Source organism: Salinicola acroporae (assembly GCF_003206615.1).
In the GTDB taxonomy this organism is placed as follows: Bacteria; Pseudomonadota; Gammaproteobacteria; order Pseudomonadales; family Halomonadaceae; genus Salinicola; species Salinicola acroporae.
The window spans coordinates 113473-168018 of the sequence record NZ_PZJW01000004.1 but is presented as its reverse complement, the minus strand read 5'-3'; the positions used below and the strand labels follow the sequence as shown (position 1 = coordinate 168018).

Below are 54546 nucleotides of genomic sequence, written 5' to 3'. Positions count from 1 at the left end.
CTCGCACCACGCTCGAGCAGCCGCACGTCCAGCTCGGTCTCCAGTCGCTTCATCTGCATGCTGATGGCGCTGAGCGTGCGGTGGCGGATCTCCGCCGTGGCCGCCAGCGAGCCCGTCCGGGCGACGACCTGGAAGGTTCGAAGCAGTTCGAGGTCGAGCGTGGAGCTGCCTTCAATCATATTGAACTCCAATCGATTTTTATTCGATTCATTGAATCCGCAAGCGCGCGCAGACTCAAGCCACTGCGAACAGATCGGCAAGGGGAACTGATATGCGCGAGCTATCGCTGAACGTGATGTTGATGACAGGATTCGTCATCTGCTGGAGTTCCGGTTTCATCGGCAGCGAACTAGCCAGCCGCGCTCCCCTGGACGCGCTTGACCTGTTCGCCTGGCGCTTCGTCATCGCCGCCTTGCTGGCCGCGCTCTGGTGGCGCCTTCACGACCGGCGCCCGCTGGCGCTGTCAGGCTGGCTGCGCGAGATGACGATCGGCGCCCTCACCATGGGGGGCTATCTGCTGTGCGTGATGCTCGCCATCGGCGAGGGTGTCAGCGCCGGCGTCACCGCGCTGATCACCGCCCAGCAACCGCTGCTGGCGGCGGCGATCGTCACCCTCTGGCTGCGCGAGCCGCTACCGGCGGCCGCCTGGCTCGGCCTCGGCGTGGCCGGCAGCGGCGTGGTGCTGTGCATCGCGAGTGACTGGCAGGGGGCGGGCAACGCCGGCGGTTGGGCCTACGGGCTACCAATTCTCTCGGTGATCAGCGTGACCGCGGGCAGTCTGCTCGCCGCCCGGCGTCCGTCGGGGTTGGGGCTGGCAGCATCGCTGACCGCGCAATTGAGCGCGGCGGCCCTGATTTTCGGCCTGGCCGCGGCGAGCACGGGCGGCCTGGCGCTGCCGGGCAGCGCGCTGCTGACCTGGCAGACGTTGGGTTGGCTGGTGCTGCTGTCGAGCTTCGGCGGCTACGGCTTCTTCACCGTCTGCCTGCGACGTCTCGGCATCAATGCGGTCTCCAGCGCCATCTACCTGACGCCGCCGGTGACCCTGGCGTGGAGCGTGGGAATGTTCGGCGAGCGCGTCGAGACGCTCCAGCTCGGCGGGATGGCCCTGGCGCTGCTGGGCGTGGCGGTCGCGCTGATCGCCCAGCACCGCTCGCGGCCGCTCGATGGCTGCGCGCATTGAAGCGTTGCCAGGCGGGACGCCGGGATGATCAATCCCGGCGATAGATGAGATCCCAGACGCCGTGCCCCAGCCGCTCGCCGCGCTGTTCGAACTTGGTCAGCGGCCGAAAAGCGGGACGCTCGACGAAGGGCGCGGTCTCGGCCGGCGCGGTGTTGACGAACCCCGGCGCCTCGGCCATGACCTCTGCCATGAACTCGGCGTAGGCCTGCCAGTCGGTCGCCATGTGCAGCTTGCCGCCCGGCGCGAGGCGGGAACGCACCAGCTCGACGAACGGCAACTGCACGATACGCCGCTTGTGATGCTTCTTCTTGGGCCACGGATCGGGGAAAAAGAGCTGCAGCGTATCGATGCTCGCCTCCGGCAGACAGTCCGCCAGTACGGCCAGCGCATCCTCACGATAGACCCGCAGGTTGGTGAGCCCGCGCTTGTCGGCCTCGTCGAGCAGCTTGCCCACGCCGGGCGCGTGGACCTCGATGCCGATGAAGTCGGTCTCGGGATGACTCTCCGCCTGCTCGACCAGCGACTTGCCCATGCCGAAACCGATCTCCACCACGCAGGGTGCCTTGCGGCCGAACAGTTGCTCGAGATCCTGGCGGCCATCGGCCAGCGTCAGCCCCCACCTGGGCCATACCTCCTTCAGGCCGCGCTCCTGCGCCGCCGTCATGCGGCCGGCCCGCAGCACATAGCTCTTGATGCCCCGGCGCACGGGCGCGTCGGTGACGGATTCGTTGTCGGGCGTCGTCTTGTCAGTCATGCAGGGGAATCAACAGGCAGGGAAAAGGAAAATGGCCGCCGATCAAGCGGCGGCCCCATGGGCGTCGACGGGAAGGCTCAGCCGTTGATCCGGCCGGCGAACGGCGAAGAGGGGCTGGCGCTCTGGCGACGTGGCATGCGCTCGGCGAGAAACGCCTCGCGTCCGGCTTCGACCGCCTTGCGCATGGCATGGGCCATCATCACCGGGTGCCTGGCGTGAGCGATGGCGGAGTTCATCAGTACGCCATCGCAGCCCATCTCCATCGCCAGCGCCGCATCGGACGCCGTACCGATACCCGCATCGACCAGTACCGGCACCTCGGCGTGCTCGAGGATGAGCGCCAGCGTCGCCGGATTGAGCAAGCCGTTGCCGGAGCCGATCAGCGATCCCAACGGCATCACCGCGCAGCAGCCACGACGTTCGAGCTCCTTGGCCACGATCGGGTCGTCGCTGGTATAGACCATGACGTCGAAACCGTCGTTGACCAGCGTTTCCGCGGCCGCCAGCGTCTCCACCACATTGGGATAGAGCGTCTTGTCGTCACCCAGGACCTCGAGCTTGACCAGATTGTGGCCATCGAGCAGCTCGCGGGCGAGCTTGCAGGTGCGCACGGCGTCCTTGGCGGTATAGCAGCCGGCGGTATTGGGCAGCAGCGTATAGCGTGACGGCGAAATGGCGTCGAGCAGATTGGGCTCGTCGGGATTCTGGCCCAGATTGGTCCGGCGAACCGCGAACGTCACTACATCGGCAGCGCTGGCATCGATCGCCGCGGCGGTCTCCTCGAAGTCGCGATACTTGCCGGTGCCGACCAGCAGGCGAGACGCAAAGCGGCGTCCGGCGACGATCAACGGGGCGTCCTGAATCGACTGGGTCATGGATGGCTCCTGGTCGTGAATCGGGCGGCGACTCAGCCGCCGCCGATGGCGTGCACGATCTCCACGCTGTCGCCGTCGCGCAGGCGCGTCTGCGCGTGCAGGCTGCGTGGCACGATCTCCTCGTTGACCTCGATGGCGATACGCCGACCCGACAGGCCGAGCGAATCGACCAGTTGGGCCAGCGTCGGCTCGTCGTCGAAATGGCTGGGCTCACCGTTGAGCTGAATCTGCATGGCGGCCTCCCTGAAGCAGATCTCGAGGAGGCGCATTGTAGCGCCTCACGTCGCTTCAGGCATCCCGATCGGACGCCATGCTGGATTCAGACGGTGCTTTCGCGCGCCGGCCAGACATCGGCGTCGACTTGCTCGGGACGCTTGAGCACGCCCTTGGGATCGAAGGTCGGCTCGCGCACGCCATCCTTGCGCTGGCGCTCGTAGTCCTTGAGCACGCGCAGGGCGATCGGGCACAGCAGCAGGATCGCAACGAGGTTGGTCGTGGCCATCAGCCCCATGGCAAGGTCGGCGAAATCCCACACGAACTGCAGTTGCGCAACGGAGCCGATCATCACCATTGCCAGTACGGCGACACGCAATACCGACACCGCCAGCTTGGCATGGCGCTTGAACAGGTATTCGATATTGATCTGCGAATAGGAGAAGTTGGCGATGATCGAGGTAAACGCGAACAGGAAGATGGCAATCGCGATGAAGATCTCACCGAAACTGCCGAGATGGTCGACCATCGCATCCTGGGTCAGTTGAATACCGACGATATCCTGCCCCGGCGACGTGCTCATCAGGCGCTCGTAGACGCCGGACAGCAGGATCACCACCGCGGTACAACTGCAGATCACCAGCGTGTCGATGAACACGCCGAAAGACTGGACCAGTCCCTGTGCCGCCGGGTGCTTGACGTCGGCCTGGGCGGCGGCGTTGGGCGCCGAGCCCATGCCCGCCTCGTTGGAGAACAGCCCGCGCTTGATGCCGTTTTCCATCGCGATCTTGATGGTGTAGCCCACCGCACCGCCGACGGCGGGGCCGTAGCCGAAGGCACTCTTGACGATCAGTTCCAGCATCGCGGGCACTTCACTGATGTTCACCACCAGCACGTACAGCGCCACCAGGAAGTAACCGATGGCCATGATCGGCACGATTTTCTCGGCGGTGCGCGCCACCGACTTGAGCCCGCCGTAGATGACCAGCCCAGTGATGATCACCAGCGCGACGCCGGTCATCCAGTTGGGAATCGAGAACGCCTGGGACAAACCCTGGGCGATGGTATTGGACTGCGCGCCGTTGAACGCCAGGCCGTAGGCGATCAGCAGGAAGATCGCGAACAGCACGCTCATCCAGCGCTGCCCCAGCGCCCGTTCGATGTAGTAGGCAGGGCCGCCGCGGAAGACGCCATCCTCGTTGCGCTTCTTGTAGGTCTGGGCCAGGGTCGACTCGATGAACGAGGTGGCAAAGCCGACCAGCGCCGTCATCCACATCCAGAAGATCGCCCCGGGGCCGCCGACCCACAGCGCTATCGCCACGCCAGCCAGATTGCCAGTACCGACCCTGGCCGCCAGCGAAGTGGCGAAGGCCTGAAAGCCGCTGACGCCCGAACCCGAGCCGCGACTATTGAAGGTGACCCGCGCCATGTGACCGAAAAGCCGGAACTGCATGAAGCGCGTGAGCACGGTGAACAGAAGCCCGGCGCCCAGCAACAGGTACAGCAGGATGTAGGTCCAGACAAAATCGCTGACCGGGGTCATGACCGCATAGACCGCGTCGTGAAGCGTGTTGATGAATTCCATTTCGGAAGTCCTTATGGGTAACGATGACGTCGCAAACGCTGGCAGGCGGCTGCCGAGCCGGTTTTTTACGCGCTAGACTAGCGGGCGTCAATTCTGCGGCTGACGCCTTTATCAAGCATAGTCGCCATCGAGGAGTCGCAACATGCACCAAAAGTGGCCCTGGTTTCTTGCCGCCCTGAGCGGGTTCCTGATCGTGGCCGCCGGTGCGTTCGGCGCCCACGCGCTGGCGAACACGCTCTCGCCGCGCGATCTCGAGGTTTTCCATACTGCCGTGCGCTACCAGGCGTGGCACACGCTGGCGGTCATGGCCGTGCTCGGCTGGCAGGGGAAGCAGGATCTGCGCGGCCAGAGGCTGGCGATCTGGCTGTGGTTCGCGGGGATGATGCTGTTCAGCGGTTCGCTCTACCTGCTGGTGCTCGGCGGAATGCGAGCGCTGGGAATCGTCACGCCCTTCGGCGGCCTGTTGCTGATGGCGGGGTGGCTGGTGCTGGCGTGGAGCGCATGGCGACAGCGTCCGGCCACGCGCCAGGCGTGACCGCGGTCGAGTCAACTGAGGTCAATCGTCGCGATCCGGCAGCACATAGGTCGCCGTGACCAGTGCCACCGGGTCGTCGTCGCCGGTGGAAAAGAGCTGCACCTCCCCCACCGCCAACCGTCGGCCCAGCTTGAGGATGCGCGCATTGGCGATCAGGTCCCGGTCGCCGCGGGCGCGGCGCAGGAAGTGGCAGTTGAGGCTGCTGGTCACGGCCATCGCCTCGGGCCCGATCTCGGCCAGGATCGCCACGTAGAGGCAGACATCGGCCAGCCCCATCATCGATGGCCCCGAGACGCTGGCGCCGGGACGCAGGTGTTCGTCCTCGATCGCCAGGCTCATGGTCGCCCGCAGGTGATCGACCGCTTCGATGGTCCCCTGGCGGTGTGGAAAGACATCGTCGAGGTAATCCTCGATCTCGGCGGCGGTCATCACGGTCATCGAACTCTCCCCCGGCAGCGGTTCTCGGCACGCCGGACCTCATGCCCAGGCACAGGACGCTCGAGAACGTTGCGCCCAAGATAGCGCAAGCCGCGCATCAGGCACAGCCGGGCGCACCGGCATATCCCAACGATCATCGCGACCGCAGCGCCGCCCCACACACGCCGACGCCAGCGACCGGGGTCGCTGGCGTCGGGTTCATGCCGCTGGCAGGCTGATGCCCGGTTGGGCACCGACCTTGGGCCTCAGTGTTTGGCCTTGTCCACCGCCCGCCAGTGATGCAGCAACGGCTCGGTGTAGCCGGAAGGCTGCTCGCGGCCCTTGAAGATCAGGTCCGACGCTGCCTGGAAGGCGGTGGAGTCCGCCAGATGCGACGTCATCGGCGTATAGCCCGGATCGTCGGCATTCTGCCCGTCGACCACCTTGGCCATGCGCTCCAATGTCTCGCGGACCTGGGCCTCGTCGACGATGCCGTGATGCAGCCAGTTGGCGATGTGCTGGCTGGAGATGCGCAGCGTGGCACGGTCCTCCATCAGGCCGACATCGTGGATGTCCGGCACCTTGGAGCAGCCCACCCCGTGCTCGACCCAGCGCACCACGTAGCCGAGGATGCCCTGGCAGTTGTTGTCGAGCTCCTGCTGGATCTCGTCGCTCCCCCAGGCCGCCTCGGGGTCGACCGGCACGGTCAGCAGGTCGTCGAGAAGATCCACCTCCCCCTGCTCCTCCATCTCGCGCTGGATCGCCCCCACGTCGATCTGATGGTAGTGCAGCGCATGCAACACCGCGGCAGTGGGTGACGGCACCCAGGCGGTATTGGCCCCCGCCTTGGGATGGCCCACTTTCTGATCGAGCATGGCCGCCATCAGGTCCGGCATCGCCCACATGCCCTTGCCGATCTGGGCTCGGCCCCGCAGCCCGCAGGCGAGGCCGATCTGGACGTTGCTGCGCTCATAGGCGCCGATCCAGCGGCTGCCCTTCATGTCGCCCTTGCGCAGCATCGGTCCGGCGTTCATGGCGGTATGCATCTCGTCGCCGGTGCGGTCCAGGAAGCCGGTGTTGATGAAGGCGACACGCGAGGCTGCCGCGTCGATACAGCCTTTCAGGTTGACCGAGGTCCGACGCTCCTCGTCCATGATGCCCATCTTCAGCGTGGCCGCCGGCAGCCCGAGCAGCTGTTCGACGCGCCCGAACAGTTCATCGGCGAAGGCAACCTCCTGGGGGCCGTGCATCTTCGGCTTGACGATATAGAGCGAACCGGCGCGCGAGTTGCCGCGCTCCCGTTTCAGGTCGTGCAGACCGATCAGCGAGGTCATCACCGCATCCAGTATGCCCTCGGGGATCTCGTTACCCTCGTCGTCGAGAATGGCCGGCGTGGTCATCAGATGGCCGACGTTACGCACGAACATCAGCGAGCGGCCCGGCAGGGTCAGCGAGCCGCCGTCCGGCAAGGTGTAGTCGCGATCCGGGTTGAGTCGTCGGGTGACGGTCTTGCCGCCCTTGTCGAAACGCTCCTCGAGATCGCCTTTCATCAGCCCGAGCCAGTTACGATAGACCAGCGTCTTGTCCTCGGCATCGACCGCCGCCACCGAATCCTCGCAATCCATGATCGTGGTCACCGCCGCCTCGACCAGCAGGTCCTTGACGTGCGCCGGGTCGGTCTTGCCGATCGGGTGCCCGGCGTCGATCTGGATCTCGAGATGCAGGCCGTGGTTGGAGAGCAGGATCGCGTCGGGCGATGACGCCTCGCCCTGGAAACCGACGAATTGGCCCGGGTTCTTCAAGCCCGTGTCGCGTCCGCCCTCCAGCGTCACCGACAGCCGACCATCACGCACGACATAACCGACCGCCTCCCGGTGCGAACCGGTCGCCAGTGGCGCAGCCATATCGAGCACGTTGCGGGCGTAGGCGATCACCTTGTCGCCGCGCTTGGGGTTGTAGGCGTTGCCCTTCTCGGCGCCATCGGCCTCGCTGATCACGTCGGTGCCATATAGCGCGTCGTAGAGACTGCCCCAGCGGGCGTTGGCAGCGTTGAGCGCGTAGCGGGCGTTGTTGACCGGCACCACCAGTTGAGGCCCGGCCTGCCGCGCGATCTCGTCATCCACGTTGGTCGTGGTGGCCTGGACTTTTGCGGGAGCCTCGACCAGGTAGCCGATCTTCTTGAGGAAGGCGCGGTAGGCCGCCATCTCCTTGATCTCGCCGGGATTGTCGCGATGCCAGTCGTCGAGTTGATGCTGAAGACGATCGCGCTCGGCCAGCAGCTCGCGGTTACGTGGAGCGAGATCGTGAACCAGCGCGTCGAAGCCGGTCCAGAAGGCATCGGCGTCGATATCGGTACCCGGCAGAACCTCGTCGACAATGAAGCGCTCGAGCGCCGTCGCTACCCGCAGCCTGTGATGAGTGGTACGTTTCGTTGTGTCGGATGTCATGTTCGCCTCCAGATCGGTAGTCCCTCAGGCCACGTCCGCCGCCTCAATCGCGACCCCATCGCGCCCACAGGACCATTTGTGGAAAATATTTCCATAGAACATACGGCATCATAATCAGCCGCTCGGGCGTTGTCTCCCCCGACCTTCGTCCTCCCCTTGCATCCCGAGCCGTCGATCATCGTCTCCCGCACCCTGTCATGGTCTCGGTAGCGCACGACGAGTAGCATAGGTGGATCAGGAGACACGTACATGCTCGACTTTTCGCCATTGAAGGCTGTTGGCCCGCTTCATCACATCCAGACACCCTCCGATTCGCCCTTGGCCGACTATCTCGACCACTACCGGCTATCGGCGCTGCTGGGCAGCATCGAGGATCTGGAACTCCATGCCGGCTTTCTCCAGGCCGAGGGAGAGCAGGACAGGACGTTCGAACTCTGGGCTCAAGTCTGGGCGCCCCCGTCGCCTCGGGGAACGATTTTCGTAGTCCACGGCTACTTCGATCATCTCGGTCTCTACGGTCACCTGCTCGAACGCCTGTTGACGCTTGGCTGGCAGGTGGTGATGTGGGATCTGCCCGGCCATGGGCTCTCCAGCGGGGCCCGAGCCACCATCGACGACTTCACCGACTACGTGAAGTGCTTCAACGATATCGAACGCCAGATCGCGGAGCGACATCTGGCGCCGGGGCCGTGGCTGGCGATCGGCCAGAGCACCGGTGCGTCGATCGTGGCCACCGACGCGCTGGCGCGCGGCGACCAGGCGCCATGGCAAGGGCTGGTGATGCTGGCGCCCCTGGTCCGTCCCTGGGGCTGGAATCAGTCCCGCTGGCTACACCGTATTGCCAGTCCGTTCGTGGATACCATTCCGCGAAAGTATCGCGCCAATACCACCAATCTCGATTTCGCCGACTTCCTGCGTCTGCACGACCCCCTGCAGGATGACCATCTGGCCCTCACCTGGGTCACGGCCATGCGCCGCTGGATGCCGACCCTGCTCAAGCGGCCACCCAGCGAGCTGCCGGTGCTGATCCTGCAGGGAGAACAGGACCTGACCGTCGACTGGAGCTGGAATCTCAAGGCGCTCCGCAGGAAGTTTCCTCGCGCCGAGATCGTGCGTCATCCCGATGCTCGCCACCATCTGGTCAACGAGGCAGAACCGATTCGCCGCCTGCTGTTCGAGGCGCTCGACGATTTTCTGACGTGCTTCGCCGCGACCCACCCTCCCGACCCGCTGCCCGCGCCATGAAGTCGCTGATCACAGGGCTCGTGTTGCTCATGCTGGGCGGATGCGCCGGACTCAACCAGTCGCCGCCGGATGCCCGCGAGGCACTGAAGGGGCTTGCCGCCAACGCCGCCCGAGGGCTGCTGGCATCTCCCCCCTGGCCCGCGCAGGATACTCCGGCAATCACGATCCTGCTGCGCCCCGCGGAAGTCGCCGAGACGCTGCCGATCACGCCGTCTGCGCTGAACGAGGCGCTGGGTCGGGCGCTGCTGAGCAACGAGAATGCTCCCCATGTCCTGGACTGGGCGCCGACATCGATGTCGGCGCGAGCCGACGGACAATGGCTGCTCCAGGCTGAACTGACGACCGACTCACCCCCGTTGCGATTGAGCGACCGAACCTTGCAGCCCTATCGCCTGCAGTTCGATCTCTCCCAGCCCGGCGGTGAGCACTGGCAGTGGCAAGCCAGTGGCGCCCTCGACCCCGATGCCCTGCCCAGGACCACCGAATCCCCCTGATTTTCACGTCCGAGAGAGATATTCATGTCACGCTTTGCTCGTCACCTCGGCAATCAAGATGGCCCCCACAACCCCTTCCCGGGGTTGCAGGCACTGGAGCGCAGGCTCGGGCACGCCCTGCCGCACCGTATCGGCTCCAACGAAGGACTCGACATGCCGCATCGGGCACTGACGGCCCGGTTCGGAGAGGATGTCGCCGAGCTCGCCCGGACCTATGGCGATGCCGAGGCATGGCAGGTTCGCCGGCGGCTGGCCGAGAGCCTGGAATTACCGATGGAAGCGCTACTGGTCGATGCGGGCGCGGACAGCCTGATGGCGCTGGCACTGCGCGCCCTGTGCGAGCCGGGCGACACCGTGCTCACCAGCGCCGGCACCTATCCCACCTGGAGCTACTTCGTGCAGGGACATGGCTGCCGCCAGTTGGAAGTCGCGTACACCAGTCGCGCCGACCTGCTGGCGCCGGATCTCGACGCCCTGGCGGCCGAGGCCAATCGCGAGAGTGCCCGCGTGGTCTATCTCGCCAATCCCGACAATCCCAGCGGCCATCTCCACGCCGACGCCGAGGTGCTGGCGTTGCGCGACGCCCTGCCCCACGACTGCACCCTGGTCCTCGACGAGGCCTACCATGATTTCCGCGACGATGCGGCGTCGCCGGCCGCCAATGCCATCTGGCCCGGCGTGATTCGTCTACGCACCTTCTCGAAGGCCCACGGCCTTGCCGGGCTGCGCGTGGGCTACGCCATCGCCACGCCGGAAACCCACGCCATGCTGCTGAAAGTGAGGATTCACTACGCCGTCTCGTCGCTGGCCCTGGCGGCCGCGGAGACCGTTCTCGCGCACCCCGACGAGACCCGCGAGCACGTGACCGCGGTGATAAGTCGGCGCGAGGCCCTGAGCACGTGGCTGCGAGAACGCGGCGGCGATGTGCTTCCCAGCACGACCAATTTCGTGGCGCTGCGCCTGAGCGACGCCGAGCGCGCCAGCGCGATCCATCGGCAACTGCTGGCGGAAGGCACGTTGATCCACCGCCCGGCGCACCCGGCGCTAGGGCATCTGCTGCGCATCAGCGCGCTCGACGAGGCGCTGGTGCCGGGTAGACTCGAGACGTTGGCGTCGGCATTGCGGAACGGGGAGTGAGTCGTATCCCGAATCACGCCCGCATGGGATCGTTGGCCTTCAGCATGCGGTCCAACTGACGATAGCCGATCGCCTCCATCAGCTGCGCCTTGCCGACTCGCGCTTCACCGCCGAGATCGGCCAGGGTCAGCGCCACCCGTAGTACGCGGTGATAGGCCCGCGCGGAGAGATTGAGCCGATCCAGCACGCTGGCGAACCACTGCCGCTCATCCGAGGACAAGGCGCAGGCGGCTTCCAGCTCGGGGCCGGGCAGATGGGCGTTGAGATAGCCCCGCGCTTGCTGACGTCGGCGCGCGGCGAGAACCCGCTCCCTCACGCTGGCGGAAGACTCACCTGGCGTTTGATCGGTCAATTGGGTGGCCGGAAGCGCAGGCACCTCGACCTGCAGGTCGATCCGGTCCAGCAAGGGGCCGGACAGCCGCGACTGATAGCGCTGGATCTGTGCGGGGCTGCAGTGGCAGCGCTGACGCGGATCGCCGAGATGCCCGCAGGGGCAGGGATTCATGGCGGCGACCAGTTGGAAACGAGCCGGAAAGCGGCGCTGGTGATTGGCCCGGGAGATCAGGATCTGCGCCGATTCCATCGGCTCCCGCAGGACTTCCAGCACGTGGCGGTCGAACTCCGGCAACTCGTCCAGAAACAGCACCCCCTGATGCGCCAGCGAGATCTCGCCGGGCCGCGGGCGTGCGCCACCACCCACCAGCGCCACGCCGCTCGAGGTGTGGTGCGGGTTGCGAAACGGTCGTTGCCCCCAGCGTTCCATGATCGGCAGCCCGCACACCGACCGTACCGCCGCCACCTCGAGCGATTCATCTTGTGTCAGCGGCGGCAGAATGCCCGCCAGCCGGCTGGCCAGCATGGTCTTGCCTGTGCCTGGCGGCCCCGCCAGCAACAGATTGTGGCCACCCGCCGCCGCGACCTCCAGCGCCCGGCGCGCCTGATGCTGCCCCTTGACATCCGCCATGTCCGGTTGGGGCAGCTCCGCGTTGACGGGCGCGCCAAATTGGTGCGCAACGAGTTTCTCGCGGCCGAGTAAATGGCTCACGACCTCCAGAAGATGCCCCGCCGCGAACACCTCGACGCCATCGGCCAATGCCGCTTCATCGGCATTGGCGAGCGGGACGATGAGCCCTCGGCCTGCGCGCCGCGCCGCCAGCGCCGTCGGGAGTACGCCCGTGACCGGCCGCAGCGCCCCGTCCAGCGCCACCTCGCCGACGACTTCGAGCCGTTCGGCCGCCTCGACGGGAACCTGACCGGATGCCATCAGGATGCCCAGCGCAATCGGAAGATCGAAGCGGCCGCCATCCTTGGGCAGGTCGGCGGGCGCCAGATTGAGCGTGATGCGACGCGAGGGAAACTCGAAACCGGCGTTGATGAGCGCGCTACGAACCCGTTCGCGACTCTCCTTGACCGCGGCCTCTGGCAGGCCCACCAGCGTCAACCCTGGCAAACCGTTACTCAAGTGAACCTCGATCAGCACTTCAGGGGCCTCAAGTCCGAGGCTGGCGCGGGCACGCACGATGGCAAGCGTCATGGGGGCTCCCAGGTCGGCACCTGGGCAGTCGCCGCAGGCCAGGGGATGTCAGGACGACATCCTTCGTGGCCCTACAACTACATAATGTTACGTGATATCGCAACTCGATCGGCATCACCACCCGGGCGAGAATGCCCGTCGGCGACCCGGATCAACTGGCATTGGCCCCGACATGGTCAGGGCTTGGTTCCGTGAGCGCTGCCATCGGTGTCGTCGCCCGGCGGAGTGCGGGGCTCCACACGGGGTTGCGCCGCCTGCTCGCTCTGCAGCGTGTTCTCCAACGCCGCCACCTGCTCCTCCAGCGCCTCGACACGTTCACGCGTGCGCTGGAGTACTTCCATCATGATGTCGAAATCCTCCCGGGAAACGATCTCCATGCGCTCCATGGCGCCTCGCAACACACTTTGCACGTTGCGCTGAATATCGCCCGGCGCCTGGGAGGCACCATGGAGCTTGTCACCCAGTTGCCTGGTCAGACGCTCGAACCGATCTTGTGCCGACATGAAATTGTCTCCTTGATTTCCCGATGTCTTCGATGACCCGTCACTCAAGTCTACGCAAACTCCCGACTTTACGCCTGCGCACAAAAGGTGCAGCCACAAAACCGGCCTGCATGATTCTGGTGCAATCACCAGCCGCGGCGGCGACGCGGCGCTGGCGGCCGTGCCCGGGGCCACAGACAACCTATTGATTTCTTTATCCTCATCAGCAAATGGCATGTGTCCTGCGTGTCTCCTGAAGGCGCAAGCCGATTACGGGAGAGACAAGGGATGAAACTCATCACCGCCATCATTAAACCCTTCAAGCTCGACGATGTGCGCGAGGCACTGGCCGATAACGGCGTGCAAGGCATCACCGTCACGGAAGTGAAAGGGTTCGGTCGTCAAAAAGGCCACACAGAGCTTTACCGCGGCGCGGAGTATGTCGTCGATTTCCTGCCGAAGGTGAAAGTCGAGATCGCTGTCGAAGACGATCGTGTCGATGGTGTGCTGGACTCGATCCGCAATGCCGCCAACAGCGGCAAGATCGGCGACGGCAAGCTGTTCGTCACGCCACTCGAAGATGTGATCCGGATTCGTACCGGGGAACGCGGGGCCGACGCCGTTTGACGGCGCGGAATGAGGAGACAAAAGAATGAATGATCAAGTAGTTCAACTTTCCTACGCACTCGACACCTTCTACTTCCTGGTGACGGGCGCCTTGGTAATGTGGATGGCTGCCGGGTTCGCCATGCTCGAGGCTGGGCTGGTCCGCGCCAAGAACACCACCGAGATCCTGACCAAGAACGTCGTTCTCTATGCCATTGCCTGCACCATGTACCTGCTGGTCGGCTACCACATCATGTATTCCAGCGAGAGCGGCGGCTTCCTGCCCAACCTCGGCTTCCTGATCGGCGCGGAGAACAGCGTCGACGACGTGATGTCCAGCGGCGGCGATGTCTACTATTCCGCGCGCTCCGACTTCTTCTTCCAGGTCGTCTTCGTCGCCACGGCAATGTCTATCGTCTCCGGCGCCGTTGCCGAGCGCATGAAACTGTGGGCATTCATGCTCTTCGCGGTCGTCATGACCGGCTTCATCTACCCGATTCAGGGCTACTGGAAATGGGGCGGTGGCTTCCTCGACGCGGCCGGTTTCCAGGATTTCGCCGGCTCTGGCGTCGTCCACCTCTGTGGTGCCACGGCCGCGTTCGCCGGTGTGCTGCTGCTGGGCGCACGCAAGGGCAAGTACGGCAAGAACGGCGCCATCTACGCGATCCCCGGCTCCAACCTGCCGCTGGCAACGCTCGGCACCTTCATCCTGTGGCTGGGCTGGTTCGGCTTCAACGGCGGCTCGGAACTGATGGTTTCCAATGTCGATGAAGCCAATGCCGTTGCTCAAGTCTTCGTCAACACCAACGCGGCGGCTGCCGGCGGCGTCATCGCCGCGATCATCCTGGCCAAGTTGTGGTTCCGCAAGGCGGACCTGACCATGGCGCTGAATGGCGCGCTGGCCGGCCTGGTCGCCATCACCGCCGAACCGCTGGCCCCCACTGCCCTTGGCGCAACACTGATCGGCGCCGTTGGTGGTCTGCTGGTGGTCATCGCCATCGTGACGCTCGACAAGGTGAAGGTCGACGACCCGGTCGGCGCGATCTCGGTCCATGGCGTCGTCGGTATCTGGGGCCTTCTTGCCGTACCGCTCTCCAACGGTGACGCTACGTTCGGCGCTCAGCTTCTGGGTATCGCGACTATCTTCGCCTGGACCTTCATCGCCAGCCTGGTGGTGTGGGGCATCATCAAGGCCGTCATGGGTATCCGAGTCTCCGAAGAAGAAGAATATGAAGGCGTCGATATCGCGGAATGTGGTATGGAAGCCTATCCTGAATTCAACGTCGGCAAGAAGTGAGCCGACACACCGAGTGAGCTGGCGTGCTCCCCTGGCCCCCTTCGGGGGGCCTTTTTTAATTCCCGCGATCGGCGGTGTATGCTTAAACTACTAGTCGTCGGGCATTCGAACGGCCACTCAAAGAGTTGAGCGCACATCATCCGTCTATCGCACGCGAGGAGAACTTCCATGAAACTGGTTACCGCCATTATCAAACCGTTCAAGCTGGACGACGTGCGTGAGTCTCTGTCCGAGATCGGCGTGCAGGGCGTCACTGTGACCGAGGTCAAGGGCTTCGGTCGCCAGAAGGGCCACACCGAGCTCTATCGTGGCGCCGAATACGTGGTCGACTTCCTTCCCAAGATCAAGCTGGAAGTCGCCGTCGACGACGGCATGAGCGACCAGGTAATCGATGCCATCACCAAGGTGGCCAATACCGGCAAGATTGGCGACGGCAAGATCTTCGTCTCGCCGCTGGAGCAGGTCATTCGAATTCGTACTGGCGAGACCGGTAAGGACGCGGTCTGACCCACAGCTGGAAGCTGTAAAGCAGCGTTTGCTGGATGTCTAACAAAAGAAACCCCGCCTGGCGATACTGCGCCTGACGGGGTTTCTTTTCTTCCAGCCGCGAAGCGGCGCTCTTCAGGCTTCGAGCTTACTTCTCGACGAACGCCCGCTCGATGACGTAGTCGCCCGGCTCGCCCATGCGCGGCGAGATGGCAAACCCAAGTTCATCGAGCAGCTCGCTGGTCTCTTCGAGCATCGCCGGGCTGCCGCAGATCATGGCCCGGTCCTGCTTCGGATCCAGCGGCGGCAGGCCGGTATCCTCGACCAGTTTGCCACTGCGGATATGGTCGGTCAGACGGCCCATGGTGTGGAATTCCTCGCGGGTAACCGTCGGGTAGTAGACCAGCTTGTCGCGAATCTCGTCACCCAGGTACTCGTGCGCCGGCAACTCCTCGGAGATGAAGTCCGCATAGGCCAGTTCGCTGACGGTACGCACGCCGTGGATCAGCACGACCTTTTCGTAGCGCTCGTAGACCTCGGGATCCTGGATCAGGCTCATGAACGGCGCCAGCCCGGTACCGGTGGAGAGCATATAGAGATTGCGCCCCGGCAGCAGGTCATCGCAGACCAGCGTCCCCGTGGGCTTGCGGCTGACCATGATCTGGTCGCCAACCTTGAGATGCTGCAGGCGCGACGTCAGCGGACCGTCCTGGACCTTGATGCTGAAGAACTCCAGGTGGTCTTCGTAATTGGGACTGGCGACGGAGTAGGCACGCACCAACGGCTTGCCGTTCACTTCCAGGCCGATCATCACGAACTGCCCGTTCTTGAAGCGCAGGCTGCGCTCACGCGTGGTCCGGAAGCTGAACAGGGTGTCGTTCCAGTGGTGAACGCTCAGGACTTCTTCCAGCGCAAATTTGCTCATGACCGGCTCCTTGCGATGACGACAACAATAATAGCGAAAAGGCATAAACGGGATGCCGAGTAGATGTGACGACTATAAGAAAGCCAGAGTATTCTGTTAAGTGGATTATTTGGATATCCTATATCCATGAAATCGATAAGGGCCGCAACTGATGCGCTACACCCTGCGACAACTTGAGGTTTTCGTGGCGATAGCCCAGCACCAGAGCGTGTCTCGCGCCGCGCAGACACTGTCGATGTCGCAGTCGGCGACAAGTACTGCGCTGGCGGAACTGGAAAGACAGTTCGACTGCCAGTTGCTGGACCGGCTCGGCAAGCGCCTCAAGCTGAATGCGCTGGGCTTTCAACTGCTGCCCAAGGCGGTTGCGCTACTGGATCGTGGCGAGGAGATCGAGGAATTGCTGCAGGGCCAGAGCGGTATCAGCTCGCTGGAGGTGGGAGCGACGCTGACGATCGGCAATTACCTGGCGACACTGTTGATCAGCGATTTCATGCAGCGCTACCCGGAAAGCCGGGTCCGGCTGCATGTCCGCAACACCGCCTCCATCGTCGAACGCATTGCGCTGCATGAGCTGGACCTGGGCCTGATCGAGGGTGATTGCCAACACGATGATATCGTCATCCAACCCTGGATCGAAGACGACCTGACCGTGTTCTGCTCGCCGCGCCACTCATTGGCCGAGGCAGGAAGCGCCGATGTCGAGCGGCTGCTACGCGAGGCGTGGATCATGCGCGAAGTGGGTTCCGGCACGCGCCGGACGCTGGAACATGCCATGCGTCACCGGCGAGGGCGTTTCAATATTCTGCTTGAACTGGAGCACACCGAGGGGATCAAGCGCGCCGTTGAGTCCGGTCTCGGCATCGGCTGCGTCTCTCGCCTGGCGTTGAGAGACGCTTTCCGACGCGGCAGCCTGGTGCCGATCGCGACACCGGAGCTGGATCTTACCCGCCGCTTCGCCTTCATCTGGCATCGTCAAAAATACCTGACGACCGGTATGCGCGAGTTCCTGCGCCTGTGTCGCGAAATGACCGCCGGCATTCAGCGCAGCGACGAGATCGACCTGCCGACGATCCCCTGACAGAGAGAGTCACCGCCGGCCCCGATCGAGGGTCAATCGAGCTTGCTGATGATTTCGTCCTCGTTGGCTTTCGAAAGATCCTTATCGAGCGTCTGAGTGACGCAGTCGAGCGTTGGCTTGTCGAGCTTGTCGCGCAGCTGGCCCAGGAACTGCGGCGCGGCAATCAGTACGAACTTATCGGCCTTACCCTGGGTTCTCGCTTTACGCAGGTAGTCGGCGACCTCCTTGGCAAAAAACATCGCCTGCTTCTCCGACGTGGCGTTGTCGTTGCCGGTCTGGCGCTGACTGGCCCCGGAAGTGGCCGACCCTTCGCCTCCCGTGCGCAGATCTCCCGTATGCAGCCGGGACTCAGGATGCGTCAATGTCTCGATTTCCCGAAGCACCCGAGCCTCTCGGGCGAAGATACGCGCGCGGGATGCGTCGGCAGCGACAACGAAGGTCTTGTCCATGATCACCCTCTCCTGTTCCGTGGATCGTCATCCAAGCTTGGTAGAGATTCCTTCATCGCTCAACCTTCAGGCCTGCAGAAACGACTTCGCCCCGCGGGTGCGGGGCGAAGTCGCAAAGACCGAACTTCGTTCGATCATTCCACTGGCGGAATCCAGGCAATCATGTCTACCTCGACATCGGCACCGCCGGCGAGGCCGGTGACACCGATGCAGGTCCGCGTCGGCAGCGGGTCCTCAAAATAGCTCGCATAGACACCGTTCACCTCCTCGAAGTGCCCCATGTTGGTGATGAAGACACGACTCTGGACCACATGCTCGAAGCTGGTGCCGGCGGCTTCGAGGACGATCGCCAGATTCTGCATCACCCGGTGCGTCTGCTCGGTGAACGTGCCCAGCAGCATCTCATTGGTCTCCGGCACCGTCGGCATCTGGCCGGTAATGAAGACCAGCTCCCCCACCTTGCAGGCGTGGGAGAACGGTGCGATCGGCTGCGGGGCGCCGCTGACGAAGAGTTTTTCGATACCCATCCGATGTTATCCTCAATGTCCCAGGATCTGGCTCAGGAACAGCTGGGTTCGCTCGGAGCGCGGATTATTGAAGAACTCGTGCGGCGGCGCTTCTTCGATGATCTGGCCCTGGTCCATGAAGATCACCCGATCGGCGACGGTCTTGGCGAAGCCCATCTCATGGGTGACGCAGAGCATTGTCATGCCTTCATGGGCGAGCTCGATCATGACGTCGAGCACTTCCTTGATCATCTCCGGATCGAGCGCCGAGGTCGGCTCATCGAACAGCATCACCTCCGGGCGCATGCAGAGCGCCCGGGCGATCGCCACGCGCTGCTGCTGACCACCCGAAAGCTGGCCGGGATATTTCAGTGCCTGATTGGCGATCTGAACCCGCTCGAGATATTCCATCGCGGTCTTCTCCGCCTCGGCACGCGGCTTCTTCTGTACCCAGATCTGGGACAGGCAGCAGTTCTCGAGCACGGTCAGGTGGGGAAACAGATTGAAGTGCTGGAAGACCATGCCGACGTTGCGGCGGATCTGCTCGATCCGCTTGACGTCGTTGGTCATCGGCACGCCGTTGACCACGATAGAGCCCTGCTGGTGCTCCTCGAGGTGATTGATGCAGCGGATCATCGTCGACTTGCCCGAGCCGGAAGGGCCACAGATGACGATCCGCTCGCCCTTGGTCACGGTCAGGTTGATGTCGCGCAGCACATGGAAACTGCCGTACCACTTGTTGAGATGATCAATTTCGATCATCGGTCGGTCGCTGCCGGACGCGGTTGTCTGAGACGCTGTCGCTTCGCTCATGGCAATGATTTCCTGATGACAATCTCGTTATGGGAGTGCGTGGAGACACAGTCGCTGGTCGCACTCACCGTTTATGTCCGGTGTTCAGACGTCGCTCGATGTACTGGCTGTAGCGGGACATGCTGAAGCAGAATACCCAGTAGACGGCCGCCGCGAAGACATAGCCTTCGGTGGAAAAGCCCAGCCAGTTGGAGTCGGTGAGGCCGGCGCGAATGATCGCCAGCAGGTCGAAAAGGCCGATGATCAGCACCAGCGACGTATCCTTGAACAGCGCGATGAAGGTGTTGACGATCCCCGGGATCACCAGCTTGAGCGCCTGCGGCAGTACGATCAGGCCGGTTCTCTGCCAGTAGTTCAGCCCCAGCGCCTGGCCCGCTTCCGTCTGCCCCTTGCCGATCGCCTGCAGGCCGCTGCGGATTACCTCCGCCATGTAGGCGCTCCAGAAGAACATGATCCCGATCAGCGCGCGCAACAGCTTGTCGAAGTCGAAATCCCCAGGCACGAACAGGGGCAGCATGACCGAGGCCATGAACAGCACCGTGATCAACGGAACGCCGCGCCAGAACTCGATGAAGATCACGCAGATGCCTTTGACGAACGGCATCTTGGAGCGTCGACCGAGCGCCAGAATGATCCCCAGCGGTAGCGAACCGACGATACCCAGCACGGCAATCGTCAGCGTCAGCATCAGGCCACCCCAGGCGCGCGTCGGCACGTACTCCAGCCCGAACGAGCCTCCCACCAGCAGGAAGTAGGCGATGATCGGCAGGCCGACAAGCGCAAACAGCGCCACCCATTTCTTGTAGGGGAGCTTGGGGACCGCCAGCCAGGCGACCAGGATCGCCAGCAGCGCGAACACGATGTCGACGCGCCAGCGTGCGGCGTCCGGATAGAAGCCGTAGATGATGGATTCGAAGCGCGCCGAGATGAACACCCAGCAGGCGCCATCGCCGGTACAAGCGTCTCGCGTGGTACCAATCCAGTCGGCGTCGATCACTGCCCATTCGAGGAACGGCCAGACCAGTCGTGCCAGCAGGTAGATGACGACGATCGAGACGATACTGTTGATCGGTCCGTTGAACAGATTGGCTCGAAACCAGCCGATCACGCCCCGGCGCTGGTCCGGCGCCTCGCGCGCTTCGATCATTTCGGTGCGGAAGGTAGAGTCAGTCGTCATCTCAACGCTCCTTCAGCAGCGTGCGCGCATTATAAAGATTCATCAAAAACGAGACCGTCAGGCTGATGACCAGATAGACCGCCATGGTCATGGCGATGATCTCGATCGCCTGTCCGGTCTGGTTCAACGTGGTACCGGCAAACACCGCGACGAGATCGGGATAGCCGATGGCGGTCGCCAGCGACGAGTTCTTGATCAGGTTGAGATACTGACTGGTCATCTGCGGGATGATCACTCGCATCGCCTGAGGAATGACGATCTTGCGCAGCGTGATCGCCTCCGGCAGGCTCAGCGAGCGCGCGGCTTCCGTCTGACCGTGGGAGACCGACAGAATGCCCGAGCGCACGATCTCGGCGATGAACGCCGCCGTGTAGATCGACAGTGCCAGCCACAGCGCCAGCAGTTCCGGCAGGATGTTGACACCACCGCGGAAGTTGAATCCCGCCATTTCCGGCAGCGTCCACTCGAGCGGTGAACCGGTAGCCAGGAAGACGATCAGCGGCAGTCCGACAATGATCGTCAGGCCGATCCAGTAGACGGGAAGCGCCTTGCCCGTGCTCGCCTGGCGACGCTTGGCGAACAGGCCGAACAGGATCGTGACGACGACGGCAACCAGCAGCGCCCAGGGCGTGGCGGCAAAACCATCCAGCGGCTGCGGGTTGGGCATCACCATGCCCCGCACGTTGAAGAAGAAGGCATCGAACAGCGATAGGCTCTGTCGTGGCGACGGGAGTGCCCGCAGCACGGCGTAGTACCAGAACAGGATCTGGACCAGCAGCGGGATATTACGGAAGGTCTCGACGTAGATCGTCGCCAGACGCGCCAGCAGCCAGTTGGGCGACAGGCGCGCGATCCCCACCAGAAACCCGATGATCGTGGCGGCGACGATACCCAGCGCCGACACCAGCAGCGTATTGAGCAGCCCGATGACGAAGGTTCTGCCATAGGTACTGTCGCTGGTGTACTCGATCAGCGTCTGCGGAATCGAGAAGCCGGCTCGCCCCTCCAGAAAACCGAAACCGGTATGAATACCGCGGGCTTCCAGGTTGAGCAGCGTGTTGTGAACCAGATAGCCGATGAAAACCGCCAGCACCAGAAACAGCACGGCCTGGACGATCAGGGCGCGTATGGCGGGATTCCGCCACAAGGGCCCATGCCCTCGTCGCGGTAAGGTAGTGGATGGACGCAGCATGAGTTGTCTCTACTCGAGCGTTGAGAGGCACCGCGCCCCGGCGCTCAGACCGAAGGGGCGCGGTGTCGAGAGCACGAGGTAACGCTTAGCGAACCGGCGGTGCGTACTGGATGCCGCCGTCGTTCCACAGCGCGTTGATGCCGCGTTCGAGCGCCATCGGCGAGCCGGAGCCCACGGTGCGCTCGAAGACTTCGCCATAGTTGCCGACCATCTTGACGATGTTGTAGGCCCAGTCGTTGCTGATGCCCATCTGCTCGCCGAAGTTGCCGTCCTTGCCCAGCAGGCGGGCGACGTCCGGATTCGGCGGGGTGTCGCGCATTTCGTCGACATTCTCGCTGGTGATGCCGAGCTCTTCGGCGTCAAGCATGGCGAACAACGTCCACTTGACGATGTTGAACCACTGATCGTCGCCCTGACGCACGACCGGGCCCAGCGGCTCCTTGGAGATGCGTTCCGGCAGAATCACGACACCGTCCGGATCCGCCAGCTGCAGGCGCAGTGCGGCCAGCTGCGAGGAGTCGGAGGTCAGCACGTCACAGCGACCACTGTCGAAACCTTGCGCCGTCTGGTCGGAGGTGTCGAATGCCACCTGCTGGAACTGCATGTCGTTGGCCTTGAAGTAGTCGGCCATGTTCAACTCGGTGGTAGTACCGGACTGCACGCAGATGGACGCACCATCGAGCTCGGTCGCGCTGCTGACGCCCAGGTCCTTGCGCACCAGGAAGCCCTGACCGTCGTAGAAGTTGACCCCGGTGAAGTTCAGCCCCAGCGAGTTGTCGCGGGTGGCGGTCCAGGTCGTATTGCGGGACAGCACGTCGACTTCGCCGGACTGCAGCGCGGTGAAGCGCTCCTTGGCGGTCAGCGGGGAGAAAACAACGGCTTCCGGGTCGCCCAGAACGGCCGCGGCAACGGCACGGCAGACTTCAACGTCGATACCGGTCCATTTGCCATTTTCATCGGGAGACGAGAACCCGGTCAGCCCCGTGCTGACACCACAGGTGAACTCGCCGCTGCTTTTGACCTCATCCAGAGTGGCAGCCTGAACTTGGGTGACGGCGGCCGCGGCAAGCATGGCGGCTGGCAGTACGATCAGGCTTTTGTTCTTGTGGCGCATATGGAATCAACTCCCTCGCGTTATCATTTGAGTGCATGCCGGAACATGCCCAGATGAAATTAGCAAAGTTCGTTCCACTTTCGCGCCGAGGGCCGTAAAACCCTGTTTCAACGCTACTCTAGCCTCGATGATCATGCCGGCATCGAGTCCGCTGGGCCTCCTGAGCCACCAAATCGACAACAAATTGTTTCAAAACAGTGCTTAAATAACACACCTGCACCATAGTGGTGCCCGCACCGAAGATTCTCCGCAGCCTCCATGGCGTCGGGACATTCTGGCGCCCCCTTCGACTAACGTTGAATGCCGCGACCGCGTCGGCGCCACGACCCGAACGCTGACACGCCCAAGGCGAGGCTGGCGCCGAGCGCATTGGCGAGAATATCGTTCCAGTCGCCGCCTTGACGCCCCGGCACCAAGAGCTGCAGGTATTCAATGGCGATACTGAACGCCACCGCCGCCAGCCAGGCCGACAACCAGCGGCTCCCGGAGAGACGCAGCCCCAGCGCCAGGCCGGCATAGGCGATGAAGTGGTTGAACTTGTCCCAGGGCAGCTGCTGCGGCAAGTCCGCGGCGGGGCTCAAGCTCCCCCAGGCGATCCCGGCCGCCCAGCCCAGGGTCGCCACCACCGCGGCGATTTTTCGCCAGCGCGATAGCCCGATCTGGACCCACCCGTAGCGGCCGGTTTTCATGACGCGTCCGCCAGGTCGCCAGGCAACCCGCAGCGATTACAGAGCCCGGCGGGGAGACGATTCACCCAGCGTGGGTGATCCTCAAGACGCGCGGCACCCAGCGATGAAAGCCGATGCCGGTGGTTGCCGATGAAACGGTAGCCGCCATCGCGCAGGGGGCGTGGAATCCAGCGCAGCCACTCGAGTCGCTGCCAACCGCCCCGCAGCCGGGTGGCCAGGCGCCAGGCGGCATCGCTGTTACGGCGGGGCTCGCCGTCGGCGGACTCATCGATGATAGGCAGGGCTGAGTTCATGCAGGGCATCCATGAACGCCGTGACGTGATCCGGATCGGTGAACTGGCTGATGCCGTGTCCCAGGTTGAAGACATGACCTTCGCCCGGACCGAAACTCTCGAGGATACGGGCAACCTCCTCGCGAATGCGCGACGGTGGCGCAAACAGCACGTTGGGGTCGAGATTGCCCTGCAGCGCCACCCGCTCGCCGACGCGCCGACGGGCGTCGCTCAGCTCGGTGGTCCAGTCCAGGCCCACCGCGTCGCAGCCGCTGTCGGCGATCGACTCGAGCCACTGCCCGCCGTTCTTGGTAAACAGGATCACCGGCACCCGACGGCCGTCGTGCTCGCGAATCAGGCCATCGACGATGCGCTGCATGTAGGCCAGGGAGAACTCGCGATACGCCGGCGTCGACAATGCCCCGCCCCAGGTGTCGAAGATCTGCACCACCTGGGCGCCGGCGCGAATCTGGGCATTGAGGTAGTCGGTGACCGCGGTGGCGAGTATGCCCAGCAATGCATGAAGGGTGTCGGGGTCGCCGTAGAGCATCGCCTTGAGGTGGCGGAAATCCTTGCTCGAGCCGCCTTCGACCATATAGGTCGCCAGCGTCCACGGGCTGCCGGAAAAGCCGATCAGCGGCACGCGGCCACCAAGCTCGCGACGGATCGTGGCAACGGCGTTCATCACGTAGTCGAGATCGCGCTCGGCGTTCGGGGCACTCAGGGCGGCCACCTCGGCGGCGGAGCGCACCGTCTTGCGGAACTTGGGGCCTTCGCCTGTCTCGAAATAGAGCCCGAGCCCCATGGCGTCCGGGATAGTCAGGATGTCCGAGAACAGAATGGCGGCATCCAGCGGATAACGCTCGAGCGGCTGGAGCGTCACCTCACAGGCCAGCTCGGCGTTACGACACAGATCCATGAAACTGCCGGCGTGGGCCCGGGTCTGACGATACTCCGGCAGGTAGCGGCCCGCCTGCCGCATCATCCAGACCGGCGTGCGGTCCACCGGCTGGCGGGCCAGTGCCCGCAGCAGTCGGTCGTTATGTAGCGCCGGCGGCTGGACAGCGTCGGAAAGTGCCTGCGACTGGGAATCACGGGACAGAGTCATGACGGCCTTTTGCGTTCGAGATTTGCCGGCATTGTAACGGATCGGCCGCCAGGCCTGTTATAATGCCGCCCTTTTAATTGTCCGGCGCTCCCGGCCAGCATTCGACGCCGGGGCCCCTCCTACCGCGAGGTCATCGTGACGATCCGCTTCATCGCCGCATCGCAACTACCCACTCCCTGGGCGACGTTCATGCTGCACGGCTTCCAGGAAGAGGCCACCGGCAAGGAGCACGTCGTGCTCACCCTCGGCGACGTCACCACGTCGGAACCGGTGCTCGCACGGGTGCACTCCGAATGCCTGACCGGCGACGCCCTGTTCTCGATGCGCTGCGACTGCGGCTATCAGCTTCAGGAAGCGCTCAAGCGGATCGCCGACGAGGGCCGCGGCGCCCTGCTCTATCTGCGTCAGGAAGGCCGCGGCATCGGCCTGCTCAACAAGATCCGGGCCTATGCGCTGCAGGACGATGGCGCCGACACCGTCGAAGCCAATGAGCGCCTGGGTTTCGGTGCTGACCAGCGGCGCTACGATATCTGCGTGCCGATGCTGGAACATCTGGGTATTCGGTCGCTGCGTCTGATGACCAACAATCCGCGCAAGGTCGAGGCGTTGAGCCTCGATGGCGTCGAGATCCACGAGCGCCTGCCGATCACCACCGGCCGCAATCCGTTCAACGAGCACTACCTGACCACCAAGGTCGGCAAGCTCGACCACATGATGGATCTCGACGATTTCACGCCTGCCAGCGACGTGGATATCGAACGCGACGCCTGAGCCTGAGCGGGTCCCTCCTCTCCCTCGGACTTCTACCGGCGTCATATTGGCGTCATATTGGCGTCATATTGGCGTCATATTGGCGTCATATTGGCCACACAGACTGAACGCTAACGTCCCGATTCAGTCACAGAAGAGACAGCTTTCCGAATTCTGCCGCCATGGTGGCAGCCGCCTCGAATAGTGGGGTCTCGAAATTCATGTCCGATCAGCCGCCAGAATCCGCCAGCCCGCAGGAACTCGACGAGTTCTCCCGGTTGGAGGAGTGGTTGCACAGCATCAGCCACGGCATCGGCGCGGCGCTAAGTCTCGTCGGCATGATCGTACTGATCGTGCTCGCCAGCGTCGCCGCACAAGTCGACCCCTGGAAGATCGTCAGCGTCTCGCTCTACGGCAGTTGCCTGCTGCTGCTCTACACCGCCTCGACCCTCTATCACGGCTTTCGCGGCCAGCGCCTGAAGCGCGTCTTCCAGGCCTTCGACCACTGCGCCATCTATCTACTGATCGCCGGTACCTACACACCCTTCCTGCTGGTCAACCTGCGCGGACCGATGGGCTGGGCCCTGTTCGCCATCATCTGGAGCCTGGCACTCGGCGGCATCGCGCTGCGTCTGATCTGGCCGCAACGCTTCAATCTGCTGCGGGTCTTCATCTACCTGATCATGGGCTGGCTGATCGTAATCGCCGCCGACAGCCTAGCCACGCACCTGTCCACCACCGGTCTCGCCCTGCTCATTGCCGGTGGCGTCACCTACACTGTGGGCGTGCTGTTCTACGCCCTGCGCGTGATCCCCTTCCATCACGCCATCTGGCACCTGTTCGTGATCGGCGGCAGCGTCTGTCATTTCCTGGCCGTCTACACCGCGGTGTTGCCGTTCGAGACCTGAACTTGCCTGCGGCGATATCGTTCCAGACGCTGTCAATCTTCCTCGTTACCGCCCAGTACGTCGCCCGGATTGCGCAACGGGCACTGCGACAGCGACAGGCAACCGCAGCCGATACAACCGTCGAGCTGGTCACGCAGCAGGGTGAGCTGGGCGATGCGTTCGTCCAGGGCTGTCCGCCAGCGCTCCGATAGCCTTCGCCAATCCGCCGCCGTGGGGGTGCGCGAGTCGGGCAGCGCTGCCAGGGCCTCGCGGATTTCCGTCAGCGGTACACCGGTGCGCTGGGCGATCTTGATCACGGCCACACAGCGCAGCACGTCTCGGGTATAGCGCCGCTGGTTGCCGGCATTGCGCCAGCTTTGGACCAACCCCTTGGTCTCGTAGAAGTGCAGCGTCGATACCGCAACGCCGCTTCGCCGGGCGACATCACCGACGCTCAATGCCTGCTTGGTGGCGGAGATCGCCCCCCTCCGTGGTGTTTTCGTCGTCATGTTCCGCGTTTGACCTCAAGCTTGCTTGAGGAATTAGAGTGCAGCGATTCCCGAATCCTCGCAAGAGAGCGACATCATGCCATCCGTCAGGCCCCAGCCATCGAGCGGGGGCCGTTCTCGACACAAGCGACCGCCGACGGCCGCCGTAGATTCCCTCGTCTCTGGCGTAAAGGTAGGTCACGGCGGGGCCAATCGATGGCTCCAGGGTAGCCGAACCGGCGTACAATCAAGGCTGCCGTCCCCGGGGCGACCGAGCGACAGCGCTCGCGAATTTTCGTCCCGATCATGAAACCAGACTCCAGGATTGCCATGTTTCGCTGGTTCGAAAACCGCCTCGATCCCTTTCCGCCCCAGGAACCACAGCGCCCGCCCGATACCCTGGTCGCTTTCTGTCTCCACTATACCCGCGGCGCCTGGCCTTACTTGCTGACGGCGACGGCGCTGATGGCCCTGATCGCCGGCATCGAGGTGTGGATGTTCGGGTTTCTCGGCAACATCGTCGACTGGCTTGCCGCCCAGGATCGCGAGACCTTCCTGGCCAATCAGGGCTGGAAACTGGCCGGCATGGCCTTCGTCGTGTTGATCCTGCTGCCCGGCATGGTGTGGCTACACTCGCTGTTCCAGCAGCAGACGATGATGGGCAACTTCCCCATGCGCATCCGCTGGCAGGCGCACCGCTATCTGCTGCGCCAGTCGATGCATTTTTACCAGGACGAGTTCGCCGGACGCATCGCCACCAAAGTGATGCAGACCTCCCTGGCCGTGCGCGAATGCGTGATCAAGCTGTTCGACGTGCTCAACTACGTCAGCGTCTATTTCCTGGGCACGCTGCTGCTGGTGGGCAATGCCGACTGGCGTCTGGCGATGCCGCTGGTGGTCTGGCTGGCCGGCTACCTGGTGCTGCTACGGGTGTTCGTACCGATCATGGGCCGGGTGTCGAAATCCCAGGCCGACGCCCGCTCGCGCATGACCGGGCGCATCGTCGACAGCTACAGCAACATCCAGACCGTCAAGCTGTTCTCCCACGCCCAGCGGGAGGCGTCGTTCGCCAAGGAAGGCATGCACGGCTTCCTGGTCACCGTGTATCGCCAGATGCGGCTGGTGACAGGGCTCTACGGGATGCTTTACCTGCTCAATGCGCTACTGCTGTTCAGCGTCGGCTGGCTCTCCATCGCGCTGTGGCTTGGGGAAGCCATCAGCGTGGGCGCCGTCGCCGTGGCGCTGGGCCTGGTGATGCGGCTGTGGGGCATGTCGCAGTGGATCATGTGGGAGGTCTCGGGCCTGTTCGAGAACATCGGCACGGTCCAGGACGGTATGGCGACGCTGTCGCTGCCGCGCCAGATCGAGGACGCGCCCGATGCCCGGCCGCTGGCCATCGATCGTGGCGAGATCGCGTTCGACCATATCCGCTTCCACTACGGCAAGGGCGGCGGCGTGATCGACGACCTGTCGCTGACCATTCAGCCCGGCGAGAAGATCGGCCTGATCGGCCCGAGCGGCGCCGGCAAGTCGACCCTGGTCAACCTGCTGCTGCGCTTCTACGAACTGGAGGGCGGGGCCATCCGCATCGACGGCCAGGATATCGCCGAGGTCACCCAGGAGAGCCTGCGCGCCAAGATCGGCATGGTCACCCAGGACACCTCGCTGCTGCACCGCTCGGTGCGCGACAACCTGCTCTACGGTCGCCCCGACGCCAGCGACGAGATGGCCTGGCAGGCGGCGAAGCAGGCCCATGTATCGGACTTCATCGAGTCGCTGCGCGACGTTCACGGTCGAGAGGGGTTCGAGGCACATGTCGGCGAGCGCGGGGTCAAGCTCTCGGGCGGCCAGCGCCAGCGGCTCGCCATCGCCCGGGTGATGCTCAAGGATGCGCCGATCCTGATCCTCGACGAGGCCACCTCGGCGCTGGACTCCGATGTCGAGGCGGCGATCCAGGAAAACCTCGACCAGTTGATGCGGGGCAAGACGGTGATCGCCATCGCTCACCGGCTGTCCACCATCGCGGCCATGGACCGGCTGGTGGTGATGGAGCAAGGGCGCATCGTCGAACAGGGCAGCCATGCCGAACTGATCCGCCAGAACGGTCTCTACGCTCGGCTGTGGCGGCGCCAGTCCGGCGGCTTCCTGGAAGCGGAAGCCGCGCCGCCATCGACACAGGAGGTTCGCTGAGCCAGGCCGCGCGATGGGAACCAGCGCATGGTCAGCTCCGGGAGGAGGGCAGTCCCGACACCCCCTGCAGCGCCGAGTCGCTGCGGCCGGCGTCCGGAATCACGCTGAAGGTGCCGTCGGTCTCCAGCACCACGGCATGGACGCCTTCGACGTCGGCGATGCCGTTCTCGCGGATGGCCGCGCGCACCTCGGCCTCGGCGACGCGCTCCCGGGTCATGGTCGCCTGCTGAAAACATCCCTGGAAGAGCAGCAGCGTCGGCTGCGACTTGACCAGGTTCTTGATCGCGCGGGAACGCACGGATGTGAACGTGATCGCGAACTGCAACAGCACGATCAACAGGAAGGCAGTGATGCTTTGCGCCAGCGATACTTGCGTGGATACCAGCGCCGTCGACAGCGTCGACCCCAGGGCAATGGTGACCACGAAATCGAAGGCATTCCATTTCGACAGCGTACGCTTGCCGGAGAGTCGAATGATGACGATCAGGACCAGATAGCTGATGATGCCGACGACGATGGTGTGCAGGACAGGCGGCATGAAAGAACTCCGTGAACGAGTGAGCAGCGGCCTGTCAGCCTAGGCGGCTTGCGCCGATGCCGCCAACCGTGATGCCCCGATCGCGGCGCAGGCTTTCGGTCAAGAACCCTTTAGCTCACCAGCTTCAACCCCACCACCGCCGAGACGATCATCGCCACGAAGGCGAGTCGCAGCGGCCGCCGCGACTCACCCCAAAACAGCATGCCCATCAGCGTGCTGCCGAGGGTGCCGATCCCGGTGAAGATGGCATAGGCCACGCCCATGTCGATCGAGCGCATGGCGACCGACAGCAGGCCCAGCGAGCTGCCGAAACCGACGACGAGCAGCAGCAGGCCATGCAGGCGCTGGCCGCGATTGAGGCGATCGAAGCCGGCGACGCCGACGATCTCGAAAGCGCCCGACACCAGCAGCGCGATCCAGTGCAGTGTGGTCGGTTCCATCAGTCGCTCACCCGTTGCAATCCGATCACGCCGGCCAGCAGCAGCGCGATGAAGGCCAATACCGGCCAGTGAAACGCCACCCCGAACAGCAGCCAGTCCGCGACGGCCGTGCCCACCGCACCCAGGCCGACGAAGACCGTATAGACGGTGCTGGTGGGCAGGTAGCGCACCGCTCTGGAGGCCAGCCACAGGCTGGTGACCGCCAGCACGATGGTGAGCAGCCAATCCGGCACGGTTTCGGCATGCTTCAGGCCGGCTGCCCAGCCGACCTCGGCCAGGCCCGCCAGCGGCAGGATGACCCACTGCAGTCGCATCATGACTTGCACCCATCGGCAAAGAATGACTAACTAACGGTCGTTAGTTTATTTAGCCCCGGCAAACTTGGCAAGCTACGCCCTCTATCCCACTGGAAGACGACCCTTGAAGACCCGCGACCGCCTCAAGCAGATCGGCCTCTCGCTGTTCGCTCGCCACGGCTACGAAGCCACGACGTTGGCCCAGATCGCCTCCGCAGCGGGCATCAAGAAGCCCTCGATCTACAATCACTTCGACAGCAAGGCCGCGCTGTTCCTGGAGCTGTCCCGCGATGCCGACGACGACATGATCGCGCTGATCGACGCCAGCCTGGCCGAGATGGCGAACGCCCCTTTCGAGCAGCGGCTGCGACACCTGCTGCAGCAGTGCGCCACGTTCGCCTATCGCGAGCATCAAGGCGTTTTCTACAAGCGCTTTCTGCTGTTTCCTCCTCACGACCTCGTCGCCGAGGCAGAGGCGATCAGCGAACAGGGCGAATCACGAATCGACCGGCGCCTGCTCGCCGTCGTCCTGGCAGGGCACCGAGCCGGCGCCTTGCGCGAGACCTTGACCGACGATCACTTCGTCGCCGCCTTCTACTGCGTCGTCGACGGGCTGCTGTCGGAAACCTTCATGTATGAAAGGCCTGAGCTGGAACGCCGGTTCGAAGGCGTGTGGTCGGTATTCTGGGCGGGCGTGAAGGCGGACTGATCAGCCTTCGGGCTTGCGATACGCCTGATAGCAGTGCTGGTTGCGCTCGAGGGCGACCAGCGAGTGGGTGTCGAGGCCGGGAATGTCGGCGATCTCCAATCCATCCAGCGCGGCGATGGCGTCGGGCGGGCAGTCGTTACGTGGCGGTATGTCGTTCCATCCCAGCAGGAACAGGCCGCCGGGCCTGAGGCAGGCCGCCGCGCCAGCAAACGCCGTTTCCACCGCGTCGGGCTCGTCCAACCCCCATCCCAGCACCCCGTTGCAAATGACCGCATCGAGGCTCGCCGGGGCGATGTGCTCGGTGATGTCGGTCATGTTGGCAACGATGTGCGGGTCACCACCGAAAGCTGCCTTGGCAGGATCGATCTCCATGGTCATCACCCGCTTGCGCGGCAGCAGCCCAGGATAGTGGCGGGTATACCAGGCACACCCCACGAGCAGCAGCGATTCCACCGCCGGGTCGCGATCGAGCGCGGGCAACACCACGTCCTCGAGCAGTCGGCGGTCGCCGTAGCGGTAACGCAGTATCCATCCACTCTTGTCGATCGTGCCCAGCATTCGGGCGGCAGTGCGGTAGAGATCGGCCTTCGCTGGCATCCAGTCACGTCCCTGTGGTGGGAGTCTCGGCGTTCGAACCTCTATCTAAGCGTGTTAACCGCCACGAGACAATAGCGACCGATCTCGGCGCGAGACGGCTTTAGCCCGCGCGCTGCTCCCGCGTCTTCTTGATCAGATCGTAGGCGTTGCTGATCTCGCTGGTTCGCTCCTTGGCCATCTCACGCATGCTCTCGGGCAAGCCCTTGCCGGCCAGCTTGTCGGGGTGGTTCTCGCTCATCAGCTTGCGATAGGCGCGCTTGAGCTCGGCGTCGGAGGCATCCTCGGAGAGGCCCAGCACGCGATAGGCGTCTTCCAGCGACTGACCGCTGCTCGCCCCGCCGGCGCCCTGATGGGCACCACCGCGCAACATCGCCTCGATCTGCTGGATCTCCGCTTCGGAGAAGCCGAGGCCCCGGGCCACGCGGAGCAGCATGTCGTGCTCGGCGGGGTGCATCTGGCCGTCGGCGGCAATCGCCGCCAATTGCACCTGCAGGAACACCTGCAGCAGCGCCCGCTGGCCGCCGGTGACGCGGCGCACCGTTTCCACCTCGGCGTCGAGGTCGAACTCCGGCGACTTGCCGCGATTGAATGCGGCCTTGGCCCGCTCGCGCATCTGCCCGCTCAGATTGAGGCGATCGAACAGCATCTCGGCGGTGCGGATCTCGTCCTGGGTGATATGGCCGTCGACCTTGCACACACAGCCCATCACCGCGAAGGTCGACTCCAGGAATTGGTGCTGGATATTGACGACACGCCCCAACAGCGAGCTGCGCAGCTTGCGGCTGATCCACCAGCCGATGGCGGCACCGATCAGAAGGCCCGGCAGCTTGCCGAAGAGATAGCCGATGACGGCGCCGATCAGAATGGCAATTGACATGAAAGTCCTATCGGTCGTTGTTGGTGTTCAAGCGTTGGCGGATGGCGGCCTCGATTCCCGTGGCATCCAGGCCGCAATCGCGCAGCAGCTCGGCGGGCTTGCCATGTTCGACGAAGGCATCGGAGATGCCCAGGTTGAGCACCTGAACCTCGACGCCTTCCGCTGCCAGCAGCTCGTTGATGCCACTGCCCGCGCCGCCGGCCACCACGTTCTCCTCCAGTGTCACCAGCAGATTGTGATCCCGTGCGGCTGCCAGGATCGCTTCCCGGTCCAGCGGCTTCACCGAGCGCATGTTGAGGTGCGTCGCATCGAGCCGCTCGGCGACCTCGGCCGCCGGCGTATTGAGGCTGCCGAACGCCAACAGCGCAACACGTTTCTCCGCTGCGCCCGACTCACGCCGCCGTTCGGACTCGCCGATCGGCACCCGAGCGGCCAGATCCGTCGGCAGCTCGCTGCCGGGCCCGGTACCGCGTGGATAGCGCACCGCCGCGGGGCCGGGGTGATGGTAGGCGGTCGACAACATCGCCCGGCACTCGGCTTCGTCCGCCGGCGCCAGGATGATTATGTCCGGCACGCAGCGCAGATAGGAGAGATCCAAGGCACCGTGGTGGGTCGGGCCATCCTCGCCGACGAGACCGGCGCGGTCGATGGCAAAGGTCACATCGAGGTGCTGGACGGCGACATCGTGAATCAGCTGGTCGTAGCCGCGCTGCAGGAAGGTCGAGTAGATCGCGACGACCGGTTTCATCGCCTCGCAGGCCATGCCGGCCGCCAGCGTCACCGCATGCTGCTCGGCGATCGCCACGTCGTAGTAACGCTCGGGATAGGCCTGCGAGAAGCGAATCAGGTCCGAACCCTCGCGCATGGCCGGAGTGATGCCAATCAACCTTGGATCCTCGGCCGCCATGTCGCACAACCAGTCGCCGAAGACGTTGCAATACTTTCTCGGCTTCGGACGCGGGGGCGATTGCGCCGCCGCCTCGGCAGCGCTCATCGCAGCCGCCGGCGGAGTGATGGCATCCACTTGCGGCGGCGGCGGTGGCGCCTTTTCCAGCTTGGTGATCGCATGGAAGCCGATCGGGTCGGCTTCCGCCGGACGAAAGCCACGCCCCTTGCGGGTGCGGACGTGGAGAAACTGCGGGCCGTCGAGATCACGCACGGTTTCCAGCGCCTGGTTCAAAGCCGCCAGATCGTGGCCGTCAATCGGTCCGAGATAGTTGAAGCCCATCTCCTCGAACAGCGTCGCCGGGCTGATCATGCCCTTGACGTGCTCTTCGGTACGCCGGGCGAGTTCCAGCGCGCCGGGTAGATGAGACAGGACCCGCTTGCCGTTCTCGCGCATGGCGGTGTAGGGCTTGCTGGTCAGGATTCGGGTCAGGTAGCTCGCCATGCCACCGACGTTTTCCGAAATCGACATCTCGTTGTCGTTGAGCACGACCAGCAGGTTGGCTTTGACGTGGCCGGCGTGGGCCAGCGCCTCGAACGCCATCCCGGCGGTCAGCGCGCCGTCGCCGATCACCGCGCAGACGCGACGTTTCTCGCCCTTGGTCCGGGCGCTCAGCGCCATGCCCAGCGCCGCCGAGATCGAGGTGCTCGAATGGCCGACGCCGAAGGTGTCGAACGGCGACTCTTCACGCCGCGGGAACGCCGCCAGGCCGCCATACTGGCGGATGCTCGCCAGCGCCTCGCGACGTCCGGTCAGAATCTTGTGCGGATAGGCCTGATGGCCGACGTCCCACAGCAAGCGATCGTGAGGCGTTTCCAGCGCGCGGTGCAGCGCCACGGTCAACTCGACGACGCCGAGGCCGGCACCGAAATGGCCGCCACTGCAGCCCACGCTATAGAGCAGGTAGGCGCGCAGCTCGTCGGCGACCTGTCGCTGCTGGGTCAGCGACAGCGTGCGCAGGCCCGCGGGCGACTCGAGCGTATCGAGCAGCGGGGTGAATGGGCGCCGAGTGGGGATTTCATCGAACAGCTTCATAAAATGTCGTTACCGGGTCAGTGATCGCGATCGATCATGAAACGGGCCAGAGCCGCCAGTGGCAGGCCTGCCTCGCCCAGCGGCTGCAGGGCCTCGAGCGCCTCGTCGAGAAGGTGGAGCGCGCGATCACGGGCCTGTGCGACACCGAGAAGAGCAGGATAGGTCGGTTTGTCGCGGCGCGCGTCGGCGCCGGAGGTCTTGCCCAGGGTCCGAGTGTCGCCGGTGACGTCGAGAACGTCGTCGTGAATCTGGAACGCCAGCCCCATTGCCGCGGCGTAATGATCCAGTGCCGCCACCCGGGGATCGGACTCCTCGACCGCGGCCAGCGCCCCCAGGCGCACGGCGGCACGGATCAACGCCCCCGTCTTGTGCTGATGCATCATTTGCAGTGCCGCGAGATCCATCGGGGCACCGACGGCACCGAGATCGATCGCCTGCCCCGCCGCCATGCCATCCCGACCGGCGGCCTGGGCGAGCGTGGTGATCAGGGCCGCCAGCCGCGGATGCGGCCTGGAGGCGAGCGCCTCGAATGCCAGCGTCTGCAGCGCATCGCCGGCCAGAATGGCCAGCGGCTCGTCAAAGGCGCGATGGACCGTCGGCCGGCCGCGGCGGAGGTCGTCATCATCCATGGCCGGCAGATCGTCGTGGACCAGCGAATAGGCATGGATCATCTCGATCGCCGCCGCCGGCGCATCCAGCGTGTCGTCTTCGGCCCCGAGCGCACGCCCGGCGAGATAGACCAGCACCGGACGCAGCCGCTTGCCGGACCCCAGCACGCTGTACCGGAGTGCATCGTCGAGGGTGGCGCAGCTGCCGTTCTGGCGATTGAGCCAGCCGGTCAACACGTGCTCGCTGCGTGACCGTGCCGCGTCGATCACCGCCGCGACACCGGGTTGATCAGCGCTCATGGTCCGGCTCCCGGGTCTCGAACGGCACCGACTGCAGGCCGCCATCGCCCTGTTCGAGCAGGGCCTGGACCTTGAGCTCGGCACTGTCGAGGCGGTGCTGGGCATCCCGTGTCAACCGGACGCCACGCTCGAAGGCGCTCAACGAGGCCTCCAGCGTCAGTTCTCCGGACTCGAGCTGAGCCACTAGCGTCTCGAGCCGATCCAGCGTCGCGGCGAAGTCCTTGGGGTCGTCCTGGGAAACGTCCTTGTCAGCCATCTTGTCGGGCATGGGGCTCTCGTGTCATCGCTCGCGGCCATCCAGATGGCGCCGGGAGCTCTCATCGAGGCGCGAACGTCCGGATAACGCCACGCCAGTTCGGAAACGGCTTCCCAGTATACACCGCCGCCCGGGGGGGACGTCTGCCCCCGGCGGCAAATCCGGCCCGGCGGCCTCGTGGTCGCCCATGCCGGGCTGGGCGGCGCACTTCACGGATGCATAGGCTTCACGTTGAAGCCGCGTCATTTTCATCCTGCCCGGCAGTGCCTGTGTTAAGCTATGCGCCCGCTGGCGGCGCCGAAGCGGGGGCTCCCCGCCCCGGTTCGCCAGATCTTCCCATGAATGCGACGCCGCTCGTCATGCCACCGTCGCCACAAGCCGATGAAGAAGGGTTGATCCACCAATGGCCAAGACGTCTCTGGACAAGAGCAAGATCAAGATCCTCCTGCTCGAGGGCATTCATCAGTCCGCCGTGGACACGCTGCTGAACGCGGGTTACACCAGTATCGAGACGCTCTCCACGTCGCTGACCGAAGAGGATCTGATCGATAAGATCCGCGACGTGCACTTCATCGGCATTCGCTCCCGGACGCAGCTCACCGAGCGGGTCTTCGCCGCGGCGGAAAGGCTGACCGCCGTCGGCTGTTTCTGCATCGGCACCAATCAGGTCGATCTCGATGCGGCGCTCAAGCGCGCCATTCCGGTGTTCAATGCGCCCTACTCCAACACCCGCTCGGTGGCGGAGCTGGTCCTGGCCGAGACGATCATGCTGCTGCGCGGCATTCCCGAGAAGAATGCCCGCGCCCACCAGGGCGGCTGGCTCAAGTCGGCCAAGAACTCCCATGAGGCGCGCGGCAAGACACTGGGAATCATCGGCTACGGCAGCATCGGGGCCCAGCTCTCCGTGCTCGCCGAAGGGCTCGGCTTCGACGTGCTCTACTATGACGTGGTGACCAAGCTGGCCATGGGCAATGCGCGCCAGGTGGGCAGCCTGGAAGAGCTGCTCGCCCGCGCCGACGTGGTCACGCTGCACGTGCCGGACCTGCCCTCCACCCGCTGGATGATCGGCGCCGAACAGATCGCGCTGATGAAACAGGGTGGCATCCTGATCAACGCCTCGCGCGGTTCGGTCGTGGATATCGACGCGCTGGCCGAATCGCTCAGGAGCGGCAAGCTGCTGGGTGCGGCGATCGATGTCTTCCCGGTCGAACCCAAGGGTGCCGACGAGGAGTTCACCTCGCCGCTACGTGGGCTCGACAACGTGATCCTGACGCCGCACATCGGTGGTTCGACCCTGGAAGCCCAGCAGAATATCGGCATCGAGGTCGCCGAGAAACTGGTCACCTACTCCGACAACGGTACCACCATCACCTCGGTCAACTTCCCCGAAGTGGCGCTGCCGTCACATCCGGACAAGCACCGCCTGCTGCACATCCACGAGAACGTGCCCGGCGTGCTCTCCGAGATCAACCGCGTGCTCTCCGAGAACGGCATCAACATCGCCGGCCAGTTCCTGCAGACCAACGACAAGGTCGGCTACGTCGTCATCGACGTCGACAAGGCCTACGGCAAGCAGGCGCTGGAAGCGCTCAAGCAGGTGAACCACACCCTGCGCCTGCGGGTGCTCTATTCGGAGAGCGACTATCAGGCCTGATCGTCGCCTCGGTGCGCCGTCGATCGACAAGCCGCCTGCGGGCGGCTTGTTGCGTCAGGTCTCGGAAATCACCGCCGCCTACGGCAGTTCGCCAGTGCCATTCTGGCCGCGGGAGGCGTCTGCCGGGTTACTGGTCGGCCCTTCTTGGGGCACGCCGGGCTTCACCTCGCGATGCCCATCGTTGTAGCGGTTGAACGTGCAGCCGCTAACGAGAGAGAGCAGGACCAGGGCTCCGACAAACGGGACGAAAGTGCGCATAACGGTTCCTTGAATCATCGATGATGGCGGCGATACACCGTCGCCGCTCTGGTATTTTCCACCTCGAGGCATCGGCCGACGATGCCTCAGAAGTCGATTCCGATACCAGCATAGACCGTTCGTCCCGGTGCCGGCTCGAAATAGCGGTCGTTACTGGCGTTGATACGCACGTTGGCGTAATGCTCGATATCGAACAGGTTGCGAATACCGCCGTAGAGCTTGAGCACGGTATCGCCACCCAGACGCCAGCCATCTCCCCCGCGCAGGTTGACCAGCCAGTAGTCGCCGACGTGAACGTCGCCGGCGTTGTCGGCCACCATATCGCCGACGTACTGCGTCTCGAGCGCCGCGAAGCGCCGATCCAGCCCCTGCCAGGTCAAACGGTTGGCCCAGGTCTGCTCCGGCAGGCCGGGGATGCGATTGCCACCGTAGTCGCCCGCCTCGCTGGCGTAGCTATCGAACTCGTAGCGGGCCAGCGTCAAGGCGCTGTCGATTCGCCAGCTCGGATCGAACTGCCAGCCCAGCGCGACCTCGAGTCCGTCGCGATCGCTGTCGCCGGCGTTCTCGTAGAAGGTGCGTCCATCATCGCCCTCGTAGGGCACCAGCTCGTCGCGCACGCGCACCGAGAACAGCGCCACGTCGTAGTCGAGACCGTTGTCGAAATTGCCGCGCAGGCCGATCTCTCGATTCCAGGATTTCTGCGGCTCGATATCCGGATTGAAACCACCGATGCCGGCGGGATTGGCGAACTCGGAGAAGGTCGGCGTCTCGTAGGCGGTACCGGTATTGACGTAGACCTGATGGTTGCGACGATAGCGATAGCTCAACCCGGCCGAGCCGCTCCATTGATGGAAAGTCCGGTCGCCGCCGTTGTCGCCGTCACCGAGATAGTCGTCATCGATATCGAGATCGACCCGGTCGTAGCGCCCCCCCAGTGACAGCGTCCAGCGCTCGGTAAGATCGAGATCGCCCTGCAGGAAGGTACCGACAGAAGTGGCCGTCTGGGTCTCATCGGCGACCTTGCCGGTGACATCGCCATTGAAGGCGACGTTCTTGCGTCCGCGATCGTCTTGCTGACGCGCCAGGTCGAGCCCCGCCACATAGCGCAGCGGCATATCGCCCACGTTGAGCGTCTGGTGATACTCGGCGCTGGCGCCATAATAGTCGCGCTGATAGTCGATCAGGCTGTCGCCGGGGTAAGGCAACTGCTGTTCGAAATCCCGCTTGAGATAGAACCCCTTGAGGTAGAACTCCCCCGGACCGGCCGACAGATCCTCGTACTGCAGGCCCAGCACCTGCTGATCGACCGACTGGCCAGTGTCGTACTCCTCGGTGAACGCCCCCGCCTGATCGCGATCCTCGTGAACCTGCTCGCGGGTCAAACCGCCCGGATCTTCCGAGCGCGGGTTGTCGAGCAGGTTGACGATCGCCGTCAGCGCCCGATCGCTTCCCAGCTCGCGGCGCAGCTTGGCGTTGAGCAGGTACTTCTCGGTCGAACTGTGATCGCGATAGCCATCGACATTGAGCGCCGACACGCTGACATGGTGGGACCATGGGCCATTCACCCCACCGTTGCTGACCGCGTACTTCTGATAACCGTCACTGCCGCCTTCCAGCCGAATGTGGCTACCCGGGTCATCGCTGCCATCGGCGGTCGTCACGCTGATCACGCCGCCGGCGGCGTTACCGTACTGGACGGCCGCCGGACCGCGAATCACCTCGATGCGCTCGGCGCTGTCGAGATCGATGGCATCGAGCTGGGCCTGGCCGTCCGGCAGGGTGTAGGGAATGCCATCGACGACAACGGTGATCCCGCGCACACCGAAGGGCGCACGGGCGCCGAAGCCGCGGATGGAGATTCGCTGCCCCTGGGCGAAATTGTCGCGATTCTGCAGGAAGAGACCGGGGACCGTGACCAGCGATTCGTCCAGGCGGACGCGCTGCTGGCCCTGCTGGATCTCGTCACGATCGACCGCCGAGACCGCGGCAGGCGTCGCGTAAAGCTCACGGGCAAGCCGTGGCGCGGTGACCTCGATCACCGGCTGCGCGCCGGACGAGGACGTTGCCGGCGCGGGCTGCGCCAGCACGACGCCGGGCATGGCGGCACCGAGAGTCAGCGCCGTCGAGAGATAACGGAATGTCATGGCGTTCCCTGCAATCAGAATGTCGCCGCTTTTCCCGCGGCTTTGAATCGCGATATGGCGTGAGAAGCCCCCATTCTTGCGTCTCCAGCCCGCCCCCGCAAGGCGATCCGCCCTAGGCGGGATTGGCGGGAACCGACAAGCTCGACCATGCTGGAGGCGCGAGTTCGGTATCCCTTCGCACCCATTCCGCATTGAGCAAGGAGGCTTGATCATGGATCTGGCGATTCGCGGTAAAACGGCGCTGATCACGGGCGCTCAGGGCGGTATCGGTCTGGCCACGGCCAAATCGCTCGCCGCCGAAGGCGTCAACCTGGTTCTCAGTGATCTCGATTCGAAGGCGCTTTCCCGCGCCGCCGCCGAGATTGATGGCGACCCGCTCTGCATCGTGGCGGATGTCACCGATCAGGCCGAAATCGATGCGCTGGTTCGCCAGGGTGTCGAACGCTTCGGCGCGATCGATATCGTCGTCCACACCGCGGGCATCACCGGGGCCAAGGGTGACCCGCTGGAACTCAGCGACGAGGATTACGAGCACGCCTGGCAGATCGACTTTTTCTCGGCGGTCCGCGTGGCGCGAGCGACCATCCCGGCGATGCGCGATCGTGGCTGGGGGCGCTTCATCTGCCTGACCTCGGAAAACACCATCCAGCCCTACTGGGAAGAGGCGGTCTACAATACCGCCAAGGCGGCGCTCAGCACGTTCGTCAAGAATCTCTCCTACAAGGAAGCTGCCTTTGGGGTGCTGTGCAATACGGTTGCGCCGGCTTTCGTCGCCTCGCCGATGACCGACGGCATGATGACGCAGCGCGCCGAAGCGCTCGGCTGTACCTTCGAGGAAGCGATCGAAAGCTTTCTGAAGGAGGAGCGCCCCGGGATCGTCGCCAAGCGCCGCGGCGAAGCCGACGAGGTGGCCTTCGTCATCACCATGCTGGTGTCGCAGCACGCCTCGTTCGTCAACGGCAGCAATGTGAGGGTCGACGGCGGCTCGGTCATCTCGGTCCAGAATTGAGCCGAATCACGTCTCACCCAAGCGCTGCCATGAAAAACGGGGCCGAAGCCCCGTTCTGGTTCGGCATCTCTCCGCCGGCGGATCACATGTTGTAGACCAGCGACACCCCCGTGGCGGTATCGGTCTGGCTGGACGCGCCCGGCGGTGGGCTGTCGTTGAATTCGACCTCGTAGGAGACCTTGAGCGCCAGCGTGTCGTTCATCGCCACCGTCAAGGCGGTTTCCGAGCGTCCGACGATGTTCTCGTCGGACGCCTCTGTCGCCAGCGACTGCGAAAACTTCGATGTCTCCGAGAACTGCCAGTCGTAGTCGAGCCCGGCATAGAGCAGGCCGACGTTGTCGTGGCCACCCTCCTCGTACTCGTCGTGACGCACGCCCGGGCCGATCTCCACGGCCAGCGACTGCGGCGGACCGCTCAGCAGTTGGCGCCCGTAACCGCCGGCCAGGGTCGACTGGGAATCGTAGCCCGAGAAGCGATCCTTGTCCCAGCGGGCCAGACCGAACAGGTAGTTGGAGGCAGAAAGGTTGTAGCGCGTCCGCCCGGCGACCAGATACTCCTCCGCCGAGGTTTCGTCGTTGTCGCTGGCGCTCTTGGCAGTCGCCTTGAAACTGTAGGACCACGCCTGTCGGAACCAGGTCATGTCGACCCCGGCACGCAGGCTCTCGCTGTTGCTGTTGCCGCTGATCTTGTTGTAGCCCAGTTCGGCGGTTCCCTCGAAAGGCTTCTCCGCCTGCGCCGGGTTGTCCATGACCTCGAAATCCTCGAGCTGGGCCTGCGCCATACCGGCACAGGTCAGACCCGCGATGCCCAGGCTGGCGACCATGAGCACTTTCCGGCGCCGCGAATGTCCCTGAGTGGGCTTTCGTCCTTGATGATTCACACTGTCGGCCTCTTGTGGCTGTCGAAACGCGCCGTCCGTCGAATTGACGTCAGCGCTTTTCATTAGACGTAACCCACGACGAGGAAACAACCGAACGTCGTTTTGCTCCTTATTTGCCTGCGAATTCAAGGCCCCGGGTCGGCATGAACGGGAGATCGATGCGCTGGATATAAAAAAGGCGAGCCATTGGCTCGCCACAAACTTCCGTCAATGATTCGTTAGGTCTCATCCCGACGGAAGAGCGCTCGGGAGATGCATCGCGAGGCGGCCGAACGGCTCTTCGGCCGGGCGCGCGATCCACCCTGTCAAGGGAGTGCCGTCGACAACGAGACCCACCCGTCGTCGCCGCTCATGGATGCCAAGTTAAGCGAGCGGCGACCGGGCGTCAATATTTATGGAAACCATTTCCACTTTTTAATGGCGAATGCGGCAGCGGCATCAGAAGCAGGTCTCGATCACCTCTTTCACTGCCAACCGCTCGTCGACCAGCAGCAGCTGTCGCCATTTGTCGAAGGTCAGGCAGGGATGCGAAGTGCCGAAGGCGATGACATCGCCAACCGCGATCTCGGCTTCGTCGGGAATCTCGAGAAAGACATGCTGATCCATGATCTTCGTCGTTCGCCACGAGCGGACGTCGACGGGCGCCGAGGTGTCATCGTCGTGCCGGCGATAGAGACGGAGCGGCAACGGCAGATCCGGCTCGTGACCGATATCGCGCTTGCCCAAGGCGATGATCGCCAGGCCCGGCTCAGGTAGCGACTGGACATGGGCGAACACTTCCAGCGCCGGCTTCAACTCACCCTCGAGCGCCGGATCACGGGCCTTGATCGCATCCATCGCACCGGCATAGAGCTTGTGATCGTGAACCACGTAACAGCCCGGTCTGAGCACTGGCGTGTAGTGCTCGCGCAGCTCCGCCTTGTCGAACGCTTCGGCGATCAGATCGAACCACTTGGAGCCGGAGGCCGTGACGATCGGCGCCTCGCGCTGGAGTGCGCCACTGGCGCGCAGCGTCTTGACGGTATCGACCAGCCGCTCGCCGTAGGCGCGTACCGCGGCAATCTCGTCGTCGCCACCGATCATGCCCTCGTAACCCTCGATGCCGACCAGCGCCAGCGCCGGCTCGGCGGCGATCGCCGCCACCAGCGCGTCGACCTGCGAGGCAGTACGGCAACCACAGCGGCCGCCGTCGATACCCAGCTCGACCAATACATTCAGTGTCAGGTTCCTGGCGGCGAAGAATGCCCCCAGGTCGCGAACGTTGTCCGCGCCGTCGACCACGCAGTAGTACTCCAGCCCCGCCTCGATGGCATCCGCCACCAGCGCCATGTTCGGCCGACCGACCAGTTGATTGACCATCAATACCCGCGCTATGCCATGGGCATGCGCCGCGACCGTCTGCACCGCCGTGGCCAGGGTAATGCCCCAGGCCCCCGCCTCGAGCTGACGCTGAAACAGCTTGGGTGCCATGGTGGTCTTGCCGTGAGGAGCAAGCTTGGCACCGTGGTCGTCGGCGAAGCGCTGCATCCATACCAGGTTGTGGGCCAGCGGCGCCTCGAGTATCGCCGCCGCCGGCAGCGGCACGTCAGCCAGCAGTTGAGCAGGCATCGACCTTAGGGTCCCTTTCTGCCGCGTTGCCGGGGGAGTCGTCTTGTTCATGATCTGTTCTCCGGATAGGGATGTCAGCGGGGATCGGTCTCGCGGGAGAGCGAGCAGGACGCCTCGCGCAAGGCCGTAAGCAAGGTTTCACGGCGAGCCTCGTCAGCGTCACGGCCGACGGTGAAGCAGAGCGTGGCCCGGGCTGGGCCGGTGCCCTCGTGGATGGGAGCGGCCATGCAGCAGGCAAAACTGTCGACCAGGCCCTCGGTCAGGGCGTAACCCCGGCGACGTGTCGACTCGATATCGGCGATGAATCCATCGATATCGATACGCTCGCCGCTGGGAAGCGTGAAATCCTCCTCTGGTACCAGTTCCAGCATCGCTTCCCGACTCATGCCGCCGAGCAGCACCCGGCCGGATGCGGTCCAGGGAATCGGCACCTTCACCCCGACTTCGGAGCTGATACGAAAAGGTCGGGCGCCGTTTTCGTTGAGCATGACCGTGTACTTGTCACCATCCAGCATGCACAGCTGGGTGGTCTCGTCGAAACGCGCAGACAACTGGCGCATCACGGGCCGGGCACGGCGCAGCAAGTCATTGTGGTCGGCATAGTCGAGACCGAAGGAGTGCATTGCCCGGCCGAAGAAGATCCGGCCGTCGCTCTCCGTCTCCAGCCAGCCCGCTTCACTGAGCAGGTTGACCAGCTCGTAGACGCTCGATCGCGGCGCGCCGGTGGCCGCCATCAATGCCTTCGGCGTCATCGGTTGACGGTGCAAGTGAAGCTGTTCGCACAGCGAGATGACGCGATCGACGCCACGAGCCCGGGGGGTCGATGTAGTACTGGAACGGCTCATATCACCTCGTTGATGACTGTCTGGGCCTCAGTCTAGCGGCCCTCGCCTGCGGCCGGAAAACCCACTTGCGCAGGGGCGATGGATGAGTGCAGTATAATTTCATCCGATAAATCGGACAACGGTCCGGTATATCGGACAAATAACAGCAACAAGACGAGTCCACTCCATGAAAACGATCCTCAAAGCGCTGGGCGCCGTTGCGGCGTTCACCCTCATCCCCTCGGTTGCCGCCACGACCGCCCAGGCCGATACCTTGCAGACGGTACTCGACCGTGGCGAACTGATCGTCGGCACCGGCAGCTCGAATCCGCCCTGGCACTTCACCGACAACGGCCAGACCGTCGGTTTCGATGCCGATATCGGCCACATTCTGGCCCAGGGCCTGTTCAACGATCCGAGCAAGGTCCGTTTCGTCAACCAGTCCTCGGATGCCCGCATCCCCAACCTGTTGACCAACAAGGTCGATATCTCCTGCCAGGGGATGACGGTCACGGCAGCCCGCGCCCAGCAGGTGGCGTTCACCGTGCCCTACTATCGGGAAGGTGTCGGCCTGCTGATGCTCAAGGGTAGTGATTATGCCGACTACGACGCGCTCAAGGCGGCCGGCAGCGACATCACGATCGCTGTGCTGCAGAACGTCTATGCCGAGGAGATGGTTCACCAGGCGCTGCCTCAAGCGAAGGTCGACCAGTACGAGAGCCAGAACCTGATCTACCAGGCGCTCAACTCACGCCGCGCCAATGCTGTGGCCACCGACCTGTCGACGTTGAAGTGGTACATGAAGAACAACGCCGGGCGGTATGTCGATGCCGGCTACAGCTGGAACCCGCAATCCTACGCCTGCGCGGTCTCGCCGGACGACCAGCGCTGGTTGAACTTCGTCAATACCACCCTCGAGGAAGCCATGTACGGCGTCGAGTTCCAGCGCTATGCCGACGCGTTCGAACAGTGGTTCGGCGAGCGTCCTCCCGCACCGCAGACCGGCTTCCCCGCCGAAATGCGCTGACCCCCGGCCCGCCGGCGTCGCCGGGCGGCCTCTGGCCCGGCAACGCCCTCCCGAACCGCTTCCCCGAGCGGATGGACTGACATGAACTATCACTTCAACTTCGCCCCCATCCTGGCGCAGTGGCCGTTACTGCTCAGCGGTATCGGCCTCGGCCTGCTGCTGGCACTGGTATCGATCGCCATCGGCTCCGTGCTGGGGCTGGTCGTGGCCTTTGCCAGTCGCGCCCCCAGCCGCTGGCTACGCAGCCTGGCCTTTACCTGGATATCGATCCTTCGCAATCTGCCGATCCTGGTGATCGTGCTGTTCTTGTTCTTCGGCATGCCGCAACTCGGGCTGTCGCTGGACAAGATCACCAGCTTCATCGTGGCCCTGTCGCTCTACGCCAGTGCCTACATGGCGGAGGTCTTCCGCGGTGGCCTGATGAGCGTTCCCCAGGGCCTGGTCGAGGCAGGCCAGGCGATCGGCCTGACCTCGTTGCGGATCAAGCGCTACATCGTGCTACCGATCATGTTTCGCAACGCACTGCCGGCGTTCGGCAACAACTTCATCTCGCTGTTCAAGGATACGTCGCTGGCCGCCACCATCGCGGTGCCGGAGCTGACTTACTACGCCCGCAAGATCAATTCCGAGACCTTCCGGGTGATCGAGGTCTGGCTCGTCGCCTCGCTGCTCTACATCGTCTGCTGCTACGCCATCACGCTGGTACTCAGGGCAATGGAAAAGCGACTGGTGCTGGAAAAAAACTGACATGGAATGGGATTACTTTCTAAGTGAAGTGGTCGCCAATCGCGACGCGCTGCTCCACGGCACGGCGATTACATTCGCGGTATCGCTGATCGCCATCCTGGCCGGCACCGTGCTCGGCATCGTGATCGGCATCGCCGTCACCTACGGTGGCAAGCCACTCAAATGGCCAGCTCGCCTCTACATCGACATCATCCGCGGGACGCCCGTACTGGTTCTGGTACTGGCGACGTTCTACGTCTCTTCCGCCGTGGGTCTGAACCTCAACGCTTTCCAGGCGGGCGCACTGGCGCTCACGCTGTTCTGCGCCTCCCATGTCGGCGAGATACTGCGAGGCGCCCTGCAGTCGCTGTCACGCGGCCAGATCGAAGCCGGCCGCGCCATCGGCCTCACCTTTGGCGGCATCTTTCGCTACATCCTGTTCCCCCAGGCGTTGCGCTACGCCCTGCCGACCTGGATCACCGCCGCGGTGGAGATGGTGAAAGCCTCGACGCTGTTGTCGGTGATCGGTGTCGCCGAGCTGCTGCTCACGACCCAGCAGATCATCAGCAACAACTTTCTCAACATGCAGTTCTACCTGCTGGCTGGCGTGATCTATTTCCTGATCGACTTCGCCATCGAGCAGGTCGGGCGTTTCATCGGTCGGCGTCTCGACCAACCGACGAGGAGAGCGGTATGACCCCTATCGTGGAAGTACGCGATCTACACAAGCGTTTCGGCGAGCTCGAGGTGCTGAAGGGCATCGATTTCACCGTCGCCGAGGGCGAGGTCGTATCGATCATCGGCGCCAGCGGTTCCGGCAAGACCACCCTGCTGCGCTGTCTCAACCTGCTCGAGGAGTTTCACCAGGGCGACGTTCTGATCGGCGGCGAAGCGATTGGCTACCACCTCCGGCATGGCCAGCGGGTCCGAATCGGCGAGCGGGAAGTCGCGCGTCAGCGAGCGATGACCGGCATGGTGTTCCAGGCCTTCAACCTGTTTCCCCACATGAGTGCGCTGGATAACGTCACGCTTGGCCTGACCAAGGTCCGGGGCATGCCGAGGCCTCAGGCGGTCGAGTTGGCCGATCACTGGCTCGACCGGGTGGGCATGCTCGAGCGGCGTGACCATCGACCTTCTCAGCTCTCCGGTGGCCAGCAGCAGCGCGTGGCCATCGCCAGGGCGATCGCCATGAGCCCCAAGGTGATGCTATTCGACGAAGCCACTTCCGCGCTCGACCCGGAGCGGGTCGGCGAGGTGCTGGAGACGATTCGATCCCTCGCTCAGGAAGGCATGACCATGGTGCTGGTCACCCACGAAATGCGATTCGCGCGGGACGTCTCCGACAAGGTCGTATTCATGGAGGACGGCCGAATCGCCGAACAGGGGCCACCCCAGCGACTGTTCCTGAATCCCGAGTCGCCACGTCTGCAAGCGTTTCTCAAGACGTCGTCGTTCTGACGCTTTCTCGGTGCCTGGCTCTTGGAGCCGCCCGGAAGCAGCAATGTCTACGACTTTGGGCGGGATTTTTCGCTGCCACTCGGTAATAACTTTCAAATAAAATATTTTTAGGTTAGAAAGTATCAGAACAGAATCGCCTCCGAAGTGATGCCGAAGGACAGCCCCGTGAGCCAGCAGATCGACATCCTGTCGCAAATCACCGCTTGCCTGCCGAGTCTGCGCGAGGCGGAGAAAAAGGTCGCGAACCTGATCTTCGACGATATCGACTTCGTTGCGGAGGCGAGCATCGGTGAGATCGCCAGGCGCGCCGAGGTGAGCGATGCCACGGTGACCCGTTTCGCTCGGGCAGTGGATTGCCGCAACGTGCGTGATCTCAAGACCCGCCTGACCCGCGCGCTGGCGGCCGGCCGCCGTTTCATCCAGGAGGCCAGCGAGGACGATGGCCTGGGCGTGATCTACGACACCGCCGCCCAGACCCTGGCGCTCAATCGCACGCTGATGGAGCAGGCCGACGTCGAGGGCGCGGTGGCGATGCTCGACGATGCCCGCCAGATCCTGGTGTTCGGCGCCGGCGGCGGTTCGACGGTGATGGCGCAGGAGATGCAGTTCCGGCTGGTTCGGCTCGGTTATGCCATCAGCGCCTACCCCCAGGCGCTGCTGCCGCGCATGGTCGCCGCGACCCTGGAGCCCAGCGACGTGGTCGTTGCGCTCTCGGTGACCGGCTACACGCCGGAGATCAATGAGGCTGCGGAGCTGGCGCGTGAATACGGTGCGCGGGTCCTGGCGATTACCGCTACCGGCTCGCCGTTGGCCAAGATCGCCGATATCACGCTGCCGCTGGCCGCCCGCGAGACCGATTACATCTATTTTCCGTCGTCGTCACGCTACGCCATGATGGCCGCCATCGACATGTTGGCTCTCGGCCTGGCTCTGCGTCACCGCTCGCGGACCCGCGACAAGCTGCGACGACTCAAGATCACCCTCGATGCCCATCGCGGCGGCGACAATCGCCAGCCGCTGGGGGATTGAGAATCCGGGAGCTCCCATGTCTCACGATTTGCTGATTCGCCGTGCCAGCCTCATCGATGGCAGCGGACGCGAGCCCTTCATCGCCGACGTGGCGATCGACGGCGACCGGATCGTCGCCATCGGTGATCTAGGTCACCCCGATGCCCGCGAGACGATCGAGGCGCAAGGACTGGTGCTGACGCCGGGTTTCATCGACGTGCATACCCATGATGACACCAACGTCATCCGTACCCCCCAGATGCTGCCCAAACTGTCCCAGGGCGTGACCACGGTGGTGGTCGGCAACTGTGGTATCAGCGCGAGCCCGGTGCGACTTTCCGGCGAAGTGCCGGACCCGATGAACCTGCTCGGCCGAGCGGAGGATTTCCGTTATCCGACCTTCGCCGCCTATGCCGAGGCGATCGAACAGGCCCAGCCCAGCGTCAACGTGGCGGCGCTGATCGGCCATACCAGCCTGCGCAGCCAGGTGATGGATCGCTTCGACCGAGCCGCCAGCGACCCTGAGATCGCCGCAATGCGCGAGCAGTTGGAAACGGCGCTGGCCGAAGGCGCCTTAGGCATGAGCTCCGGGCTCGCCTATCGCAACGCCTATCACGCCCCCACCGCCGAGATGAACACGCTGGTCGAGACGGTCGGCCGAGCCGGCGGCGTCTATACCACGCATCTGCGCGACGAATTCGCCGGGCTTCCCGAAGCGATGGACGAGGCCTTCGCCACCGCCAGGCACGGGCGGGCACCGCTGGTGATCTCGCACCTCAAGTGCGCCGGGGCCGGCAACTGGGGCAATGCCCCCAAGGCGCTGTCCAAGCTCGACGATGCCGCGCGCGCCCACGGCGTGCACTGCGACTGCTACCCCTACACCGCCGGCTCCTCGACGCTGGATCTGGGCCAGGTCACCGACGAGATCGATATCTTCATCACCTGGTCCGATCCGCATCCGGAAATGGCGCGCCAACCGCTGAAGACGATCGCCGAGCAGTGGGGGCTGTCGTTGATGGACGCGGCGCGGCGCCTGCAGCCGGCCGGCGCGGTCTACCACAACATGAGCGAGGCGGACATGCGCCAGGTGCTGGCGCATCCGCTGTCGATGGTGGGCTCCGACGGCCTGCCCAACGATCCGCATCCACACCCACGGCTGTGGGGCGCCTTCCCGCGGGTGCTGGCCCACTACAGCCGAGACCTAAAACTGCTGCCGCTGACCGAGGCGGTGCGCAAGATGACCGGGCTTTCCGCCGCCAACTTCGGCCTCACCGATCGCGGCGAGATTCGCGTCGGTGCCTTCGCCGACCTGGTGCTGTTCGATCTCGACGCCCTCGAGGATACCGCGACCTATACCACGCCAATCGCCCAGGCCAGCGGCATCGAGCTGGTCATCGTCAACGGTGTGATCGGCTATCGCCAGGGCAAGGCCAGCGAACCGCGGGCCGGACGACTGCTGCGGCGCCAGGTTCGGCTGTCGGCTCGCCCCTCTCGCCCGGGCTCATGAGCTTTTACCCGTTTTACTCACCCGACCTTCAGACAACCCAGGAGCAAACCCTATGAGCATCAAACGTTATGGCGTCGAGGGCGGCGTCGGCACCGGCGGTCAGAAACTGCCGTTCGCCCGTGCCACCGAAGCCGCCGGCTGGCTGTTCGTCTCCGGCCAGACCCCGATGACCGACGGCGAAGTCGTCGAAGGCAGCATCATCGAGCAGTCGCGGCTGGCCTTCGCCAACTGCCTGAAGATCGCCGAGGAGGCCGGCTATGGCGTCGAGGACGTGGTCCACGTCACCGCGGTGCTGACCGATGCGCGTTACTTCAGTTCGTTCAACAAGGTGTTCAAGGAAGTGTTCGGCGATCATCCGCCGGCGCGGATCTGCAGCGTCCAGGACCTGGTGGTGGACTGCAAGGTGGAAGTGGACATCAAGTGCTATCGCGCCGATCGCGCCTAGTCTCGTAGCTTGCTGCGCTTCGAGGCAGCGCCGATTCACTGACACTCTCGCAAGCAAGGAAGAGACGCCGGAAAAGGCGTGAGAAAGAAAGGTGGTCGCGCCCCGGCAAGGGCGCGACCGCAGTGAAAAACCTCATGGGCCATGACATTCCACACTGCTCCGGTCGCGGCAACGACCGGAACGACAATTATAAGAGGTCGTTATGAACAGTCACGTTTTCCTCGGGGCCTTCGTCGCCTACGTGCTCGTCATGATCGCGTTCGGGTGGTGGGTCTCTCGCAACAGTCGCAGTAACGGCGATGATTTCCTGCTCGGTGGGCGTAGCGTCCCGATCTTCCTCACCATCGGCACGACGGTGGCCACCATGGTCGGTACCGGCTCGAGCATGGGCGCCGTCGGGTTCGGCTATGCCAACGGCTGGGCCGGCGCGCTCTACGGCATCGGCGGGGCCATCGGCGTGCTGCTGCTGGCGTTCTGGTTCGCCCCGGTGCGCCGCTTCCGCTTCATGACCATGAGCGAGGAGCTCTCCTACTATGTCGGCGCCAATCGCTGGGTGCGCAACATCGTCGCGGTGCTGATCTATATCGCCTGTATCGGCTGGCTGGGCGCCCATATCCTCGGCGGCGGCCTCTATCTGTCATGGATGGCGGGGATCGACCTGACCACCGCACGCATCCTGGTGGCCCTGGGCTTCGGCATCTACTGCGTGATCGGCGGCTACATGGCGGTGATCTGGACCGACACCGTGCAGGCGGTGGTACTGTTCGTCGGCTTCATCGTGATGGCGATCATCGCGCTGTTCGAGGTCGGCGGCTTCTCCGGACTCGGTGCCAACATGGACGTCGCGGCCACCAGTTTCCTCGGCATCGACAAGATCGGCCTGGTACCGGCCATCTCGCTCGCCGCCGTCATCGCCGTCGGCGTGCTGGCCACGCCCTCCTACCGCCAGCGGATCTACTCCGGCAATTCGGTAGGCTCGGTACGCAAGTCGTTCGTGATCACCGGCATCCTCTATCTGTTCTTCTCGATCATCCCGGCGATCATCGGCATGGCGACCCACGCGTTGAACCCCGGCCTGGACAACAGCAACTTCGCCTTCCCGTTCCTCGCCACCGAGATCCTGCCGCTGTGGCTGGGCCTGCTGCTGCTGGTCGCGGGGCTGTCGGCGACCATGTCCAGCGCCAGCTCCGATGCCATCGCCGGCGTCTCGATCCTGCTGCGCGATGTCTATGTGCTGTTTACCGGGCATACGCCGTCGGCACGCAAGGTCGTGGGGCTGTCCCGGCTGGCGCTGGTCGCCACCATCGGCCTGGCGCTGCTGTTCGCACTCACCTCCAACAACGTCATCAGCTATATCACCAGCATGATCGCCACGGTGATGGCGGGGATGTTCGTCTGTGGCGTGCTGGGGCGCTTCTGGCCACGCTACAACTGGCAGGGCGCCATCGCCACGCTGATCGCCGCATCGGCGACCTCGCTGGCGGTGATCAATGTCGACAGCTGGACCGCTTTCTGGGGCAACCCCAGCATCCCCGCCGTCCTGGTCGCACTGGTCGTGGGCGTCGTCGTCAGCCTGGTCACCCCGGCCTCGAAGGTGACACCGGAACAGGCGCTCAAGATCATCGACGACGAACGCGAGCGCATGGAACTGGAGGAGGACCCCGCCAGCGCGCTCAGCGGCAAGTCAATCTGATACGGAACCGTCGGCACCAACGAAAACGCCACCCCAGCGGGGTGGCGTTCTCGTAGCGATCGACGCATTCACGCCCGGTCCGCGCGATAGCACTTGATGTCCACCTCGACCTTGCAGTCCACCACCAGGTCCTGAACGCTGCAGATCCGCGCTGGCGGGTGGTCGCCGAACACTTCCTTGAACACCTTGTTGAACGAGCTGAAGTAGCGCGCGTCGGTGAGTACGGCGGTGACGTGGACCACGTCCTCGACGCCGTAACCGGCCTCCTCGGCGATCTGCAGGCAGTTGGCGAAGGCCAGCCGCGACTGCTCGATGATGCTGCCCTCGACGACTTCACCGTCGGTCATCGGGGTCTGGCCGGAAACGAACAGCCAGCCGGCCGCTTCGGTGGCGCGGGCGAACGGCAGTTTCTGGCCGCCGGTGCCGACGCCGCCCTCGACGCCATAACGTTTGATGCTCATGGATTGTTCTCCTGATGGGTTCGCGGGACGAGATCACGCGATGGGGCAGGCCTGACCGGCGAGGTCAGGCTCAGTAGCAGATGCCGCGAGCGTGGACGGTTATCTCGCCGACGATATCGTCGCCCTCGCACAGCACCAGGCGATCCTTGAGATTGGGCACGACGCAGCAGTGGTTGGGGATGATCTCGAGCCGATCGCCGATCGCGAGTCGATGAAGGGAGGGATCGTAGCGCAGGAAACCATGCTCCTCGTTGAGATGGGTGATCGTCGCATCCGGCATCGAGACGACATGGCCATGGCCCTTGCCGTGCTTGGTACCGTCGCTGGTCAGCGTCTTGGAGCCAGCATCGAGAATGGCGTAGCCCGGCTCCTGCTGCGCAATGACCGTCGTCAGCACACGCTGGGCGCACTGCGCCGGGGTGACCTCGCCGACATCCAGGATGCCGCGATCGCCCAGCACGTAGTTGCCGGCCCGGACCTCGGTGGCGCCGGGCAGTGCCTCGATCATCAACGCCTCCATGGAGGAGCCGATGGACAAGGTGTCGACGACGATTCCCGCCTCCGCCAGCAACGTCCTTACCGACTTCAGCGTCTCCAGCGCCTCCTGGGCAACGGCGATGCGCGCCTCGCGACTCGCGGGCGCGTAGCAATGTCCGGCGTAGCCCTGCAGCCCGGATATCCGAACCGATGCCAGGTCAACGGCGCGCCGGGCGACCGCCAGCACGCGCTCGTCCGGTGGCAGCTCGCCGCGGTGAATGCCCACGTCGATCTCGAGATAGAGTTCGATGACCCGGCCGGCCTCGGCGGCTGCCGCGGCAACGTTCTCCAACGCCTCCAGCGAGTTGATCGACACGATCAGTCGGTCCAATCGTGGGGCCAGGGCAACCAGGCGCCGACGATTGTGCTCACCGATGATTGGGTAGGCGATCAGGATGTCCTTGAGGCCGTGATCCGCCATGACTTCGGCTTCGCCGATGCTGGAAGTGGTGATGCCTCGGGCACCGGCCTGCTGTTGGCGCAGCGCGATATCCGCGCTTTTGTGCGTCTTGATATGAGGACGATGCGCAACGCCGGCATCGGCGAGCCGGCGCTCCATTCGGTCGATGGTCGCGTTCAGGATATCGCGACGCACGATGACTTCCGGGGTCAGCAGTTCGTCGAGAGTCGTAGGGTGATCAGGCATGCGAAAGAATGACCTCGTCGAGGGAGTCGATGATCTGGGCGTAGCTGAGTGCCGCCATTTCGAGCTGATCCAGAGCGACGAATTCGTCGGCCTGATGAGCCTGGGCGATCGAGCCCGGGCCGATGATCAGTGTCTTGATGCCGGCCTCCATGAGAAAGGCGGCCTCGCAGGTCGCCTCGAAGGCGTAGCGTCGAGGCGTCACACCGCGAACCCGCTCCACGGCGCTCGCGCAGTGCCGGCTGATGGCCGCATCGGCCGGTGTCAGGCCGGAGGGGCAGAAAGTCGTCTGATTCAGTTGCCAGCCCCCGATGCTGCCGGCGGCTTGCAGACGCGAGAGTTCGGCTTCCAGAGCGTCGCGTACCTGGGCTTCGGTTTCGCCGCAGGCCAGGCGGCCATCGATCTGCAGGCTCGCCCGAGCCGGGATGACATTGACCTTGACGCCACTCTGGCACCCGGTGACCTGCAGCCGACTCTGGCCGAGCACGTCGTTGGATCGCTGCTGCTGCCATCGCCTGTCCAGGTCGCGAATGGCCTGAACCGCTTCGACGGCATGGTAGAGCGCATTGGCGCCATGCTGCGACTGCGCCGCATGACAGGCAACGCCGTCCATGACCAGTTCGAACGCGATGACGCCGCGATGCCCTATCGCGATATCCATACCGGTCGGTTCGCCAACCACGCACCAGTCGGCGTGGAACCCGCTGTCCAGCAACGCCTTGATGCCCTTGTTGCTCTTCTCTTCGTCGATTACCGCCGTGAAGATGATATCCACCGCCGGTGGCTCGTCCTGGTCGACCAGGCACTCGAGCACGTGCAGGAACGCCGCGACCGAGCCCTTCATGTCGCAGGCGCCGCGCCCGTACAGACGGCCATCGCGGACGTCGGGCATAAACGCTGGCGTGGTCCAGAGTTCGGCAGGGCCAGCCGGCACCACGTCGAGGTGGCCGTTGTAGGCGAAGCTGTGGTTGCGGTTGCGCCCCGGCAACCGGGCGATCACGTTGAACCGGTCACCCGCCACCGGCTGGCGTGTCACTTCCAGACCCAGCCGCTCGCAGAAACTGGCGACGACATCGCCTACGCCCGCCTCGTTACCGGGAGGATTTTCGCTTTCCCTCTCGATCAAGCGGCGCGTCA

Annotated in this window: 59 protein-coding genes (2 of these 59 cut by a window edge); 23 read left to right on the top strand and 36 right to left on the bottom strand. The window is 64.2% G+C overall.

Annotated features, from left to right (window positions below; translation table 11 throughout):
• Window positions 1-179: the 5' portion of a LysR family transcriptional regulator gene (locus DOM54_RS06275; RefSeq protein WP_110715845.1), read on the bottom strand. 757 nt of this gene lie to the left of the window's left edge; 179 of the gene's 936 nt are visible here — the first part of the coding sequence; the start codon lies at window positions 177-179; its stop codon lies off the left edge, out of view.
• Between the two features lie 92 nt (window positions 180-271).
• Here DOM54_RS06275 and DOM54_RS06270 point away from each other — a divergent pair, with 92 nt between their 5' ends.
• The gene (locus tag DOM54_RS06270; protein ID WP_110715518.1) at window positions 272-1180 is read left to right on the top strand and encodes a DMT family transporter; all 909 of its coding nucleotides are present in this window, start codon (window positions 272-274) and stop codon (window positions 1178-1180) included.
• Between the two features lie 28 nt (window positions 1181-1208).
• Here the strand turns inward: DOM54_RS06270 and trmB are convergent, their stop codons facing one another.
• The 4 genes from trmB to DOM54_RS06250 form a co-directional block, all read right to left on the bottom strand.
• Window positions 1209-1934, bottom strand: coding sequence for a tRNA (guanosine(46)-N7)-methyltransferase TrmB (trmB, locus tag DOM54_RS06265; protein WP_110715517.1), 726 nt, complete (start codon window positions 1932-1934; stop codon window positions 1209-1211).
• Window positions 1935-2011: 77 nt separating this feature from the next.
• The gene (locus DOM54_RS06260; protein ID WP_110715516.1) at window positions 2012-2809 is read right to left on the bottom strand and encodes a thiazole synthase; all 798 of its coding nucleotides are present in this window, start codon (window positions 2807-2809) and stop codon (window positions 2012-2014) included.
• Between the two features lie 32 nt (window positions 2810-2841).
• Window positions 2842-3042 (bottom strand): sulfur carrier protein ThiS, encoded by a 201-nt coding sequence (gene thiS, locus DOM54_RS06255; protein WP_110715844.1) that lies wholly within the window; start codon window positions 3040-3042, stop codon window positions 2842-2844.
• A gap of 86 nt (window positions 3043-3128) precedes the next feature.
• Window positions 3129-4607 carry an alanine/glycine:cation symporter family protein gene (locus DOM54_RS06250; protein WP_110715515.1) on the bottom strand — a complete coding sequence of 493 codons (1479 nt, stop codon included), beginning with the start codon at window positions 4605-4607 and terminating at the stop codon, window positions 3129-3131.
• Window positions 4608-4749: 142 nt separating this feature from the next.
• On the opposite strand from DOM54_RS06250, the gene DOM54_RS06245 reads away from it, so the two are divergent.
• On the top strand, window positions 4750-5142 hold the full coding sequence (locus DOM54_RS06245) for a DUF423 domain-containing protein (protein ID WP_110715514.1): 393 nt from the start codon (window positions 4750-4752) through the stop codon (window positions 5140-5142).
• Window positions 5143-5163: 21 nt separating this feature from the next.
• Here DOM54_RS06245 and DOM54_RS06240 read toward each other — a convergent pair whose 3' ends face one another.
• A complete protein-coding gene (locus tag DOM54_RS06240) occupies window positions 5164-5580 on the bottom strand; it encodes a PaaI family thioesterase (RefSeq protein ID WP_110597800.1) in 417 nt (138 codons plus the stop codon).
• A gap of 245 nt (window positions 5581-5825) precedes the next feature.
• Complete coding sequence (locus tag DOM54_RS06235; RefSeq protein WP_110715513.1) at window positions 5826-8006, bottom strand: malate synthase G; 2181 nt, start codon at window positions 8004-8006, stop codon at window positions 5826-5828.
• A 249-nt stretch (window positions 8007-8255) separates the two neighbouring features.
• Between DOM54_RS06235 and DOM54_RS06230 the strand changes: the two genes are divergently transcribed.
• Genes DOM54_RS06230 through DOM54_RS06220 form a run of 3 tightly spaced genes read left to right on the top strand, consistent with a single transcriptional unit; the run spans window position 8256 to window position 10882 of the window.
• Window positions 8256-9251 (top strand): alpha/beta hydrolase, encoded by a 996-nt coding sequence (locus DOM54_RS06230; protein WP_110715512.1) that lies wholly within the window; start codon window positions 8256-8258, stop codon window positions 9249-9251.
• Complete coding sequence (locus tag DOM54_RS06225) at window positions 9248-9745, top strand: hypothetical protein (RefSeq protein WP_110715511.1); 498 nt, start codon at window positions 9248-9250, stop codon at window positions 9743-9745. Before DOM54_RS06230 ends, DOM54_RS06225 begins: the two co-directional genes overlap by 4 nt.
• A 24-nt stretch (window positions 9746-9769) precedes the next feature.
• Entirely contained in the window at window positions 9770-10882 is a 1113-nt protein-coding gene (locus tag DOM54_RS06220; protein ID WP_110715510.1) for an aminotransferase class I/II-fold pyridoxal phosphate-dependent enzyme, read from the top strand.
• 13 nt (window positions 10883-10895) lie between these two features.
• Here DOM54_RS06220 and DOM54_RS06215 read toward each other — a convergent pair whose 3' ends face one another.
• Together DOM54_RS06215 and DOM54_RS06210 are read right to left on the bottom strand one after the other, a co-directional pair.
• On the bottom strand, window positions 10896-12416 hold the full coding sequence (locus DOM54_RS06215; RefSeq protein ID WP_110715509.1) for a YifB family Mg chelatase-like AAA ATPase: 1521 nt from the start codon (window positions 12414-12416) through the stop codon (window positions 10896-10898).
• 176 nt (window positions 12417-12592) lie between these two features.
• Window positions 12593-12919: an accessory factor UbiK family protein gene (locus DOM54_RS06210; RefSeq protein WP_110715508.1), complete on the bottom strand. Its 327-nt coding sequence runs from the start codon at window positions 12917-12919 to the stop codon at window positions 12593-12595.
• Window positions 12920-13186: 267 nt separating this feature from the next.
• Between DOM54_RS06210 and DOM54_RS06205 the strand changes: the two genes are divergently transcribed.
• The 3 genes from DOM54_RS06205 (at window position 13187) to glnK (ending at window position 15308) form a co-directional block, all read left to right on the top strand.
• On the top strand, window positions 13187-13525 hold the full coding sequence (locus DOM54_RS06205) for a P-II family nitrogen regulator (RefSeq protein ID WP_110707158.1): 339 nt from the start codon (window positions 13187-13189) through the stop codon (window positions 13523-13525).
• A 25-nt stretch (window positions 13526-13550) separates the two neighbouring features.
• A complete protein-coding gene (locus DOM54_RS06200) occupies window positions 13551-14801 on the top strand; it encodes an ammonium transporter (RefSeq protein WP_110715507.1) in 1251 nt (416 codons plus the stop codon).
• 168 nt (window positions 14802-14969) lie between these two features.
• The gene (gene glnK, locus DOM54_RS06195; protein ID WP_075568466.1) at window positions 14970-15308 is read left to right on the top strand and encodes a P-II family nitrogen regulator; all 339 of its coding nucleotides are present in this window, start codon (window positions 14970-14972) and stop codon (window positions 15306-15308) included.
• Between the two features lie 127 nt (window positions 15309-15435).
• On the opposite strand, the gene DOM54_RS06190 is transcribed toward glnK, so the two are convergent.
• Window positions 15436-16212: a ferredoxin--NADP reductase gene (locus DOM54_RS06190; RefSeq protein ID WP_110715506.1), complete on the bottom strand. Its 777-nt coding sequence runs from the start codon at window positions 16210-16212 to the stop codon at window positions 15436-15438.
• Between the two features lie 151 nt (window positions 16213-16363).
• On the opposite strand from DOM54_RS06190, the gene DOM54_RS06185 reads away from it, so the two are divergent.
• Window positions 16364-17290 carry a LysR family transcriptional regulator gene (locus tag DOM54_RS06185; RefSeq protein WP_110715505.1) on the top strand — a complete coding sequence of 309 codons (927 nt, stop codon included), beginning with the start codon at window positions 16364-16366 and terminating at the stop codon, window positions 17288-17290.
• A 32-nt stretch (window positions 17291-17322) separates the two neighbouring features.
• On the opposite strand, the gene DOM54_RS06180 is transcribed toward DOM54_RS06185, so the two are convergent.
• The 9 genes from DOM54_RS06180 to hemE form a co-directional block, all read right to left on the bottom strand.
• The gene (locus DOM54_RS06180; protein ID WP_110715504.1) at window positions 17323-17739 is read right to left on the bottom strand and encodes a baeRF12 domain-containing protein; all 417 of its coding nucleotides are present in this window, start codon (window positions 17737-17739) and stop codon (window positions 17323-17325) included.
• Between the two features lie 134 nt (window positions 17740-17873).
• A complete protein-coding gene (locus DOM54_RS06175; RefSeq protein ID WP_240613792.1) occupies window positions 17874-18266 on the bottom strand; it encodes a RidA family protein in 393 nt (130 codons plus the stop codon).
• 12 nt (window positions 18267-18278) lie between these two features.
• On the bottom strand, window positions 18279-19007 hold the full coding sequence (locus DOM54_RS06170) for an amino acid ABC transporter ATP-binding protein (RefSeq protein WP_110602129.1): 729 nt from the start codon (window positions 19005-19007) through the stop codon (window positions 18279-18281).
• 115 nt (window positions 19008-19122) lie between these two features.
• Window positions 19123-20235, bottom strand: coding sequence for an amino acid ABC transporter permease (locus DOM54_RS06165; RefSeq protein ID WP_110715503.1), 1113 nt, complete (start codon window positions 20233-20235; stop codon window positions 19123-19125).
• Window position 20236: 1 nt separating this feature from the next.
• Entirely contained in the window at window positions 20237-21427 is a 1191-nt protein-coding gene (locus DOM54_RS06160) for an amino acid ABC transporter permease (protein WP_110715502.1), read from the bottom strand.
• A gap of 85 nt (window positions 21428-21512) precedes the next feature.
• Window positions 21513-22541, bottom strand: coding sequence for an amino acid ABC transporter substrate-binding protein (locus DOM54_RS06155; protein ID WP_110715501.1), 1029 nt, complete (start codon window positions 22539-22541; stop codon window positions 21513-21515).
• 290 nt (window positions 22542-22831) lie between these two features.
• Window positions 22832-23230, bottom strand: a complete 399-nt coding sequence (locus tag DOM54_RS06150) for a VanZ family protein (protein WP_110715500.1) — start codon at window positions 23228-23230, stop codon at window positions 22832-22834.
• Window positions 23227-23523, bottom strand: coding sequence for a DCC1-like thiol-disulfide oxidoreductase family protein (locus tag DOM54_RS06145; RefSeq protein WP_162619775.1), 297 nt, complete (start codon window positions 23521-23523; stop codon window positions 23227-23229). Before DOM54_RS06145 ends, DOM54_RS06150 begins: the two co-directional genes overlap by 4 nt.
• Window positions 23495-24610 (bottom strand): uroporphyrinogen decarboxylase, encoded by a 1116-nt coding sequence (gene hemE, locus DOM54_RS06140; RefSeq protein WP_110715499.1) that lies wholly within the window; start codon window positions 24608-24610, stop codon window positions 23495-23497. Before hemE ends, DOM54_RS06145 begins: the two co-directional genes overlap by 29 nt.
• Before the next feature lie 135 nt (window positions 24611-24745).
• Here hemE and ribA point away from each other — a divergent pair, with 135 nt between their 5' ends.
• The gene (ribA, locus tag DOM54_RS06135) at window positions 24746-25381 is read left to right on the top strand and encodes a GTP cyclohydrolase II (RefSeq protein WP_110715498.1); all 636 of its coding nucleotides are present in this window, start codon (window positions 24746-24748) and stop codon (window positions 25379-25381) included.
• Window positions 25382-25581: 200 nt separating this feature from the next.
• Complete coding sequence (gene trhA, locus DOM54_RS06130) at window positions 25582-26268, top strand: PAQR family membrane homeostasis protein TrhA (RefSeq protein WP_110715497.1); 687 nt, start codon at window positions 25582-25584, stop codon at window positions 26266-26268.
• A 32-nt stretch (window positions 26269-26300) separates the two neighbouring features.
• On the opposite strand, the gene soxR is transcribed toward trhA, so the two are convergent.
• On the bottom strand, window positions 26301-26756 hold the full coding sequence (gene soxR / locus DOM54_RS06125) for a redox-sensitive transcriptional activator SoxR (protein ID WP_110715496.1): 456 nt from the start codon (window positions 26754-26756) through the stop codon (window positions 26301-26303).
• A 309-nt stretch (window positions 26757-27065) separates the two neighbouring features.
• On the opposite strand from soxR, the gene DOM54_RS06120 reads away from it, so the two are divergent.
• Window positions 27066-28925, top strand: a complete 1860-nt coding sequence (locus DOM54_RS06120; protein ID WP_110715495.1) for an ABC transporter ATP-binding protein — start codon at window positions 27066-27068, stop codon at window positions 28923-28925.
• A gap of 31 nt (window positions 28926-28956) precedes the next feature.
• On the opposite strand, the gene DOM54_RS06115 is transcribed toward DOM54_RS06120, so the two are convergent.
• From DOM54_RS06115 to DOM54_RS06105, 3 genes are all read right to left on the bottom strand, one after another.
• A complete protein-coding gene (locus DOM54_RS06115) occupies window positions 28957-29463 on the bottom strand; it encodes a DUF421 domain-containing protein (protein WP_110715494.1) in 507 nt (168 codons plus the stop codon).
• A gap of 110 nt (window positions 29464-29573) precedes the next feature.
• On the bottom strand, window positions 29574-29903 hold the full coding sequence (locus tag DOM54_RS06110; RefSeq protein WP_206019027.1) for a DMT family transporter: 330 nt from the start codon (window positions 29901-29903) through the stop codon (window positions 29574-29576).
• Complete coding sequence (locus DOM54_RS06105) at window positions 29903-30220, bottom strand: DMT family transporter (RefSeq protein WP_110715493.1); 318 nt, start codon at window positions 30218-30220, stop codon at window positions 29903-29905. The genes DOM54_RS06110 and DOM54_RS06105 overlap by 1 nt, the downstream gene beginning before the upstream one ends.
• Window positions 30221-30323: 103 nt before the next feature.
• Here DOM54_RS06105 and DOM54_RS06100 point away from each other — a divergent pair, with 103 nt between their 5' ends.
• Window positions 30324-30908 (top strand): TetR/AcrR family transcriptional regulator, encoded by a 585-nt coding sequence (locus tag DOM54_RS06100; protein ID WP_162619774.1) that lies wholly within the window; start codon window positions 30324-30326, stop codon window positions 30906-30908.
• On the opposite strand, the gene DOM54_RS06095 is transcribed toward DOM54_RS06100, so the two are convergent.
• The 5 genes from DOM54_RS06095 to DOM54_RS06075 all read right to left on the bottom strand — a co-directional run bounded on the left by DOM54_RS06095 (window position 30909) and on the right by DOM54_RS06075 (window position 35539).
• Window positions 30909-31505: a methyltransferase domain-containing protein gene (locus DOM54_RS06095; RefSeq protein ID WP_110715491.1), complete on the bottom strand. Its 597-nt coding sequence runs from the start codon at window positions 31503-31505 to the stop codon at window positions 30909-30911.
• A 100-nt stretch (window positions 31506-31605) separates the two neighbouring features.
• On the bottom strand, window positions 31606-32382 hold the full coding sequence (gene djlA, locus DOM54_RS06090; RefSeq protein WP_110715490.1) for a co-chaperone DjlA: 777 nt from the start codon (window positions 32380-32382) through the stop codon (window positions 31606-31608).
• A 7-nt stretch (window positions 32383-32389) separates the two neighbouring features.
• Window positions 32390-34363, bottom strand: a complete 1974-nt coding sequence (dxs, locus tag DOM54_RS06085; protein ID WP_110715489.1) for a 1-deoxy-D-xylulose-5-phosphate synthase — start codon at window positions 34361-34363, stop codon at window positions 32390-32392.
• A 17-nt stretch (window positions 34364-34380) separates the two neighbouring features.
• On the bottom strand, window positions 34381-35271 hold the full coding sequence (locus DOM54_RS06080) for a farnesyl diphosphate synthase (RefSeq protein ID WP_110715488.1): 891 nt from the start codon (window positions 35269-35271) through the stop codon (window positions 34381-34383).
• A complete protein-coding gene (locus DOM54_RS06075) occupies window positions 35261-35539 on the bottom strand; it encodes an exodeoxyribonuclease VII small subunit (RefSeq protein ID WP_240613791.1) in 279 nt (92 codons plus the stop codon). Before DOM54_RS06075 ends, DOM54_RS06080 begins: the two co-directional genes overlap by 11 nt.
• A 391-nt stretch (window positions 35540-35930) precedes the next feature.
• Between DOM54_RS06075 and serA the strand changes: the two genes are divergently transcribed.
• Window positions 35931-37181: a phosphoglycerate dehydrogenase gene (gene serA, locus DOM54_RS06070; RefSeq protein WP_110715487.1), complete on the top strand. Its 1251-nt coding sequence runs from the start codon at window positions 35931-35933 to the stop codon at window positions 37179-37181.
• A 78-nt stretch (window positions 37182-37259) separates the two neighbouring features.
• Here the strand turns inward: serA and DOM54_RS06065 are convergent, their stop codons facing one another.
• On the bottom strand, window positions 37260-37439 hold the full coding sequence (locus tag DOM54_RS06065; RefSeq protein WP_110715486.1) for a hypothetical protein: 180 nt from the start codon (window positions 37437-37439) through the stop codon (window positions 37260-37262).
• Between the two features lie 86 nt (window positions 37440-37525).
• Window positions 37526-39583 carry a TonB-dependent receptor family protein gene (locus DOM54_RS06060; RefSeq protein ID WP_110715485.1) on the bottom strand — a complete coding sequence of 686 codons (2058 nt, stop codon included), beginning with the start codon at window positions 39581-39583 and terminating at the stop codon, window positions 37526-37528.
• Window positions 39584-39794: 211 nt separating this feature from the next.
• Between DOM54_RS06060 and DOM54_RS06055 the strand changes: the two genes are divergently transcribed.
• Window positions 39795-40592 carry an SDR family NAD(P)-dependent oxidoreductase gene (locus DOM54_RS06055; RefSeq protein WP_110715484.1) on the top strand — a complete coding sequence of 266 codons (798 nt, stop codon included), beginning with the start codon at window positions 39795-39797 and terminating at the stop codon, window positions 40590-40592.
• Window positions 40593-40674: 82 nt separating this feature from the next.
• Here DOM54_RS06055 and DOM54_RS06050 read toward each other — a convergent pair whose 3' ends face one another.
• The 3 genes from DOM54_RS06050 to DOM54_RS06040 all read right to left on the bottom strand — a co-directional run bounded on the left by DOM54_RS06050 (window position 40675) and on the right by DOM54_RS06040 (window position 43925).
• Window positions 40675-41415 (bottom strand): DUF481 domain-containing protein, encoded by a 741-nt coding sequence (locus tag DOM54_RS06050; RefSeq protein ID WP_162619773.1) that lies wholly within the window; start codon window positions 41413-41415, stop codon window positions 40675-40677.
• 495 nt (window positions 41416-41910) lie between these two features.
• Entirely contained in the window at window positions 41911-43131 is a 1221-nt protein-coding gene (locus DOM54_RS06045; protein ID WP_110715482.1) for an amino acid deaminase, read from the bottom strand.
• Window positions 43132-43154: 23 nt separating this feature from the next.
• On the bottom strand, window positions 43155-43925 hold the full coding sequence (locus DOM54_RS06040) for an IclR family transcriptional regulator (protein WP_110715481.1): 771 nt from the start codon (window positions 43923-43925) through the stop codon (window positions 43155-43157).
• A 166-nt stretch (window positions 43926-44091) separates the two neighbouring features.
• Between DOM54_RS06040 and DOM54_RS06035 the strand changes: the two genes are divergently transcribed.
• From DOM54_RS06035 to DOM54_RS06000, 8 genes are all read left to right on the top strand, one after another.
• Window positions 44092-44931 (top strand): transporter substrate-binding domain-containing protein, encoded by an 840-nt coding sequence (locus tag DOM54_RS06035; protein WP_110715480.1) that lies wholly within the window; start codon window positions 44092-44094, stop codon window positions 44929-44931.
• Between the two features lie 81 nt (window positions 44932-45012).
• Window positions 45013-45678, top strand: coding sequence for an amino acid ABC transporter permease (locus DOM54_RS06030; RefSeq protein ID WP_110715479.1), 666 nt, complete (start codon window positions 45013-45015; stop codon window positions 45676-45678).
• A 1-nt stretch (window position 45679) separates the two neighbouring features.
• Window positions 45680-46354: an amino acid ABC transporter permease gene (locus DOM54_RS06025; RefSeq protein WP_110715478.1), complete on the top strand. Its 675-nt coding sequence runs from the start codon at window positions 45680-45682 to the stop codon at window positions 46352-46354.
• Window positions 46351-47115 (top strand): amino acid ABC transporter ATP-binding protein, encoded by a 765-nt coding sequence (locus DOM54_RS06020; RefSeq protein ID WP_110715477.1) that lies wholly within the window; start codon window positions 46351-46353, stop codon window positions 47113-47115. Before DOM54_RS06025 ends, DOM54_RS06020 begins: the two co-directional genes overlap by 4 nt.
• A 165-nt stretch (window positions 47116-47280) precedes the next feature.
• The gene (locus DOM54_RS06015; protein ID WP_110715476.1) at window positions 47281-48144 is read left to right on the top strand and encodes a MurR/RpiR family transcriptional regulator; all 864 of its coding nucleotides are present in this window, start codon (window positions 47281-47283) and stop codon (window positions 48142-48144) included.
• Between the two features lie 16 nt (window positions 48145-48160).
• Window positions 48161-49630: an N-acyl-D-amino-acid deacylase family protein gene (locus DOM54_RS06010; RefSeq protein ID WP_110715475.1), complete on the top strand. Its 1470-nt coding sequence runs from the start codon at window positions 48161-48163 to the stop codon at window positions 49628-49630.
• A 52-nt stretch (window positions 49631-49682) separates the two neighbouring features.
• On the top strand, window positions 49683-50075 hold the full coding sequence (locus tag DOM54_RS06005) for a RidA family protein (protein ID WP_071231068.1): 393 nt from the start codon (window positions 49683-49685) through the stop codon (window positions 50073-50075).
• Window positions 50076-50277: 202 nt separating this feature from the next.
• Window positions 50278-51768: a sodium:solute symporter family protein gene (locus tag DOM54_RS06000; RefSeq protein WP_110602016.1), complete on the top strand. Its 1491-nt coding sequence runs from the start codon at window positions 50278-50280 to the stop codon at window positions 51766-51768.
• A gap of 68 nt (window positions 51769-51836) precedes the next feature.
• Here the strand turns inward: DOM54_RS06000 and DOM54_RS05995 are convergent, their stop codons facing one another.
• From DOM54_RS05995 to DOM54_RS05985, 3 genes are all read right to left on the bottom strand, one after another.
• The gene (locus tag DOM54_RS05995) at window positions 51837-52229 is read right to left on the bottom strand and encodes a RidA family protein (protein ID WP_110602014.1); all 393 of its coding nucleotides are present in this window, start codon (window positions 52227-52229) and stop codon (window positions 51837-51839) included.
• A gap of 70 nt (window positions 52230-52299) precedes the next feature.
• Window positions 52300-53412: an alanine racemase gene (locus tag DOM54_RS05990; RefSeq protein ID WP_110715474.1), complete on the bottom strand. Its 1113-nt coding sequence runs from the start codon at window positions 53410-53412 to the stop codon at window positions 52300-52302.
• Window positions 53405-54546, bottom strand: the 3' portion of a protein-coding gene (locus DOM54_RS05985) for a M20 family metallopeptidase (RefSeq protein WP_110715473.1). 49 nt of this gene lie beyond the right edge of the window; only the last 1142 of its 1191 coding nucleotides appear in the window; its start codon lies off the right edge, out of view; the stop codon is at window positions 53405-53407. The genes DOM54_RS05990 and DOM54_RS05985 overlap by 8 nt, the downstream gene beginning before the upstream one ends.

Excerpts from the sequence above, each read along its gene's own strand:
- DOM54_RS06055 (WP_110715484.1), top strand. The coding sequence starts at position 39,795 with ATGGATCTGGCGATTCGCGGTAAAACGGCGCTGATCACGGGCGCTCAG.
- DOM54_RS06155 (WP_110715501.1), bottom strand. The coding sequence starts at position 22,541 with ATGCGCCACAAGAACAAAAGCCTGATCGTACTGCCAGCCGCCATGCTT.
- DOM54_RS06230 (WP_110715512.1), top strand. The coding sequence starts at position 8,256 with ATGCTCGACTTTTCGCCATTGAAGGCTGTTGGCCCGCTTCATCACATC.
- DOM54_RS06260 (WP_110715516.1), bottom strand. The coding sequence starts at position 2,809 with ATGACCCAGTCGATTCAGGACGCCCCGTTGATCGTCGCCGGACGCCGC.
- dxs (WP_110715489.1), bottom strand. The coding sequence starts at position 34,363 with ATGAAGCTGTTCGATGAAATCCCCACTCGGCGCCCATTCACCCCGCTG.
- DOM54_RS06210 (WP_110715508.1), bottom strand. The coding sequence starts at position 12,919 with ATGTCGGCACAAGATCGGTTCGAGCGTCTGACCAGGCAACTGGGTGAC.
- DOM54_RS06240 (WP_110597800.1), bottom strand. The coding sequence starts at position 5,580 with ATGACCGTGATGACCGCCGCCGAGATCGAGGATTACCTCGACGATGTC.
- DOM54_RS06020 (WP_110715477.1), top strand. The coding sequence starts at position 46,351 with ATGACCCCTATCGTGGAAGTACGCGATCTACACAAGCGTTTCGGCGAG.
- trhA (WP_110715497.1), top strand. The coding sequence starts at position 25,582 with ATGTCCGATCAGCCGCCAGAATCCGCCAGCCCGCAGGAACTCGACGAG.
- DOM54_RS06220 (WP_110715510.1), top strand. The coding sequence starts at position 9,770 with ATGTCACGCTTTGCTCGTCACCTCGGCAATCAAGATGGCCCCCACAAC.
- DOM54_RS06095 (WP_110715491.1), bottom strand. The coding sequence starts at position 31,505 with ATGCCAGCGAAGGCCGATCTCTACCGCACTGCCGCCCGAATGCTGGGC.
- DOM54_RS06115 (WP_110715494.1), bottom strand. The coding sequence starts at position 29,463 with ATGCCGCCTGTCCTGCACACCATCGTCGTCGGCATCATCAGCTATCTG.
- serA (WP_110715487.1), top strand. The coding sequence starts at position 35,931 with ATGGCCAAGACGTCTCTGGACAAGAGCAAGATCAAGATCCTCCTGCTC.
- DOM54_RS06050 (WP_162619773.1), bottom strand. The coding sequence starts at position 41,415 with ATGGTCGCCAGCCTGGGCATCGCGGGTCTGACCTGTGCCGGTATGGCG.
- DOM54_RS06120 (WP_110715495.1), top strand. The coding sequence starts at position 27,066 with ATGTTTCGCTGGTTCGAAAACCGCCTCGATCCCTTTCCGCCCCAGGAA.
- DOM54_RS06065 (WP_110715486.1), bottom strand. The coding sequence starts at position 37,439 with ATGCGCACTTTCGTCCCGTTTGTCGGAGCCCTGGTCCTGCTCTCTCTC.
- DOM54_RS06035 (WP_110715480.1), top strand. The coding sequence starts at position 44,092 with ATGAAAACGATCCTCAAAGCGCTGGGCGCCGTTGCGGCGTTCACCCTC.
- DOM54_RS06270 (WP_110715518.1), top strand. The coding sequence starts at position 272 with ATGCGCGAGCTATCGCTGAACGTGATGTTGATGACAGGATTCGTCATC.
- thiS (WP_110715844.1), bottom strand. The coding sequence starts at position 3,042 with ATGCAGATTCAGCTCAACGGTGAGCCCAGCCATTTCGACGACGAGCCG.
- DOM54_RS06180 (WP_110715504.1), bottom strand. The coding sequence starts at position 17,739 with ATGGACAAGACCTTCGTTGTCGCTGCCGACGCATCCCGCGCGCGTATC.
- DOM54_RS06165 (WP_110715503.1), bottom strand. The coding sequence starts at position 20,235 with ATGACGACTGACTCTACCTTCCGCACCGAAATGATCGAAGCGCGCGAG.
- DOM54_RS06040 (WP_110715481.1), bottom strand. The coding sequence starts at position 43,925 with ATGAGCCGTTCCAGTACTACATCGACCCCCCGGGCTCGTGGCGTCGAT.
- DOM54_RS06235 (WP_110715513.1), bottom strand. The coding sequence starts at position 8,006 with ATGACATCCGACACAACGAAACGTACCACTCATCACAGGCTGCGGGTA.
- DOM54_RS06225 (WP_110715511.1), top strand. The coding sequence starts at position 9,248 with ATGAAGTCGCTGATCACAGGGCTCGTGTTGCTCATGCTGGGCGGATGC.
- DOM54_RS06080 (WP_110715488.1), bottom strand. The coding sequence starts at position 35,271 with ATGAGCGCTGATCAACCCGGTGTCGCGGCGGTGATCGACGCGGCACGG.
- DOM54_RS06175 (WP_240613792.1), bottom strand. The coding sequence starts at position 18,266 with ATGGGTATCGAAAAACTCTTCGTCAGCGGCGCCCCGCAGCCGATCGCA.
- DOM54_RS06000 (WP_110602016.1), top strand. The coding sequence starts at position 50,278 with ATGAACAGTCACGTTTTCCTCGGGGCCTTCGTCGCCTACGTGCTCGTC.
- djlA (WP_110715490.1), bottom strand. The coding sequence starts at position 32,382 with ATGTCAATTGCCATTCTGATCGGCGCCGTCATCGGCTATCTCTTCGGC.
- soxR (WP_110715496.1), bottom strand. The coding sequence starts at position 26,756 with ATGACGACGAAAACACCACGGAGGGGGGCGATCTCCGCCACCAAGCAG.
- DOM54_RS05995 (WP_110602014.1), bottom strand. The coding sequence starts at position 52,229 with ATGAGCATCAAACGTTATGGCGTCGAGGGCGGCGTCGGCACCGGCGGC.
- DOM54_RS05990 (WP_110715474.1), bottom strand. The coding sequence starts at position 53,412 with ATGCCTGATCACCCTACGACTCTCGACGAACTGCTGACCCCGGAAGTC.
- DOM54_RS06170 (WP_110602129.1), bottom strand. The coding sequence starts at position 19,007 with ATGATCGAAATTGATCATCTCAACAAGTGGTACGGCAGTTTCCATGTG.
- trmB (WP_110715517.1), bottom strand. The coding sequence starts at position 1,934 with ATGACTGACAAGACGACGCCCGACAACGAATCCGTCACCGACGCGCCC.
- hemE (WP_110715499.1), bottom strand. The coding sequence starts at position 24,610 with ATGACTCTGTCCCGTGATTCCCAGTCGCAGGCACTTTCCGACGCTGTC.
- DOM54_RS06025 (WP_110715478.1), top strand. The coding sequence starts at position 45,680 with ATGGAATGGGATTACTTTCTAAGTGAAGTGGTCGCCAATCGCGACGCG.
- DOM54_RS06030 (WP_110715479.1), top strand. The coding sequence starts at position 45,013 with ATGAACTATCACTTCAACTTCGCCCCCATCCTGGCGCAGTGGCCGTTA.
- glnK (WP_075568466.1), top strand. The coding sequence starts at position 14,970 with ATGAAACTGGTTACCGCCATTATCAAACCGTTCAAGCTGGACGACGTG.
- DOM54_RS06200 (WP_110715507.1), top strand. The coding sequence starts at position 13,551 with ATGAATGATCAAGTAGTTCAACTTTCCTACGCACTCGACACCTTCTAC.
- DOM54_RS06110 (WP_206019027.1), bottom strand. The coding sequence starts at position 29,903 with ATGGAACCGACCACACTGCACTGGATCGCGCTGCTGGTGTCGGGCGCT.
- DOM54_RS06045 (WP_110715482.1), bottom strand. The coding sequence starts at position 43,131 with ATGAACAAGACGACTCCCCCGGCAACGCGGCAGAAAGGGACCCTAAGG.
- DOM54_RS06010 (WP_110715475.1), top strand. The coding sequence starts at position 48,161 with ATGTCTCACGATTTGCTGATTCGCCGTGCCAGCCTCATCGATGGCAGC.
- DOM54_RS06215 (WP_110715509.1), bottom strand. The coding sequence starts at position 12,416 with ATGACGCTTGCCATCGTGCGTGCCCGCGCCAGCCTCGGACTTGAGGCC.
- DOM54_RS06190 (WP_110715506.1), bottom strand. The coding sequence starts at position 16,212 with ATGAGCAAATTTGCGCTGGAAGAAGTCCTGAGCGTTCACCACTGGAAC.
- DOM54_RS06005 (WP_071231068.1), top strand. The coding sequence starts at position 49,683 with ATGAGCATCAAACGTTATGGCGTCGAGGGCGGCGTCGGCACCGGCGGT.
- DOM54_RS06205 (WP_110707158.1), top strand. The coding sequence starts at position 13,187 with ATGAAACTCATCACCGCCATCATTAAACCCTTCAAGCTCGACGATGTG.
- DOM54_RS06185 (WP_110715505.1), top strand. The coding sequence starts at position 16,364 with ATGCGCTACACCCTGCGACAACTTGAGGTTTTCGTGGCGATAGCCCAG.
- DOM54_RS06150 (WP_110715500.1), bottom strand. The coding sequence starts at position 23,230 with ATGAAAACCGGCCGCTACGGGTGGGTCCAGATCGGGCTATCGCGCTGG.
- DOM54_RS06105 (WP_110715493.1), bottom strand. The coding sequence starts at position 30,220 with ATGATGCGACTGCAGTGGGTCATCCTGCCGCTGGCGGGCCTGGCCGAG.
- DOM54_RS06250 (WP_110715515.1), bottom strand. The coding sequence starts at position 4,607 with ATGGAATTCATCAACACGCTTCACGACGCGGTCTATGCGGTCATGACC.
- DOM54_RS06075 (WP_240613791.1), bottom strand. The coding sequence starts at position 35,539 with ATGCCCGACAAGATGGCTGACAAGGACGTTTCCCAGGACGACCCCAAG.
- DOM54_RS06245 (WP_110715514.1), top strand. The coding sequence starts at position 4,750 with ATGCACCAAAAGTGGCCCTGGTTTCTTGCCGCCCTGAGCGGGTTCCTG.
- DOM54_RS06145 (WP_162619775.1), bottom strand. The coding sequence starts at position 23,523 with ATGAACTCAGCCCTGCCTATCATCGATGAGTCCGCCGACGGCGAGCCC.
- DOM54_RS06060 (WP_110715485.1), bottom strand. The coding sequence starts at position 39,583 with ATGACATTCCGTTATCTCTCGACGGCGCTGACTCTCGGTGCCGCCATG.
- DOM54_RS06160 (WP_110715502.1), bottom strand. The coding sequence starts at position 21,427 with ATGCTGCGTCCATCCACTACCTTACCGCGACGAGGGCATGGGCCCTTG.